This is a genomic window from Arenibacter palladensis (assembly GCF_900129275.1).
Classification (GTDB): Bacteria; Bacteroidota; Bacteroidia; order Flavobacteriales; family Flavobacteriaceae; genus Arenibacter; species Arenibacter palladensis.
Genome location: NZ_FQUX01000001.1, coordinates 461,370 through 519,040, shown reverse-complemented (window position 1 = coordinate 519,040; position 57,671 = coordinate 461,370). Strand labels below are relative to the sequence as shown.

Annotated in this window: 52 protein-coding genes (2 of these 52 cut by a window edge); 35 read left to right on the top strand and 17 right to left on the bottom strand. The window is 39.7% G+C overall.

The window, feature by feature from the left end; translation table 11 throughout:
- The 6 genes from BUA60_RS02035 to BUA60_RS02010 all read left to right on the top strand — a co-directional run.
- A protein-coding gene (locus tag BUA60_RS02035; RefSeq protein ID WP_072860073.1) for a lipopolysaccharide biosynthesis protein crosses the window boundary here: on the top strand, nt 1–711 show its 3' portion. The gene continues 753 nt to the left of window position 1, outside the view; 711 of the gene's 1,464 nt are visible here — the last part of the coding sequence; its start codon lies beyond the left edge, outside the window; the stop codon is at nt 709–711.
- Nucleotides 708–1,142: a dUTP diphosphatase gene (gene dut / locus BUA60_RS02030; protein WP_072860072.1), complete on the top strand. Its 435-nt coding sequence runs from the start codon at nt 708–710 to the stop codon at nt 1,140–1,142. The genes BUA60_RS02035 and dut overlap by 4 nt, the downstream gene beginning before the upstream one ends.
- Nucleotides 1,143–1,215: 73 nt before the next feature.
- The gene (locus BUA60_RS02025; protein WP_072860071.1) at nt 1,216–2,235 is read left to right on the top strand and encodes a tetratricopeptide repeat protein; all 1,020 of its coding nucleotides are present in this window, start codon (nt 1,216–1,218) and stop codon (nt 2,233–2,235) included.
- 4 nt (nt 2,236–2,239) lie between these two features.
- Entirely contained in the window at nt 2,240–3,025 is a 786-nt protein-coding gene (locus BUA60_RS02020; protein WP_072860070.1) for a lipoprotein insertase outer membrane protein LolB1, read from the top strand.
- Nucleotide 3,026: 1 nt separating this feature from the next.
- Nucleotides 3,027–4,271 (top strand): murein hydrolase activator EnvC family protein, encoded by a 1,245-nt coding sequence (locus tag BUA60_RS02015; RefSeq protein WP_072860069.1) that lies wholly within the window; start codon nt 3,027–3,029, stop codon nt 4,269–4,271.
- Nucleotides 4,272–4,283: 12 nt separating this feature from the next.
- Nucleotides 4,284–5,120, top strand: a complete 837-nt coding sequence (locus BUA60_RS02010; protein WP_317043174.1) for an aldo/keto reductase — start codon at nt 4,284–4,286, stop codon at nt 5,118–5,120.
- Here the strand turns inward: BUA60_RS02010 and BUA60_RS02005 are convergent.
- A complete protein-coding gene (locus tag BUA60_RS02005; RefSeq protein WP_072860068.1) occupies nt 5,117–5,629 on the bottom strand; it encodes an acyl-CoA thioesterase in 513 nt (170 codons plus the stop codon). The genes BUA60_RS02010 and BUA60_RS02005 overlap by 4 nt on opposite strands.
- Nucleotides 5,630–5,686: 57 nt before the next feature.
- The gene (locus tag BUA60_RS02000; protein WP_072860067.1) at nt 5,687–6,634 is read right to left on the bottom strand and encodes an HU domain-containing protein; all 948 of its coding nucleotides are present in this window, start codon (nt 6,632–6,634) and stop codon (nt 5,687–5,689) included.
- Nucleotides 6,635–6,738: 104 nt separating this feature from the next.
- On the opposite strand from BUA60_RS02000, the gene dprA reads away from it, so the two are divergent.
- Nucleotides 6,739–7,842 (top strand): DNA-processing protein DprA, encoded by a 1,104-nt coding sequence (dprA, locus tag BUA60_RS01995; protein WP_072860066.1) that lies wholly within the window; start codon nt 6,739–6,741, stop codon nt 7,840–7,842.
- A 242-nt stretch (nt 7,843–8,084) separates the two neighbouring features.
- Here the strand turns inward: dprA and trpS are convergent, their stop codons facing one another.
- Nucleotides 8,085–9,053, bottom strand: coding sequence for a tryptophan--tRNA ligase (gene trpS, locus BUA60_RS01990; RefSeq protein WP_072860065.1), 969 nt, complete (start codon nt 9,051–9,053; stop codon nt 8,085–8,087).
- 72 nt (nt 9,054–9,125) lie between these two features.
- Here trpS and BUA60_RS01985 point away from each other — a divergent pair, with 72 nt between their 5' ends.
- Nucleotides 9,126–9,866, top strand: a complete 741-nt coding sequence (locus BUA60_RS01985) for a lysophospholipid acyltransferase family protein (RefSeq protein ID WP_072860064.1) — start codon at nt 9,126–9,128, stop codon at nt 9,864–9,866.
- A gap of 50 nt (nt 9,867–9,916) precedes the next feature.
- Here the strand turns inward: BUA60_RS01985 and BUA60_RS01980 are convergent, their stop codons facing one another.
- From BUA60_RS01980 to recA, 4 genes are all read right to left on the bottom strand, one after another.
- Nucleotides 9,917–11,410, bottom strand: coding sequence for a porin family protein (locus BUA60_RS01980; protein ID WP_072860063.1), 1,494 nt, complete (start codon nt 11,408–11,410; stop codon nt 9,917–9,919).
- A 38-nt stretch (nt 11,411–11,448) separates the two neighbouring features.
- Nucleotides 11,449–11,991, bottom strand: coding sequence for an RNA polymerase sigma factor (locus BUA60_RS01975; RefSeq protein WP_072860062.1), 543 nt, complete (start codon nt 11,989–11,991; stop codon nt 11,449–11,451).
- A gap of 20 nt (nt 11,992–12,011) precedes the next feature.
- The gene (locus BUA60_RS01970) at nt 12,012–12,485 is read right to left on the bottom strand and encodes a hypothetical protein (RefSeq protein WP_072860061.1); all 474 of its coding nucleotides are present in this window, start codon (nt 12,483–12,485) and stop codon (nt 12,012–12,014) included.
- Nucleotides 12,486–12,673: 188 nt separating this feature from the next.
- A complete protein-coding gene (recA, locus tag BUA60_RS01965) occupies nt 12,674–13,681 on the bottom strand; it encodes a recombinase RecA (RefSeq protein WP_031446193.1) in 1,008 nt (335 codons plus the stop codon).
- Nucleotides 13,682–14,254: 573 nt separating this feature from the next.
- Here recA and trhO point away from each other — a divergent pair.
- From trhO to BUA60_RS01925, 8 genes are all read left to right on the top strand, one after another.
- Nucleotides 14,255–15,286 carry an oxygen-dependent tRNA uridine(34) hydroxylase TrhO gene (gene trhO, locus BUA60_RS01960; protein ID WP_072860060.1) on the top strand — a complete coding sequence of 344 codons (1,032 nt, stop codon included), beginning with the start codon at nt 14,255–14,257 and terminating at the stop codon, nt 15,284–15,286.
- 331 nt (nt 15,287–15,617) lie between these two features.
- Nucleotides 15,618–16,787, top strand: a complete 1,170-nt coding sequence (locus tag BUA60_RS01955) for a PSP1 domain-containing protein (RefSeq protein WP_072860059.1) — start codon at nt 15,618–15,620, stop codon at nt 16,785–16,787.
- Nucleotides 16,780–17,262, top strand: a complete 483-nt coding sequence (locus BUA60_RS01950; protein ID WP_072860058.1) for a gliding motility lipoprotein GldH — start codon at nt 16,780–16,782, stop codon at nt 17,260–17,262. The genes BUA60_RS01955 and BUA60_RS01950 overlap by 8 nt, the downstream gene beginning before the upstream one ends.
- A 7-nt stretch (nt 17,263–17,269) precedes the next feature.
- Nucleotides 17,270–19,612 carry a penicillin-binding protein 1A gene (locus BUA60_RS01945; protein WP_072860057.1) on the top strand — a complete coding sequence of 781 codons (2,343 nt, stop codon included), beginning with the start codon at nt 17,270–17,272 and terminating at the stop codon, nt 19,610–19,612.
- A gap of 120 nt (nt 19,613–19,732) precedes the next feature.
- Nucleotides 19,733–20,434, top strand: coding sequence for a CoA transferase subunit A (locus tag BUA60_RS01940; RefSeq protein WP_072860056.1), 702 nt, complete (start codon nt 19,733–19,735; stop codon nt 20,432–20,434).
- A 94-nt stretch (nt 20,435–20,528) separates the two neighbouring features.
- Nucleotides 20,529–20,885 (top strand): four helix bundle protein, encoded by a 357-nt coding sequence (locus BUA60_RS01935; RefSeq protein ID WP_072860055.1) that lies wholly within the window; start codon nt 20,529–20,531, stop codon nt 20,883–20,885.
- A 94-nt stretch (nt 20,886–20,979) separates the two neighbouring features.
- Nucleotides 20,980–21,633 carry a CoA transferase subunit B gene (locus tag BUA60_RS01930; protein WP_072860054.1) on the top strand — a complete coding sequence of 218 codons (654 nt, stop codon included), beginning with the start codon at nt 20,980–20,982 and terminating at the stop codon, nt 21,631–21,633.
- A 456-nt stretch (nt 21,634–22,089) separates the two neighbouring features.
- Complete coding sequence (locus BUA60_RS01925) at nt 22,090–22,605, top strand: GNAT family N-acetyltransferase (RefSeq protein WP_072860053.1); 516 nt, start codon at nt 22,090–22,092, stop codon at nt 22,603–22,605.
- 24 nt (nt 22,606–22,629) lie between these two features.
- On the opposite strand, the gene BUA60_RS01920 is transcribed toward BUA60_RS01925, so the two are convergent.
- The 6 genes from BUA60_RS01920 to BUA60_RS01895 form a co-directional block, all read right to left on the bottom strand.
- Nucleotides 22,630–23,787, bottom strand: a complete 1,158-nt coding sequence (locus tag BUA60_RS01920) for a methionine aminotransferase (protein ID WP_072860052.1) — start codon at nt 23,785–23,787, stop codon at nt 22,630–22,632.
- A 30-nt stretch (nt 23,788–23,817) separates the two neighbouring features.
- Nucleotides 23,818–24,291 carry a very short patch repair endonuclease gene (locus BUA60_RS01915; RefSeq protein WP_072860051.1) on the bottom strand — a complete coding sequence of 158 codons (474 nt, stop codon included), beginning with the start codon at nt 24,289–24,291 and terminating at the stop codon, nt 23,818–23,820.
- Between the two features lie 102 nt (nt 24,292–24,393).
- The gene (locus tag BUA60_RS01910) at nt 24,394–25,140 is read right to left on the bottom strand and encodes a succinate dehydrogenase/fumarate reductase iron-sulfur subunit (RefSeq protein ID WP_072860050.1); all 747 of its coding nucleotides are present in this window, start codon (nt 25,138–25,140) and stop codon (nt 24,394–24,396) included.
- Between the two features lie 37 nt (nt 25,141–25,177).
- A complete protein-coding gene (locus BUA60_RS01905; protein WP_072860811.1) occupies nt 25,178–25,540 on the bottom strand; it encodes a four helix bundle protein in 363 nt (120 codons plus the stop codon).
- Nucleotides 25,541–25,593: 53 nt separating this feature from the next.
- Nucleotides 25,594–27,609, bottom strand: a complete 2,016-nt coding sequence (locus BUA60_RS01900; RefSeq protein WP_072860049.1) for a fumarate reductase/succinate dehydrogenase flavoprotein subunit — start codon at nt 27,607–27,609, stop codon at nt 25,594–25,596.
- A gap of 12 nt (nt 27,610–27,621) precedes the next feature.
- The gene (locus BUA60_RS01895; protein WP_072860048.1) at nt 27,622–28,299 is read right to left on the bottom strand and encodes a succinate dehydrogenase cytochrome b subunit; all 678 of its coding nucleotides are present in this window, start codon (nt 28,297–28,299) and stop codon (nt 27,622–27,624) included.
- 387 nt (nt 28,300–28,686) lie between these two features.
- On the opposite strand from BUA60_RS01895, the gene BUA60_RS01890 reads away from it, so the two are divergent.
- Complete coding sequence (locus BUA60_RS01890; protein ID WP_072860047.1) at nt 28,687–29,052, top strand: hypothetical protein; 366 nt, start codon at nt 28,687–28,689, stop codon at nt 29,050–29,052.
- A gap of 69 nt (nt 29,053–29,121) precedes the next feature.
- On the opposite strand, the gene BUA60_RS01885 is transcribed toward BUA60_RS01890, so the two are convergent.
- Entirely contained in the window at nt 29,122–30,843 is a 1,722-nt protein-coding gene (locus BUA60_RS01885; RefSeq protein WP_245802487.1) for a M28 family peptidase, read from the bottom strand.
- Nucleotides 30,844–31,029: 186 nt separating this feature from the next.
- On the opposite strand from BUA60_RS01885, the gene BUA60_RS01880 reads away from it, so the two are divergent.
- On the top strand, nt 31,030–32,328 hold the full coding sequence (locus tag BUA60_RS01880) for an aminopeptidase P family protein (RefSeq protein ID WP_072860045.1): 1,299 nt from the start codon (nt 31,030–31,032) through the stop codon (nt 32,326–32,328).
- A 78-nt stretch (nt 32,329–32,406) separates the two neighbouring features.
- On the opposite strand, the gene brnQ is transcribed toward BUA60_RS01880, so the two are convergent.
- Nucleotides 32,407–33,684 (bottom strand): branched-chain amino acid transport system II carrier protein, encoded by a 1,278-nt coding sequence (gene brnQ, locus BUA60_RS01875; RefSeq protein ID WP_072860044.1) that lies wholly within the window; start codon nt 33,682–33,684, stop codon nt 32,407–32,409.
- 266 nt (nt 33,685–33,950) lie between these two features.
- Here brnQ and BUA60_RS01870 point away from each other — a divergent pair, with 266 nt between their 5' ends.
- The gene (locus BUA60_RS01870; RefSeq protein ID WP_072860043.1) at nt 33,951–34,202 is read left to right on the top strand and encodes a hypothetical protein; all 252 of its coding nucleotides are present in this window, start codon (nt 33,951–33,953) and stop codon (nt 34,200–34,202) included.
- A 180-nt stretch (nt 34,203–34,382) separates the two neighbouring features.
- On the opposite strand, the gene thiL is transcribed toward BUA60_RS01870, so the two are convergent.
- Nucleotides 34,383–35,426, bottom strand: coding sequence for a thiamine-phosphate kinase (gene thiL / locus BUA60_RS01865; protein WP_072860042.1), 1,044 nt, complete (start codon nt 35,424–35,426; stop codon nt 34,383–34,385).
- Between the two features lie 297 nt (nt 35,427–35,723).
- Nucleotides 35,724–37,178: a Gfo/Idh/MocA family protein gene (locus BUA60_RS01860; protein ID WP_072860041.1), complete on the bottom strand. Its 1,455-nt coding sequence runs from the start codon at nt 37,176–37,178 to the stop codon at nt 35,724–35,726.
- A 311-nt stretch (nt 37,179–37,489) separates the two neighbouring features.
- On the opposite strand from BUA60_RS01860, the gene BUA60_RS01855 reads away from it, so the two are divergent.
- The 16 genes from BUA60_RS01855 to BUA60_RS01780 form a co-directional block, all read left to right on the top strand.
- Nucleotides 37,490–40,423 (top strand): PA14 domain-containing protein, encoded by a 2,934-nt coding sequence (locus tag BUA60_RS01855; RefSeq protein WP_143153106.1) that lies wholly within the window; start codon nt 37,490–37,492, stop codon nt 40,421–40,423.
- A gap of 395 nt (nt 40,424–40,818) precedes the next feature.
- Entirely contained in the window at nt 40,819–41,148 is a 330-nt protein-coding gene (locus BUA60_RS01850) for a HesB/IscA family protein (protein WP_072860040.1), read from the top strand.
- 99 nt (nt 41,149–41,247) lie between these two features.
- Nucleotides 41,248–42,693, top strand: a complete 1,446-nt coding sequence (gene sufB / locus BUA60_RS01845) for a Fe-S cluster assembly protein SufB (protein ID WP_072860039.1) — start codon at nt 41,248–41,250, stop codon at nt 42,691–42,693.
- Between the two features lie 133 nt (nt 42,694–42,826).
- Nucleotides 42,827–43,579, top strand: coding sequence for a Fe-S cluster assembly ATPase SufC (sufC, locus tag BUA60_RS01840; RefSeq protein WP_031446219.1), 753 nt, complete (start codon nt 42,827–42,829; stop codon nt 43,577–43,579).
- A 25-nt stretch (nt 43,580–43,604) separates the two neighbouring features.
- Nucleotides 43,605–43,994 (top strand): four helix bundle protein, encoded by a 390-nt coding sequence (locus BUA60_RS01835; RefSeq protein ID WP_072860038.1) that lies wholly within the window; start codon nt 43,605–43,607, stop codon nt 43,992–43,994.
- 58 nt (nt 43,995–44,052) lie between these two features.
- Nucleotides 44,053–45,369 carry a Fe-S cluster assembly protein SufD gene (gene sufD / locus BUA60_RS01830; RefSeq protein WP_072860037.1) on the top strand — a complete coding sequence of 439 codons (1,317 nt, stop codon included), beginning with the start codon at nt 44,053–44,055 and terminating at the stop codon, nt 45,367–45,369.
- A gap of 40 nt (nt 45,370–45,409) precedes the next feature.
- Complete coding sequence (locus BUA60_RS01825) at nt 45,410–46,636, top strand: aminotransferase class V-fold PLP-dependent enzyme (protein WP_072860036.1); 1,227 nt, start codon at nt 45,410–45,412, stop codon at nt 46,634–46,636.
- A 106-nt stretch (nt 46,637–46,742) separates the two neighbouring features.
- Nucleotides 46,743–47,165: a SufE family protein gene (locus tag BUA60_RS01820; protein WP_072860035.1), complete on the top strand. Its 423-nt coding sequence runs from the start codon at nt 46,743–46,745 to the stop codon at nt 47,163–47,165.
- Between the two features lie 61 nt (nt 47,166–47,226).
- On the top strand, nt 47,227–47,559 hold the full coding sequence (locus BUA60_RS01815) for an SUF system Fe-S cluster assembly protein (RefSeq protein WP_031446224.1): 333 nt from the start codon (nt 47,227–47,229) through the stop codon (nt 47,557–47,559).
- Nucleotides 47,560–47,654: 95 nt separating this feature from the next.
- Nucleotides 47,655–48,158, top strand: a complete 504-nt coding sequence (locus BUA60_RS01810) for a DUF2480 family protein (protein WP_072860034.1) — start codon at nt 47,655–47,657, stop codon at nt 48,156–48,158.
- A 73-nt stretch (nt 48,159–48,231) separates the two neighbouring features.
- Complete coding sequence (locus BUA60_RS01805; protein ID WP_072860033.1) at nt 48,232–49,164, top strand: DUF3078 domain-containing protein; 933 nt, start codon at nt 48,232–48,234, stop codon at nt 49,162–49,164.
- 360 nt (nt 49,165–49,524) lie between these two features.
- Nucleotides 49,525–53,502 (top strand): hybrid sensor histidine kinase/response regulator transcription factor, encoded by a 3,978-nt coding sequence (locus BUA60_RS01800; RefSeq protein ID WP_178346950.1) that lies wholly within the window; start codon nt 49,525–49,527, stop codon nt 53,500–53,502.
- 292 nt (nt 53,503–53,794) lie between these two features.
- A complete protein-coding gene (locus BUA60_RS01795) occupies nt 53,795–54,781 on the top strand; it encodes a hypothetical protein (RefSeq protein WP_072860031.1) in 987 nt (328 codons plus the stop codon).
- 61 nt (nt 54,782–54,842) lie between these two features.
- Nucleotides 54,843–55,292: a hypothetical protein gene (locus BUA60_RS01790; RefSeq protein WP_072860030.1), complete on the top strand. Its 450-nt coding sequence runs from the start codon at nt 54,843–54,845 to the stop codon at nt 55,290–55,292.
- Between the two features lie 519 nt (nt 55,293–55,811).
- Nucleotides 55,812–56,636, top strand: a complete 825-nt coding sequence (locus tag BUA60_RS01785) for an alpha/beta hydrolase (protein ID WP_072860029.1) — start codon at nt 55,812–55,814, stop codon at nt 56,634–56,636.
- A gap of 15 nt (nt 56,637–56,651) precedes the next feature.
- Nucleotides 56,652–57,671: the 5' portion of a leucyl aminopeptidase family protein gene (locus BUA60_RS01780; RefSeq protein ID WP_072860028.1), read on the top strand. Its footprint extends 477 nt past the window's final position; 1,020 of the gene's 1,497 nt are visible here — the first part of the coding sequence; it begins with the start codon at nt 56,652–56,654; its stop codon lies off the right edge, out of view.

Genomic DNA, 57,671 nt, shown 5'->3' with positions numbered 1-57,671 from the left:
TTGGATTGGCTCTTACCAGATGATATTGCCGAGAGTGAGATTGGTAAATATTCTGCCTGCTACAAGCTTACCTTATTCATGACCCTATTTGCAACGGCATTTAGGATGGGCATAGAACCCTTCTTCTTTAGTCACTCCAAAAGTGATAACCCACAAAGGGCATATGCACAAATTACAAATTATTTTGTAATCCTAGGAAGCGTTATTTTACTTTCGGTTGTGGTCTATGCAGATGTCCTTAAACTATTTATTGTTCCCAATTCGGATTATTGGGAGGCCATGTCTGTAGTACCCATTATTATTTTGGCCAGCTTTTGTTTGGGAATCTATCACAATCTTTCGGTATGGTATAAGGTAACGGACCGCACAAAATTTGGGGCTTATATCTCCCTTATCGGTGCTGTGCTGACCATAATTATCAATTTTGCCTTTATCCCCTATTTTGGGTATGTAGCCTCCGCCGTGGCTACCTTGGTAGCTTATGCCTCTATGGTAATACTTTCTTTCTTTTTTGGCAGAATGTATTACCCAATACCATACAACCACAGAAAGATAGTTTTTTACCTAGTGGTTTCCATCTCATTTTCCATGCTATCTTTTTATGCTTTCAATCGTAATTTGATTATTGGCAGTATATTATTCATTATATTTTTGGGCATGGTATATAGGCTTGAAAGTGATAAATTAAAACAAATATTTCTAAGAAAATGACTATAAAAATCATCAATAAATCGGTCCATCCCTTACCTAACTACGAGACCTTGGCTTCTGCCGGGATGGATCTTAGGGCCAATCTTATAGAATCGGTTGTATTGCAACCCATGGAAAGAACTATTGTAAAGACTGGTCTATTCTTGGAGCTTCCAATAGGTTATGAGGCACAGGTTAGGCCTCGTAGCGGGCTGGCGGCGAAAAAGGGAATTACTGTTCTAAATGCTCCTGGCACGGTTGATGCTGATTACAGGGGGGAAGTAGGGGTTATATTGATAAATCTTTCCACAGAGGCTTTCACCATAGAAAATGGGGAGCGCATAGCCCAATTGGTCATTGCCAAACATGAAAGGGCGGAGTGGGACTTGGTAGAGCAGCTTTCAGAAACCTCAAGGGGCGAGGGAGGTTTTGGCAGTACAGGGCTAAAATAAAACCTAGGTACAAACCGGGTGGGCTCTGGCATTATCACTAATTTTACGATGGTTTTTTGCTTGTCAATATATTTTGGGAAAGGAAACTGTTGGAATAAAAGTAATTTTGGTGCGATTCAATGTTGGTTTTAGTCTGTTTTCCTTAAGGGAGATTTTTGATATGAGAAGGAAGGGATACATGTTTATTTTGGCATTGGGGCTGGTTTTGATCCCTAGGCTTGGTTGTGCCCAAGAAAATGAAATTAAAGAAGAAGAGAGTGCCGAGGTTTTTTTAGAGGAATATACCGATGAGTTTCAGGAAAAATTCTTTGAAGCCTTAAAGCAAAAGGGGATTGAAAACTACGATAGGGCTATAAACCTTTTCTTGGAATGCAAACGACTGGACCCTAACAATACTACATTGGACCATGAACTGGCCAAGGCCTATTTGGCTTCCAAACAAATAGTTTTGGCACAGCAATATGGTATTTCGGCCTTGAATGCCAGACCGGCTAATTATTGGGTGTTGAATACTTTGGTGGATATAACGCAACGGCAAGGCTTGGGACTGGACGTAGTGAGGGATAAGATACCTTACAATAACGTACAACTCCAAGAAAATTTGGCTTTGATTTATTTCAGTCAGGAAAATTATGATAGCGCCTTAAAAATACTGAATGGTATGAAAATTTCAACTTTTTCCAAGGAGCTAAGCTCAAGAATCAATAACTCCATTAAGACAAGGGAAAACACTGAAATTAAAGAGGATACAATAATAGTAGAGGTGAAAAAGCAAAGCCCTATGGATAATTTTATGTCCAAGATTTCTGATTATTTGGCAAAGAGCGACTTTAAAAATGCAGCTTCCGTTAGTGAGGAGGCCTTAGAGAATTTCCCGGCACAACCCTATTTTTATTACGCATACGGACTTAGTTTAAATAAGGTGAAGAAACATAAAGAAGCCATTATGGCCTTGGAGTCGGGATTGGATTATTTATTGGACGATATGGATCTTGCCAATAAGATATACAAAGAATTAGTGGATGCTAACAATGCTTTAGGAAATTCTTCCAAAGCAAATATGTATCTTAGTAAATTAAAATCCGGGTCGTAAATCTATGGTATACAGTTTTAAAAGACTTCAAAAATGGTCTCTACTTGGCATTTTTGTGGTATTGGTGTTTTCATGTAAGTCTACAAGCGTAATTAAAAGCGGTACTGTGGATGAAAATATGACCGCAAAGGCGGTCATAAGAAACCACTATTACTCCCATTTTAATTTTAAAACCCTAAGTGGAAAAATGAGGATAGATTATTCAGACGGGGAGAGCACACAAAGCGTAAGTGTTAGTTTTAGGATGGAAAAAGACAAGGCCATTTGGCTAAGTGCGCCCTTAGGAATCGTAAAAGCCTACATTACTCCAGACAGGGTATCGTTTTATAACAAGTTGGATAATGAATATTTTGACGGTAACTTCTCCTATTTGAGTCAACTTTTGGGAACCGACCTTAATTTTGAAAAAGTACAAAACCTTCTTTTGGGAGAGCCCCTTTTCGATTTACGGGATGAAAAGTATATGGTGGAAATCGCCAACGACAACTATCAATTGAAACCAAAAAAGGCCGGAGAGCTATTTAAAATATTGTTTCAAATCGAGCCCTTGAATTATAAAATGGCTGCCCAACAATTGTCGCAACCTTGGGAGAAACGATTGCTGGAAATCAACTATAAAAACTATCAAAAAGTCAATAAATGGATTTTGCCCGGAGAGATAGATATTTTGGCGGTAGATGGGGACAATACCAATAATATTACGGTAGAGTTTAGGAATATGGAGTTTAATAGGGCGTTAAACTTTCCATATAATATACCAAATGGTTTCAAAGAAATAGTTTTAAATTAATATGAGAAGTAATCACTCGTATATAGTTTATTTTCTTTTTGTTATGTTCTTTCATTGGGGCTATTTTACCATGGCCCAAACCAATGAACAGAAGGCATTGGAATCCAAGCGGGAGCAACTCCAAAAGGAAATATCGGAAATTAACCGGTTATTGTTCGCAGAAAAAAAGGAAAAGGGAAATGTCTTGGAACAGATGGAGGCCATGGATCAAAAAATCAATGTTCGCCAACAGTTGATCAGGGTTACCAATCAACAGTCCAATTTACTTAATAGGCAGATAAATACCAATGTTAGGAACATTGGAAAACTGCGTAACGATCTTGCTTTTTTGAAGGAAGAATACGGGAATATGATCCAAAAGTCCTATCAGAATAAATCCAGACAAAGCAGGTTAATGTTTCTCTTGTCCTCTGAGAATTTCCTACAGGCTTTTAAGCGGTTTCAGTATATGAAGCAGTATACCCAATACAGAAAAGAGCAGGGGGAGCAAATTGTGGCCAAAACGGAAGAGCTAACCCAATTGAACAAAGACCTTTCCGAACAGCGTAAGGAGAAGGACAAGCTTGTGGCGGAAAATACCCAGATCAAAAATCAGCTGTACAAGGAAATCCAGTCCCAAAAGGAATTGCTCAAGAGCATAAGGAAGAACGAAAGCAAATATGCTGCGGCCATTGAAAATAAAAAGAAGGAGGCCAAGAGGATAGATGAACAAATAGAAAGATTGATACGTAGCGCTATTGCCGCTTCCAACAGAGAGGCAAGTAAATCTTCCAGTACTACTGCAACAAGTAGCAGTAAGTTTGTATTAACTCCCGAAGCGACTATAGTGGCCAATAATTTCTCGGCCAACAAGGGAAAATTGATCTGGCCTGTGGAAAAAGGAATTAAAAGACAGGGGTTTGGGGTCTATAATGATGCCGTTTATCCAGGTATAAAACACGAAAGTAATGGGGTGATTATTGCCACGGACGAAGGATCCAAGGCAAGGGCTATCTTTGAAGGTGAAGTTATTGCCATACTCTCTGTTCCAGGAGGGAATAAGGGAGTGCAGATTAAACATGGAAACTATATAAGTACCTATTACAATCTTTCCAGAGTTTACGTAAAGAAAGGGGATAAGGTAAACACCAAGTCGGATTTAGGGGATATTTACACCAGTAAATCCAGCGGCACCACCCAATTGAAATTTTATCTTTACAAGGATACTACCCGCCTTAATCCTGAGGAATGGATTTATCAACTATAAAATATTTTGAAATTGAAAAATTTAACGGATTTAAAAGGAACTTTTAGGCTTCATAATGGCGTGGAGATGCCCTATTTTGGTTTAGGGGTCTATTTGTCCGAAGATGGAAAGGAAGTGACCAATGCCGTAAAATGGGCCTTGCAGGACGGATATCGACATATAGACACGGCTTCGATCTACGGGAATGAAGAGGGTGTAGGTGTAGGCATCAGGGAAAGTGGAGTTGAGCGTAAGGATATATTTGTGGTGAGCAAGGTGTGGAATAGCGATCAAGGCTATGAAAGTACTATTAAGGCCTACGAGTCCAGTTTAAAGCGATTGAATTTGGACTATCTTGATCTGTTCTTGGTACATTGGCCAGTAAAGGGAAAATATAAGGAAACTTGGCGCGCAATGGAATATTTGTACAAGCATAAAGGGGTGAGGGCCATAGGAGTAAGTAATTTTATGCAGCACCATCTGGAAGATCTATTAACTTCCGTAGAAATCGTCCCCATGGTGAACCAAATGGAATTTCATCCCTATTTGGTACAACAGGATTTAATCGATTTTTGCAACAAAAATACCATTCAGTATGAAGCTTGGTCCCCATTGATGCAGGGGCATATCTTTGAATTGGATGTTATGAAGGGCCTAGCTGCAAAATACAATAAGACCATTGCCCAAATAGTATTGCGCTGGGATTTGCAAAAAGGGGTGGTCACCATTCCAAAATCGGCCAAAAAGGATCGGATTAGAGCCAATGCGGATATTTTTGACTTTGAACTTGCTCCAGAAGATGTCAAAAAATTAGAGAATTTGGACCGCGGAAAAAGATTTGGTCCCGACCCCGATAATTTCGATTTTTAATCCAAGAACAAAGCCTTAAGCTCCGTAGCATCTTTGGGTTTCATCTTGCCGGCAAGCACCAAACTGAGTTGCTTTCTGCGCAGGGCAGCTTCGAATCGCTGTGTCTCCAAGTCGGTCTCCGGCCTTAATTCTGGAACAGTAGTAGGCTTTCCACTATCGTCTACGGCCACAAAAGTGTAGATAGCCTCGTTTACCTTGGATTTCTCGCCGTTAAAGCGGTCTTCCATCCATACATCTATAAATACTTCCATGGAGGTTCTGAAGGCTCTGGAAACGGCTGCCTCTACGGTAACAACACTTCCTACAGGAACAGCTTGGTTAAAAGCTACATGGTTTACGGACGCAGTAACGGTTATTCGTCTGCTGTGTCGCCTGGCGGCTATACTGGCGGCACGGTCCATACGGGCCAACAATTCACCTCCAAACAAATTGTTCAAAGGGTTGGTTTCACTAGGAAGGACCATATCGGTCATTAAGGTGCGCGATTCACTGGGCGTCTTTGGCTCCATAAAATTCTTTTGGGCAAAGATACATTGGTAATGTTAAGCTAAAAAGTGGGGAGGTAATTATTTTACAGATCGCAACCAAGCTTCGGGCGATTCGGACTGTTTAATTTTCCTTAAATAATTTAATGCTTCCTTGGCATCGTCAAAACTACCGTAGGCTACCATATGCAATCCATATTGGTTAACACCTAGATAAGAGGCATCATATCCTTTTTCTTTAAGTTGAAGGACTTTCTTTTCGGCATTCTCTTGTATTCTAAAAGCGCCGGCAATAACTTGGTGAACACCACTTTTTTTGTTGGTGATGACATTTAAGGATACGGCAGGTAATTCTAAGGGAGCAGTATTGAAAAAGGTAGCTTCCTGGATATTTTTGGAAACTTGCTGATTTGCTTCCTGCCTTACCAATTCCTGGTCGTATATTTTATCGTTATAAAGTCGATAGCCGGTAAAACCTGTGGCAATGGCCAATAATATTACCGCTGCATATTTTAAATAAGGCCTAAGGGTAGATTCTTTCCTAGCCTCAGGGGTTATCATAAATGGAATTTTTTCTTCTAGTTCAACCACTTCCTCCTTTAAAACTTCCCTAGAGATCGGGGTAGATACAAATGTAGATAACCCAAAGGAGGAGGTAAGGTAATTTACCTGATAAGAAGGCTGAAACTGTGTTTTTCCTTCCTTGTTCAACCACAATTCACCTATGTTGGGTAAATTCAATCTGTGTCCTTCCTTTAGAAGTTTCTTCCACTTTAGCGATACTGCCGCTATTTGCTTCTGCATGTCCTCGTAGGACATTTTTTCGGCATCGGCCATATAGGATACCAACAATCCGTCATTGGAAGTCAGTTGTTCATTAAAGGATATTACTTTCGAAGGAGGGTAGAATGAATTTGTAGCGTCATTGATAACGGCAGATTTCATCTGTGTCAAAAAAGCGCCGAATTCAGGCACCATTACACAATTGTATCTATAAAGCAGCTCCGCTATGTAATGTTCGGTTCCCATAGGGACAAAGATTAGAAAAAATACACAAGTTCAAAACTCTTCACATAACTTTTTATTAACATTATATTTTGTGTATTTTGTGAACAACTAAGCGGGTTCCATAAATGTCTAGAGATGAAATAATTGCTATTCTTCGGTTGCAGAACGTACCGAATATTGGTGACATAACGGCAAAAAAATTAATATCCAGTTGCGGGAGTCCATCAGCAATTTTTGATGAAAAAATATCTCGTTTGGTAAAATTGGATGGCATTGGTACAGGGATCCTGAAAGGACTTATGGACAGGGAGCATTTGGAGGCCGCTGAATTGGAATATGAATTTATAAGGAGTCGGGAAATAAACCTTCATTATTTTATGGAGGACAACTATCCGGCTTATTTGAAACACTGTATAGATAGCCCTATTTTACTTTTCAGCCAAGGGAATATAGATTTGAACCGCCAGAGGATCATAAGTATTGTTGGGACCAGAAATATTACCAGTTATGGCACTGCATTTTGCGAGCAGTTCATTGAGGAATTGGCACCCTTAGATCCAATTATTGTAAGTGGGTTTGCCTATGGGGTGGATATTTGTGTACAAAGGGCTGCAGTAAAACATGGGTTACAGACCATAGGATGCCTGGCCCATGGTTTGAATCAGATTTATCCAAAAATGCATGAAAAATATGTGCCCGATGTAAATAGGAACGGCGGCTTTTTCACTGAGTTTTGGAGTACTAGTCAACCTGATAGGGAAAATTTTTTAAAGCGAAATCGGATTATTGCGGGTATGGGCGAAGCTACCATTGTAGTGGAATCCGCTGAAAAGGGAGGTAGTCTGGTTACCGCAGATATTGCCAACAGTTATAATCGAGATGTTTTTGCCGTACCTGGAAGAACCCAGGATAAGTACAGCAGTGGATGCAATAACCTCATTAAACAGCAGAAAGCACAAATGCTTACTTCGGCCGCCGATTTGATCTATATGTTGGGGTGGAAATTGGAAGAAAAGGAGCCCGCTACCATACAAAAGCAACTATTTGTGGAGTTGGACGATACGGAGAAGGAAATCTATGACTATTTACAACAGGGGGGCAAACAAATGTTGGACCACATTGCATTGGATTGTAAATTGCCCATATATAAGGTTTCCTCTACCCTATTGAATATGGAAATGAAGGGAGTGGTGAGACCACTCCCAGGTAAATTGTTCGAGGCTATCTAAAAAATGGATACAATATCCTTCTAGTTTAATTCCACCAGTGTATTAATGCCAATTTTCGACATTAAATTGGGGTATGTTCTTTAAAATTTACCGACCAACTGGTTTGCAAAAAGGCTTTTATAATAGAAAAGCGAAGACTTTTGGGTATTTCATCTCCCATAAACTACCCTTCAGCCCAATTATCTTTTTGGGAAAATATCACTGAATGGCACGAACCGACCAATGGGTATATTTTGCAAAAATCAATAACCAACTTTGGCCCTTACCCTTTCCAGGACTCCATCGGCCACTATTTTGGCTTTTTTGGCGCCAAAGGCCAAGGCTTCATCAAGCTCATTTAGATTGTTCATGTAATAATCGAACTTTTCCCTAGCCTCGCCAAAGCGTTCCAGGATAACTTCATATAGCGCTTGTTTGGCATGACCGTAGCCATAGTTGCCGTTTAAGTAATTGGATCGCATTTCGGCAACTTGATTTTCCGTAGCCAGAATTTTGTACAGGGCAAAAACATTATCGGTATCTGGATCCTTGGGATCTTCCATTGGGGTACTGTCCGTCTGTATGCCCATGATCTGCTTGCGCAATTGTTTATCGGTTTGGAAAAGGCTTATCAAATTTCCCTTGCTTTTGCTCATTTTGGAGCCATCAGTGCCCGGAATATACATGGTCTCTTCCTGTACCTTACCTTCCGGCATTACAAATGTTTCTCCTAATTGGGCATGAAACCTTGAGGCCACGTCCCGTGTCATTTCCAAGTGCTGCATTTGATCCTTGCCAACAGGGACTATCTGCGCATCGTATAGAAGTATATCCGCAGCCATCAGCATGGGATAGAAAAACAAACCTGCGTTTACATCATCCAGTCGGTCTGCCTTATCCTTAAAAGAGTGTGCAAGGGTCAATCTTTGGTAGGGAAAAAAACAGCTGAGGTACCATGCCAATTCCGCGGTTTGTGGGATATCGCTCTGGCGATAAAAGGCTGTTTTATTAATGTCGAGTCCAAATGCCAACCAGGTGGCCGCTACGGCATAAGTATTGTTTCTTAATTGCTCACCATTTTTAATTTGGGTCAGTGAGTGCATATCCGCAATAAACAGAAAGGAATCGTTTGCTGGATTGTTCGCCATTTCTATCGCTGGGATGATCGCTCCCAAAATATTCCCTAGATGAGGGGTTCCCGTACTTTGTATACCGGTTAAGATTCTTGCCATTATTTTATTTTCAAAGAAGGACAAAGGTAAAAGAAATTCTAAAGAAGGACTAAAATTATTACTTTTGACCGCATGCTATCATTCCTTAAAAAATTAGGCCATACGCTCTACAGGATTTGGTTCTATATTTTAGTGGTTTTGCCCATTTTAATAATGCTTCCTTTCTTGGTGATTTTCACCCTTTCGGAGAGAACGTACCCGCAATTCTTTTGGATGGCCCGTAATATTTGGGCCAACTGTATTCTTTATGGAATGGGGTGTTTTCCAGTAATTAAATGGGAGGAAAGGCTTAAAAAGGGTGAAAGTTATATGTTGGTGTCCAATCACACGAGTATGTTGGATATTATGTTGATGTTAAAGGTCAGTAAAAATCCTTTTGTTTTTATAGGGAAGAAGGAATTGGTGAATATTCCCTTATTCGGGTTCTTCTATAAAAGGGTATGTATTTTGGTGGATAGGGAGAGTGCCAAAAGTAGGACAGCAGTATACAGAAGGGCACAAAAAAGATTACAACAGGGCTTGAGTATATGTATTTTTCCAGAGGGTGGGGTGCCCGATGAGGATATTGTTTTGGACGATTTTAAGGACGGGGCATTTAAAATGGCAATTGCGCATAACATTCCTGTAGTGCCCATGACATTTTATGACAACAAAAAACGGTTTTCCTTTACTTTTTATAGTGGTGGTCCGGGAAGGTTACGTGTTAGGGTCCATAAATTTTTTGCCACTCGTAACCTCAAAGAAGCAGACAAGATAATGCTTCGGGAATCCGTAAGGGAGGTAATTTTGAATGAGCTCCAGAATTCCGGTTAGACCTGTACATTTCGTTGGCGCTATGCCGGTTTAATCAACATGCTTTAGGATTAGAATTTTAAAGTAAACCCGCTGTAAACTCCCAAGGAATACGGGTTAAAATTGCCCGATGTATTCGAAAAGGTGTTTAGTTGATATTTAAATACGGGCTCTACATTAAATTTAAGCTTAGGGGTAAACTTATAATCCAGCCCAAGACCAAGGTTGGTACTAAAATTAACGGAATTGATGTTATTGGCTTCCCCAAACTCTGTTGTCTGTCCACTGGATTCCAATACTACTGAATTATCCGTTAGAAAAAGGGAACTTACTCCTCCTATAATATTAACACCAAATTTACGATCCAAAAGGGCATAATTTAGTTCCAAGGGTATCTCCAAATATCCCATTTGTTGTCCCATTGTCCCTAAACGGGTAGGGTTTTTACCAGTTACGTCCATGGCAAATACCGATCCGGGCTTGGGAATTACATTTTCGCTATTTGGATTATTCAAAATTATGGATTGGGAGTCATTGGAATACTTAATATTACTTATTTGGTTCCCGGTTGAAGCGTTAAATGAGGATGTAAAAGAAACATCGTTGGTGTCATAGCCATAATCTACCTTATGGATACCGGAACGTACGCTTAGTTTTTTAGAAATTTCATAGGCCACCGTAATACCGTAACTTAGGGTTACACTTCCCGTTTTGCTGTTGGAAGCAAGAATGGAGTTGATCGGGGACCCCTCACCCAAACCATTAAAGTAAACCGGAGCTATGCTGGGACCAGCGGACCACTTTCCTTTGTGGGTTTCCTGAACTTCAGCAACCTCATTTTCCTCTATGGCCTCTAATATGGATTTTTTATTTGACGGAAGGTCCTCAGAGCTTACTTCAGGAGTTTTCCCCATAGGCTGGTTGGCGTTATTGTTTACTTGATGTGCAATGGCTTCCTCAGCAGGAATAGGCAACTTGTTGGAGGGTAATGTGTCCTCTTTTGGTTGTACTAAACGGGTCGGATCTTGACCTGCATTATCATCAAGACTCCTTGTTCCCGATCCATTTGCTACCAATTCCTTGGATGCTGTGTGGGTTGGAATAGCGTTCTTTTGTTCTTTTCCTGAGTTATCTTGTTTTGGGCTATCTCCGGCAACTATGCTTCCATTGTTGGGCAGAGGATCTGTAATATTGTCCCCAGCCGTTTTGGGGCTTGTTTCAATATTATTTTCCTCCGTAGTTCTTTCTTCATTATTGGTGATGCCGGTAGCTTCTGTGGAAGATTCCATAAAGTTATCCGAGTCTTTGGCACTTCGGGTTTTATTTTCTACATCCGTAATAACAGGTGTTGCCAATTCGGAAGTGGAAAAAGGATTGATCGCAAAAAATAGGATGGCCAGTATGGCTGCCACTCCACCAACTTTCCACCAAAGGGGAACAAGCTTGCGGGATCGTTTCTTGTTATCCAAGGAAGCGGCTATGGAATTCCAAACTCTTTCGTCAGGAATTTCTTGGAAGTTTGCCAACTTCTCTTGAAATAATTTGTCTAAATTATTTTCACTCATGTTTTCAATTGTTCAGCAGGGATAATAATCGGGAGGGTTTACCCTTCCATAATAATTCCTGCTTTATTTGCCTCAATTTTTTCTTTTAATATCATTCTTGCCCTCGCAAGATTGGATTTGGAAGTCCCTAGGGACGTTCCCAACATTTCGCTGATCTCTTTGTGGCTATAGCCATCCAACACATAAAGGTTGAAGGTTAAGCGGTATTTATTGGGAAGCTCTTGCACATAACTTAGCAAGGTGGCCAAATCCAGGTTTAAATAGCCCGAATCTTCTGGCATTTCATCCTCAATATTATCGGTGACCAGTGTTAAGGTTTCCTCTTTTCTATATTTTTGAAGTACTGTATTTACGGTTATACGTTTGATCCAGCCTTCAAAAGAACCTTGGTGTTTAAACTGATCGATTTTGCTGTAGATAGTCATAAAACTATCATGCAGATTGTCTTCGGCCTCCGTTTTATTGCGCGAGTATTTGAGACAAATTCCGAACAGTATCCGGGAATAGTCCCGGTATAACTGTTCTTGTGCTTGTCTGTTCCCCTTTTTGCAATTATTTATGAGCTCAACCAGGTTACTCAAAATATGGATTGGGTTATTTACTAATTCTTTAAATTGGACGTGCCCATATCACTTTCGGGCGCTAATATGGCCGAACTATCTTCGTTTACTGGCACGGTTATTTCTAAATAGGTTGGTTCTCCATTTGCATCCTCACCGGTCCAATATCTAAATAGATACGGTTCATCGTACAATACTTCAAAGTTAAATGTTGCCACTAGGTCTTCCCCGCTACCGGTGCATTCCTCCTCATCTTCAATAACGGTGCCAATGGTAACCACCTTCCTAGTTGTCAACGCTTCTTTTACTACATCAAAACCTTCGAAAAAGGTACAATTATTCGGCCTAAAGTAAGTAACTTTTATTTTATAGATTTCACCATAATCGAATGCCTCGGGCATTTCTACGGATTTCACCTGTAAGGCTTCAAAATGATAGTTAACATCATCATCTATGTCACATGATGTGAATAGGGTAAAAGAGGCAACAAGCAGCAAAAAGAATACTCGTTTCATGTTCTTAAAATTTAATTTGTTTTATAATGGTTTTGAAAACCTTTTTTCCCTAAAAATATGTACAGATATTTTTTAATTTTTGGGGGCAAGCCGGTTTCATAACAATTGCTTTTGTTATTAAGATGTAAAGGGGAAATAAAGGTTGCGTGTAGAAATAAAAAATCCCGATGAAATCGGGATTTTTAAGTTTATGACTTTACTGTTTTGATGGCTTCTTTAATTTTGCCTTCCAGTTCTTCGAGTAGTTCGGGATTGTCCAGCAGTAAGCTTTTTACAGCATCCCTACCTTGACCCAGCTTGGTGTCGCCATAACTAAACCAGGATCCACTTTTCTTAATAATTTCAAATTCAACCCCTAGGTCGATTATTTCTCCTACTTTGGAAATACCTTCTCCGTACATAATATCAAATTCGGCAGTCCTAAATGGAGGGGCAACCTTGTTCTTTACCACTTTAACACGGGTCTTGTTACCTTGAACATCACCATCGGTATCCTTAATTTGGGTAGATCTTCTTATATCCAAACGTACGGAAGCATAAAATTTAAGGGCGTTACCACCAGTGGTCGTTTCCGGATTACCGAACATTACCCCAATTTTTTCACGTAATTGGTTAATAAAGATTACGGTACAATTTGTTTTGCTGATAGAACCGGTAAGTTTTCGCAATGCCTGCGACATTAATCGGGCATGTAGTCCCATTTTTGAGTCACCCATTTCGCCTTCAATTTCACTTTTAGGGGTCAATGCGGCAACAGAGTCGATAACGACGATGTCGATGGCACCAGAGCGAATTAAATTATCGGCAATCTCCAAAGCCTGTTCTCCGTGATCGGGTTGGGAAATGATAAGGTTATCAATATCCACCCCAAGTTTTTGGGCATAAAATCGGTCGAAGGCATGTTCGGCATCAATAAAAGCGGCGATACCTCCATTTTTTTGCGCTTCTGCCATGGCGTGCAGTGTAAGTGTGGTTTTACCGGAAGATTCAGGTCCATATATTTCAATTACCCTTCCTCGTGGATAACCTCCTACACCTAGTGCTACATCCAATCCCAAAGAACCCGAAGATATCACTTCTACGTCCTGTACTACACTATCGCCCATCTTCATTACGGCACCCTTGCCGTAAGTTTTATCCAATTTATCCAGGGTTAGTTTAAGTGCTTTTAATTTTGCGTCTTTTTCGGAACTCATTTTCATATCTTATTAGGGAGGCTAAAATACCAATTCTTTTTGCATAAAACCACCTATGGCAAGGATTTTATATGAAGAAATTAGTAGATTATTTTAATTTAATTGAAATTTTTTCTTAGCCCCACTTCTTGTGCAATGCCCTAATTTACAAGGGTTAATGGGGTGTGAATCCGCAAATTATGTGGTGCAGCTATAGTTTTGTTCAATTATTTTCGGCTTTGCACGCAACCTTTTTGCGTTTGTGTCATCTAAAAAATAACTAACTCAAATTAGGTTGCTTATTGTTCTGGTAAAACAATAAGGGTTGTGGGTCAATATTTTGTTTTAATTCTATGAAAAAGAAAAAATGATATTGACCTTAAAAAGGGTCTTGATATTTTCAAGATCCTTTTTTGCTTTAGATACTTAGCTGGTTTTAATTCTGAAACCGATAGTTGTATTTCGTTTTGGTTTTACATGTTGGGCTAGGCCTGGCTGGAATTCAAAAAACGGGCATTATTCTTTTAATCCCGATCTATAAGTCCTATTTTTGCACTCATAAAATATTTCTTTAACTTAAAATATTAGTATAGCATGCAACTGTACAATACCTTAAGTGCAAAGGAGAGAGAGGCCCTTATAGAGGAGGCGGGATTGGAGCGCCTTACCATTTCTTTCTATCAATATGCACGTATTGGCAATCCGTCAATTTTTCGAAACCATTTATTTATTCATTGGAACGAACTGGATGTTTTGGGCCGAATTTATGTAGCCCATGAAGGCATCAATGCCCAATTATCCGTTCCTGCTGTCAATTTCAATGCCTTTAAGGCTCACCTGGATAGCATCACCTTTCTGGAAAATGTTAGGTTGAATATCGCTATTGAACAGGATAACAAATCATTTTTAAAATTAAAGGTCAAGGTTCGTGAAAAGATAGTTGCCGACGGATTAAATGATGACTCTTTTGATGTTACCAATAAAGGTATACATGTGGATGCCGTTAAGTTTAATGAACTTATCGAGGATTCCGATACTATTTTGGTAGACATGCGCAATCATTATGAAAGTGAGATTGGGCATTTTAAAAACGCAATTACCCCTGATGTGGATACGTTTAGGGATTCTTTGGATATCATTGAAAAGGATCTGGCAGACCATAAGGAGGACAAAAAATTGGTCATGTACTGTACCGGTGGTATTAGGTGCGAAAAGGCCAGTGCCTATTACAAGCATAAAGGTTTTAAGAATGTATATCAGCTGGAAGGCGGAATTATAGAATATACACGTCAGGTTAAAAATCTGAAATTGGAAAATAAATTCTTAGGTAAGAATTTTGTTTTTGATCATCGTAGGGGGGAGCGAATTACGGATGATATCATTGCTAATTGTCATCAATGTGGCAGCCCGTGTGACAACCATGTTAATTGCGCCAATGAGGCATGCCATTTGCTTTTTATTCAGTGCGATTCCTGTGCAGAGGCCATGAACAACTGTTGCTCGGTGGAGTGTAAGGAGATTCATGAACTGCCTTTTGAAGAACAGAAAAAATTGAGGAAGGGAAAAGTAGTGAGCAATAAGATTTTTAAAAAAGGTCGTTCCGAGGTTTTGAAGTACAAGAAGTAAACCCCAACATATATTAATTGCCCGGACCTTTAGTCTATAGCTCTTGCTTCCAAATCCCAGAAATGGTTTTCCTAGCAATTAATTAGGCTTGGGAAACTAATTCTCAACCCTGGATCCCGTTTAAAAGCTGGGTTATTTGTCATTTTTAAGGCAAAGATTAAGTTAAAATCTGCTGCCTAGGGGCTATTTTTCCTTGTTTTAAGGGTGCTTTACGCGGGCAACGAAACTCTTTCTTTTCATCGCATTAAAAAAACACTATCTTTACGTTTAATAATTTTATGAACCTTTTTTAGTAAAAGTGTTACATTTTTACTAAACCAAGATACGAAATATGGGTTGTAGCAGTTGTTCAACCGGTAAGGACGGACAGCCTAAAGGATGCAAGAACAATGGTACTTGTGGCACCGATGGCTGTAATAAATTGACGGTATTTGATTGGCTTTCCAATATGTCACTGCCAAATGGTGAAAAACCATTTGATTGTGTGGAAGTCCGTTTTAAAAATAGTAGAAAAGAATTCTTTAGAAATTCCGAAAATCTTTCACTTTCCATTGGCGACATAGTGGCTACACAGGCTACTTCCGGTCATGACGTAGGTATGGTTACCCTTACAGGAGAATTGGTAAGGGTACAAATGAAAAAAAAGAAGGAAGATTATAACAATCCGGAACTTCCCAAAATTTACCGAAAGGCTTCCCAAAAGGATATCGACATTTGGCAAAAATGTAGGGATAGGGAAGAGGAAATTAAGAAAAGGGCCAGGGAAATCGCCATTGTACTTAAATTGCAGATGAAAATTTCCGATGTGGAATTTCAGGGAGATGGTTCCAAGGCTACTTTTTATTACACCGCTGAGGAACGGGTAGATTTCCGACAGTTAATCAAGGACATGGCCAAGGCTTTTGGTATCCGAATAGAAATGAGGCAAATTGGCTACCGCCAGGAAGCCCAACGTTTGGGTGGAATAGGTTCTTGCGGAAGGGAATTGTGCTGCTCTACATGGCTAACAGACTTTAGGTCCGTAAGTACTTCGGCGGCTCGCTACCAGCAGCTTTCGCTTAATCCGCAAAAGTTGGCAGGACAATGTGGGAAACTTAAATGTTGCCTTAATTACGAATTGGACGTTTATTTGGATGCCCTAAAGGACTTTCCCGGACAGGACACCAAACTATTTACAGAAAAGGGGATGGCTTTTTGCCAAAAGGTAGACATTTTTAAAGCGTCACTTTGGTTTTCCTATAAGGACGAGCCCGCCAATTGGCATGTCTTGTCCAAAGACCAAGTTTTGGAGGTGTTGGAAAAAAACAAAAAGAGGGAGAAAGTAGCCAGTTTGGAGGAATATGCAGTGGATAATGTTCAGGAAGTTGAAAAAGTTTTTGAAAATGTGGTAGGTCAGGATAGTTTAACACGATTCGACACCCCTAAGAAAAGAAGGTCCAACAGGAATAACAAGAAGAAAAAGCGAAGCAATTATAAAAAAAGGCCTACCAAAAATGCTTAAGAGTTTAGGTGTATTTTTATTAGTAATTTTTATGGTTTCCTGCAATAAGCAAACCGTAAAGTCCGATTATAGTCCAACTCAGAACGGACGATGGAACAAGGATAGCGTAGTAAAATTTTCCTTTCAGGAATTGGATACCCTTCAAAAGTATAATATGTTCATCAATCTGAGAAATGATGGTACATACCCATACAGCAATCTTTTTTTAATTGCAGAGTTAAAATTTCCCAACGGTGATGCAGTGCGGGATACCTTGGAATATGAAATGGCTAAACCGGACGGACAATGGTTGGGTACGGGTTACGGTAGTTTAAAGGAAAACAAATTATGGTATAAGGAAAACGTCGTTTTCCCATCTTCTGGCGTATATACCTTAGAAATCTCCCATGCCATGCGCAAAAATGGCCAAGTAGATGGAATTGTTGAATTGGAAGGTATTACCGATGTAGGTTACCTAATCGAAAAAAGTAATTAGTAGGCTTATGGCAACAGCTACCAAAAAGAAGAAAAAAAGCAACAACAATTTTTTTAAGTTCATTAAATGGTTTTGGGTACTGTTCTTTTTAGGCGCCCTATCCGTAGTTTTGATCTTCCTTTTGGCTTCTTGGGGAGCTTTTGGGGCTTTGCCGGAATATGAGCGTCTGGAGAATCCGCAGACCAATTTGGCCAGTGAAATTATTTCCTCAGATGGAGAGACTTTGGGCAAATTCTATTTGGATGATAACAGAACCGATGTTGCCTATGAGGAATTGCCGGAAACTTTGGTGCAGGCTTTGATAGCTACTGAAGATGCACGGTATTATGAGCATTCCGGAATAGATGCCAAGGGTACTTTAAGGGCCGTTGTTTATTTGGGAAAAAAAGGAGGGGCCAGTACTATTACCCAGCAGTTGGCCAGAATGTTGTTCGTTGGGGTACGCTCTAAAAGCACTTTTGAGACCATTGTCCAAAAAATAAAGGAATGGGTTCTTGCAACAAGGCTGGAACGCAGCTATACCAAGGAAGAAATCGTTAAAATGTATCTTAACATTTACGATTTTAATTATAATGCCGATGGTATTAGGTCTGCTTCGCGTATTTATTTTGGTAAAGAACCAAAAAATCTGAAAATTGAAGAATCAGCTGTTTTGGTGGGAATGTTAAAAAACTCTTCCTATTATAACCCTATCCGACGTGAAGAATTGGTCTTAAATCGTAGAAATACGGTTTTGTCCCAGATGGCAAAATATGATTATATCACGGAAAAGGAAAAAGATTCCTTACAGGCCTTAAAAATGGATATTAATTTTAGTCCGGAATCCCATAGAGAGGGCTTGGCTACCTATTTTAGGATGTACCTTCAAGGGTTTATGAACAGATGGATAAAGGATAATCCCAAGCCGGCCTTAAAAGGGGAGAGTGATAAATGGAATATTTATTTGGATGGACTCAGGATATACACTACCATAGATTCTCGCATGCAAAAAAATGCAGAGGATGCAGTGGCGGAGCATATGAAACGCTTACAAGCCGAGTTTTTTCATCAAAACACCCCTGACCGAAACAAAACAGCTCCCTTTATTGAAGAAGTACCTGGTGAAATAGCAGGTATTATGGAGAGAGCCATAAAATCCTCGCACAGGTGGCATAACCTGAAGGACCAGGGGAAGAGTGAAAAGGAAATAAGGGCCTCCTTTAATGAACCCGTGGAAATGACCGTTTTTGATTGGAACAGCGAAATCAAGGAGAAGGATACGGTTATGACCCCAATGGATTCCATTAAATATTATAAATCCTTTCTAAAGACGGCCATGATGTCCATGGAGCCGCAAACTGGACATGTAAAGGCCTGGGTAGGCGGTATAGATTATAAGCACTTTCAATATGACAACGTTATCCAAGGGGCTAGGCAAGTAGGGTCTACTTTTAAGCCTTTTGTATATGCAGCCGCCATAGATCAACTGCGGCTTTCGCCCTGCGATGTGCTGCCAGACAATCGATATTGTATTGAGGCCAATAAACATGGAAATCCAGAATTTTGGTGCCCGAAGAATTCCGATGGTAAATATTCTGGGGAAATGCTTACCCTAAAAAATGCCCTGGCAAATTCCGTGAATACCGTTACCGCTCAATTAATAGACAGGGTAGGTCCCAAAGCAGTGGTGTCCATAGCTAAAAACCTGGGAATTACTGGAGAAATACCTGAGGTTCCTTCCATAGCCTTGGGAACAGCAGACCTTAATGTGTATGAGATGGTGGGCGCCTATGGCACCTTTGCCAATCAAGGCGTATACGTTAAACCGGTCATGGTAACTAGGATTGAGGACAAAAATGGTACGGTACTCTATGAGTATGTGCCGGAAACAAAAGATGTATTAAGCAAGGATGTTTCCTATGCTATGTTGGATCTTATGTCCGGGGTAACCCAAGGGGGTTCGGGAACCAGATTAAGGACTACTGGAGCAGATAAATATAGAGCGGAATTTAAGGAGGTTATTACTGGTTATCCTTATGAATTTAAAAACCCAATTGCCGGTAAAACCGGTACTACCCAGAACCAGAGTGACGGTTGGTTTATGGGGATGGTGCCCAACCTGGTAACCGGTGTGTGGGTAGGTGGAGATGACAAAGCGGTTCATTTTAGGACCATTACTTACGGACAGGGAGCTACCATGGCATTACCAATTTGGGGCTTGTATATGAAAAAGAACTATGCCAACAAGGAACTGGGTATTTCCGATGGGGAATTTGAAAAGCCGGAGGAAATGTCCATTAATGTGGATTGCTCCAAGGCTGCTATGGAGGAAGATAATAAAATAGATATAGAAGACGATTTGGATTTTTAGTACAATAAAAAATCAACGTCAAAAATGCCCTTGCTTTTATCTAAAAGTTAAGGGCATTTTTCGTTAAAAACCCGTATTTTAGAGAGAGCAAGGAAATAAGTTAAATTAAGTCGGTTTTATATGATACGAAAAACAGTTGCCAACGTGGAGGAGGCCTTACAGGGCGTAAAGGATGGTATGACTTTTATGCTTGGAGGATTTGGATTATGTGGTATCCCTGAAAATGCAATTGCACATTTGGTGAAGATGGGGGTCAAGGACTTGACCTGTATTTCCAATAATGCGGGAGTGGACGATTTTGGTCTTGGTCTATTGTTGCACAAAAGACAGATCAAGAAAATGATTTCTTCGTATGTGGGGGAAAATGATGAATTTGAACGGCAAATGTTGAGCGGGGAATTGGAGGTGGAACTTACCCCTCAAGGAACTCTGGCAGAGAAATGTAGGGCGGCACAGGCCGGTTTCCCTGCCTTTTATACCCCAGCCGGTTATGGAACCGAAGTGGCCGAAGGAAAAGAGACCAGGGAGTTTAATGGGAAGATGTATGTACTGGAAAAAGCTTTTAAGGCCGATTTTTCTTTTGTGAAGGCCTGGAAAGGTGATGAGGCAGGAAATTTAATATTTAAGGGAACTGCCCGCAATTTTAATCCGGCCATGTGTGGAGCGGCCGGGATTACGGTTGCCGAGGTGGAAGAATTGGTACCTGCAGGGGAATTGGATCCCAACCAGATCCATGTCCCGGGAATTTTTGTGCAGCGTATCTTCCAAGGTAAAAATTACGAGAAAAGAATTGAGCAGTTGACGGTACGTAAATCTAATTAATCAATTACTTAATTTGAAAATGAAACAATTGGGTTTTATAATTTAAGTATGTTGTTGTTTAATAGCAAATTGGCACTTTAACTTCATATACAATATGATTAATAAGGAAAATTCTGTTGTTCAAAAATCAGTTGATTTTGCTATTAGAATTGTTGAGTATTGTGAAATGTTGGAGGAGAAAAGAAAATATGTCATTGCTACACAGTTGTTAAAAGCGGGAACGAGTATTGGTGCTAATATTCATGAAGCTCAGAATGCCGAAAGTAGGGCCGACTTCATACACAAAATGAAAATTGCGGTTAAGGAGCTCGAGGAAACCAAGTATTGGTTGGTTTTATGCGAACGTTCAAAATCGTACCCTTTTGAAACTGATTTAAAGGAAAGCATTGATGAGTTAGGGTTAATACTGTATAAAATAATAAGTACAAGTAAGAAAAATTCAAGGTCGTAACCAAGGACCCTTAATTGAATCTTTGGTTTATGGTCTAATTATTTAATTGACAAATTATTACATTATTACATTGGTAAATTATAACATCAACATTATGTTGGATAAAAACGGAATAGCAAAGCGCATTGCAAAGGAAGTCAAAGACGGATATTATGTTAACCTGGGAATAGGGATACCTACATTGGTGGCAAATTTTGTCCGGGATGATATTAGTGTGGAATTTCAAAGTGAAAACGGGGTGTTGGGAATGGGGCCCTTTCCTTTTGAAGGGGAAGAGGATGCCGATATAATCAATGCAGGCAAACAAACCATAACCACCCTTCCGGGAGCCTCGTTTTTCGACTCTGTAACAAGTTTTGGAATGATACGTGGGCAACATGTAGACCTGACCATTTTAGGGGCCATGGAAGTCGCGGAAAACGGGGATATTGCCAATTGGAAAATTCCTGGAAAAATGGTCAAGGGAATGGGTGGGGCCATGGACCTAGTGGCTTCGGCGGAGAACATCATTGTTGCCATGATGCATACCAATAGGGAAGGCGAATCCAAGTTGTTAAAGAAATGTACTTTGCCGTTGACGGGAGTTGGATGTGTGAAAAAAATTGTAACCAATTTGGCGGTACTTGATGTAACTCCCGAAGGATTCAAATTGTTGGAAAAAGCACCTGGTGTTAGCGTTGAGGAGATAGTGAAGGCTACTGAAGGAAATTTAATAGTAGAAGGCGATATCCCGGAGATGGATATTTAGCCGGGATATTCAATTATTTGTGTCAGAATTTGTTGAATTTTTATATTAGGACACATTTAAATAAACAGTCCCTATTTAACATTTTGGAAAGCGCATATATCGATCGAAATAACTATTTTTATACGCATACAACAATTACTGTATGTTTCACAACAATTTTTTAAATGTTGCGTTAATCTGAATTATATTGCATTTAATAACAGAAGTTAAACCCCAAATTTAACAACTACTAAACCCTAATTACTATGGAAGCCCAAATTAACCACAGCCGTGCACAAAAGGAAATTCAAGTTTATCGAAATGACTTTTTCACAGGCATTGTAAGATTGACAAAAAAATTATTTATGCTGTAGCATAAATCAATAGTTTTTAAAGGGAGCAATATTTTAAAATATTGCTCCCTTTTTTGTTTTCAATCTAGTTGATAATTGTATTTTTAAGGAGGAAGGCAAAGCTATGAAACTACATTTGAGGCCGTGTACTATTACCGATTTGGAGGTTTTGGTTAATCTAGGCAGGAGGACTTTTATAGAGGCATTTGAAAAGGATAATAAGCCGGAGGATTTTAAGATATACCTGGATTCTGCTTTTGGGGAGGAAACGCTACGTAAGGAATTGCAGGATATTAATTCAGTCTATTATTTTATTTATTTGGATTCCAGTTTGGTGGGATATATTAAATTAAACGAAAATGAAGCCCAATCGGATATTAAGGACATTAATTCCATAGAGTTGGAACGGATCTACGTTCTGGCAGAATTTCAAGGCCGGGGAATTGGGGAGTGGATACTGCAACAGGTAATATCCATTGCAAAGGTAAAAAACAGGTCTTATGTGTGGCTTGGTGTTTGGGAACATAATCCCAAGGCCATTAAATTTTACCAGAGACTGGGGTTCTATAAGTTTGGGAGCCACCCTTATTTTATAGGAAGTGATGAGCAGACCGATTGGTTAATGCGGCTCGACATTTAAAGTCATATTTCCTAATAATGTGGATTAGAGTTTCCTCAGAATTTCAGTTGCCTTTAACAAAGTTTCGTTGGTTTTGGCGAAACAGAATCTTATTAAGTGATTGTCGATCCCTTTGGTGTTGAACCCGGAAATGGGAATGCTGGCTATACGGTGCTCTGTTACTAGGCGTTCGGCAAAGACTTCGTCCGTTTCTTGGGTAATATCACTATAATCCACTAATTGGAAATAGGTGCCTTGGGAAGGTTTTATTTTAAATCGTGAGGTAGATAGTCCATCAAGGAATAAATCCCGCTTTTCTTGATAGAATTGGTTTAAGCCCAAATAGTGTTGAGGTTCTTTTAAATATGTGGCCAGGGCTTTTTGAACGGCATGATCCGCGCTAAACACATTGAACTGATGGGTTTTTCGGAATTCGTGCATCAGTTCGGCCGGACCTGCGCAATATCCCATTTTCCAACCGGTGATATGAAAGGTCTTTCCGAAGGAACCACACACAAAGGTACGGGAGGCAAGGCCGTCATATTTTGAGGCACTTTCATGCCCGTGGCCGTCAAAGGTGATATGCTCGTATACTTCATCGCTGATAATAATTATATCGGTATTTTCGAGACTCCTTTGCAATTCAAGCATATCTTCTTTGGTGAAAATAGTACCGCTGGGATTGTGTGGAGTGTTTATAATGACCATTTTGGTCCTTGGCGTAATTTTGGATCGGAAAACTTCCCAATCAATCTTAAAATCGGTATTGTTTAATTGAACAAAAACGGGAATTCCGCCATTGACTTCGATAGCGGGCTCATAACAGTCGTATGCCGGTTTAATTACTATGACCTCATCACCATTGCCAATAAAGGCCGTAATGATGGTAAAAATGGCCTGTGAGGCTCCTATGGTGACGGTTATTTCACTTTCTGGATGATAGTGCCTGCCATATAGCTGTTCAATTTTTTCTGAGATCATTTCGCGCAGTTCCATGACCCCTGCCATAGGCGCATATTGATTGTACCCTTGTTTCATAGCCTGTGTTACCAAATCGATCAAGGAAGGATCGGGATCAAAATTGGGGAAGCCTTGGGAAAGATTTATGGCACTGTGTTTCTGTGCCAATTGCCCCATAGTGGTAAAAATCGTAGTTCTTACATTGGGAAGCTTGGAGAATATATTGTGTTTATACTTGGGCATTGTAGTGTGTTTAAATTGGTTATAGGTAGGTTAGGATTGCTGTGATCGTAAATGCAGAATTACCTTGTTTATACATTGGTCCAATTCTTTCTTTATTTCCCGTTCCCAAAATCTAAAAACGGTGAAGCCCAATTGTTGTAGTTTTTGGTTTACTTCCTTGTCCCGTTGAATATTGCGTTCAATTTTTGGAATCCAGAACTCTTTGTTGGTCTTAATCTTTTGTTTCCTTTCCTCCCAGTTATAACCGTGCCAATATTCCCCATCTATAAAAATAACGGTTTTGTACTTATTTAGTACTATATCTGGTTTCCCGATCAATTTCTTGTAGTCTATCCTATATCTATAACCCTCCGCCCATAGTGCCTTTCTAAATTTCAATTCGGGTATGGTGTTCTTTCCCCTGATTTTCCCCATGATCTTGGAGCGTTCCGGCGTGGTATAGAAACCGGATTCTTCATTAAAACGTGGAACTATTATCCGTTCCTCCTTGTAATCTTTTGGCATACTTAAAGATACTGGATTTTTGAGACCTGGGTAAAGAAAAACCCCATTCCTAAAAGGGATGGGGTCTGTTTCTGAAGCGAATAAGTTATATTTTTATCCGTACTATCCTTTTATACTGGCAGCAAAGAACTCCCTGTTCATACGGGCAATGTTTTCCAAAGAAATACCTTTTGGACATTCTACCTCACATGCACCGGTATTGGTACAGTTACCAAATCCTTCCAAATCCATTTGCGCAACCATATTTTTCACTCTGTCCGTTGCTTCAACCCTTCCTTGTGGAAGTAAGGCGTACTGGGATACTTTGGCCCCAACGAACAACATGGCAGAAGAGTTTTTACAACTTGCTACACAGGCGCCACAACCAATACAGGTAGCGGCATCCATGGCCTCATCGGCGGCATGCTTGTCTATTGGAATGGCATTGGCATCCTGGGTATTCCCAGAGGTGTTTACCGAAATAAAACCACCGGCCTGCTGAATACGGTCAAAAGAACTGCGGTCTACGACCAAATCCTTTATAACAGGAAAGGCTTTTGCCCTAAACGGTTCAATGGTAATGGTGTCGCCATCCTTGAACATTCTCATGTGCAACTGACAGGTAGTAACCCCCCTATCCGGGCCATGGGCTTCTCCATTGATATACATTGAGCACATACCGCAAATTCCTTCACGACAGTCATGGTCAAAGGCAACAGGCTCTTCCCCCTTATTGGTTAGCTGTTCGTTTAAAACGTCCATCATTTCCAAGAAAGACATGTGTTCTGAAATATCAGTCACTTTATAATCGACCATTTTACCTTTGTCCTGTGGTCCTTTCTGTCTCCAAATTTTTAATGTAAGATTCATTCTTATAGTTTATTAGCCAAAAGCCAATAGGCATTAGTTACTTGTCTATCGATTTAATGAAGGCGTTTAACATTTTACTTTCTTCGGTTATTAAAACTTGTATTCTATTATAACTATCGGTTGAAATAAAGTTTAATTCTTTAGCAATTATTAATTGGGTTTCCAATTCGAATAAAGATCCTCTTGAAATTTTTAAGAATTGAATATAATTCTTAGTGTAATTCCGACCCCATCCTTCGGCAATATTTGAAGGTATTGATATAGAGGAACGTTTAATTTGACTTTGTAAACCGAATAACTCGTCATTTGGGATTTCTTGGCATAATAAATAAATTTCCTTAACGATATCTATTCCTTTTTGCCAGATCAGCAAGTCTTTATACGTTCTTACTTCATTCATATGGGCAACCTCCATTTATTTTTGGCTAATGCCTATTGCCTATTGTCTTTTGCCTATTTATAACTTCTTTGTTTTAATTCTATATCCTTAAATTCCAGTTGCTCTTTGTGCAAAACGGCATCCGCAGGTTCCCCTTTGTATTCCCAGGCTGCTACGAACGCATAGTCCTTATCGTTACGTTTTGCCTCCCCTTTTTGTTCTCCATCAATTTCTACCGACTCTTCACGGAAATGTCCACCGCAGGATTCTTCCCGCATCAGGGCATCCTTTGCAAACAATTCTCCCAACTCCAAGAAATCTGCCACACGTCCTGCTTTTTCCAATTCCGGATTCATTTCATTGGCTGATCCGGGTACATTGACTTCCTTATAAAACTCCTCACGAATTTCCTTGATTTCCGCCATAGCTTCTTTTAATCCCTTTGTGTTACGGGACATACCACATTTATCCCACATTACCTTACCAAGGCGTTTATGGAAGTAATCCACGGAATGGGACCCTTTATTATTTACAAAGAAATTGATTCTTTCTGTTACTTCTTTTTCGGCCTCGTCAAATTCGGGCGTATCCGTAGGAATTTTTCCAGTCCTAATTTCATGGGATAGGTAATCGCCAATAGTGTAGGGCAATACAAAATACCCATCGGCCAAGCCTTGCATTAAAGCAGATGCGCCCAAACGGTTGGCACCGTGATCGGAGAAGTTGGCCTCGCCTATGCAATATAGGCCCTCTACGGTGGTCATTAAGTTATAATCTACCCAAACACCGCCCATGGTATAGTGGGTAGCAGGATAGATCATCATAGGGGTCTTATATGGATTTTCATCTACGATTTTTTCGTACATCTGAAATAAGTTACCATATTTTGCTTCTACCACAGCTTCTCCCAATTCCGTGATTTTTTCTTTGGAAGCATCTTGGATACCTTGGATTTTTGCTTGTTCCAAACCGTATCTTTCAATGGCGGATTTAAAGTCCAGATATACGGCTTCCCCAGTAGCGTTTACTCCAAAACCGGCATCACATCTTTCTTTTGCTGCTCTGGAAGCCACATCACGTGGTACCAGGTTACCAAAGGCAGGATATCTTCTTTCCAAATAGTAATCCCTTTGATCTTCGCTCAATTGGGTAGGTTTTAATTTTCCTTCCCTAATGGCCAACACATCTTCCATCCTTTTAGGAACCCATATACGGCCATCGTTACGCAATGACTCGGACATCAAGGTCAGTTTGGACTGATAGTCTCCAGATCTTGGAATACAGGTTGGGTGAATTTGTGTATAACATGGGTTTGCGAAAAAAGCACCCTTTTTATGTATTTTCCAAGCTGCTGTGGCATTGGATCCCATGGCATTGGTAGAAAGGAAATATACATTCCCATAACCTCCTGAGGCAATTACTACAGCATGCGCCGAATGGCGCTCTATTTCTCCGGTAACCAAGTTACGGGCTATAATACCACGAGCCTTACCATTTACTTTAACCACATCGAGCATTTCGTGGCGGTTGAACATCTCAATCTTCCCACGGGCAATTTGTCTGTTCATTGCCGAATAGGCACCCAACAATAATTGCTGGCCAGTCTGTCCTTTGGCATAAAAGGTACGGGACACTAGTACACCACCAAAAGAGCGGTTGTCAAGTAATCCACCGTAATCACGGGCAAAAGGTACGCCCTGTGCCACACATTGATCAATGATATTGGTGGACACCTCTGCCAAACGGTACACGTTGGCTTCACGGGAGCGGTAATCTCCACCTTTAATGGTATCGTAGAACAGGCGATAGGTAGAGTCCCCATCCCCCTGATAATTTTTAGCAGCATTAATACCACCCTGGGCCGCAATGGAATGCGCCCTTCGTGGGGAATCCTGATAGCAGAATGCTTTAACCCTATAACCTAGCTCGGCCAAAGTTGCAGCAGCAGAACCTCCCGCAAGACCTGTACCAACAACAATAACGTCGATGTTTCGCTTATTGGCAGGATTAACTAAGTTTATTTTATCCTTATAGGTAGTCCATTTATCCTTTAATGGGCCTTTTGGTACTTTAGAATCCAATACAGACATAGAATTGTATTATTAATGGTTAAAATGGTGAAAAAGTGCAATGAAAATAAATCCCAACGGAATTAAAATAGCGTAAGCCTTTCCAAACCCTTTTAACCCTTTTACATATTTATTGTTGGCACCAACAGACTGAAACGCTGAACTAAAGCCGTGAAGCAGGTGCAATGAAAGAAAAACAAAACCTATACAATAAAGGGCAACCCTCCAAATAGGCTCAAATTTATGGACCAGTTCTTCGTAATAACGGTAACCTTCCCCATCGGCTAACAAGCCGGACATGTCACCTTGAATATACTTTGTGTTTATTTCGGGAAACCAGAAATCCAAGAAATGAATGATAAGGAAAACAAGGATAAATCCACCGCTCCAGATCATGTTTCTGCTCATCCAAGTGGAATTGGCAGCACCGTTGTTTTTGGCATACTTTATGGCACGGGCATTTCTATTTTTTATTTCCAACACAAACCCCATAACAAAATGATAGACAACCCCAAAAAGAAGTACGGGTTGCAACAAGTATTGTACAAGGGGATTGGTCCCCATAAAATGTGAGGTTTCATTAAAATTATCCGGACTTAGAACAGATAGGATATTAATGGCAAAATGTTGAAGGATAAAGATCATTAAGAAAAAAGCGGAAAGGGCCATGGTGTACTTTCTGCCTATTGAAGAGTTTAAAAATCCACTCATTAGTTATTTGTTTTGATTGCAAATTTACTCCACAAACGAGTTACCAACAAATTTTGTTGAATTTATGTACAGTATTTAGAACCAATTTAAAGAATTCCTCAATTCTAGAGAGGAAATAATAGAAAATCTTTTGTCATCCCACTTTATAAACGGTTGTATAAAGGGAATTTTTTCCTTAAGAAATCGTTATTAAGGTCTTGTGTTTTAACAAATTAAACGGTATAATATACTGATTTACAATAAATTATAGGCTTTAAATTTCGAAGTGACAGTCAATTATATTGAAGGGTTTTTCCTGTTAAATTATTTAGATCCCTTTGATAAGTCTATACTTTTATTGGTTTCTGTGCGTTAGAAACTAACCGAAATTTAAATTGGGAAAACTGGATGGTATTCTGGAAAAATTGGTCCTTTAACATTAAATTCTCTTTAATTGCGTTTTTTATAACGGCAATATTGGGCCTTGTTAGTATGGGAGCTCTTGGAGGTTTGTTATATTACCCGGTATCTTTCCTGTTCGGATCTTATCCCACCTTAGACGATTGGAGTGGCGATTGGGTGTGGCCCAGTGTTATTATGGTGGGAATGTTATGGTCCTTTGGTTTTGTGTTTGGCGCGGTGGCCTGGTACTACATTCAAAAAATAACCCAATCCAAAGTGATGCTTATAGCCGCATATCTGCTAATACTATGGTTGTGGGCGGCCCTGCTCTGGTGCTGGATGATTAAGGTGAATTTAGATCAACTAACCTAGGGGAATTAAGAGATAGTTGTTACAGGGAGATTAGATCTTTTTTCTGAGTTTTAGGATTATCTCTTAAGCCTATTTTTCCAATTCTGCCACAAACATTTTTGACTGGGACTCAATGATGGCCTGGGCCTCTAGAATTGCTTTATCCAAAATTACCGTATTTTCCGGGGAGGCCAAATCCGTTGTAGATGCAATGGCCTTTAAATACCAATTTTCCCAAGCTTTTAATATGGCTATCTCACTTTTCGCGGGGTTTCCGGATTTAATGGATTTTTCACTGAGCAGAAATTCCTCTGAAAGACGATTCGTTGCCGCATCCCGGACTATTCTAACAATATCCATTGCCGTATAGGAATCACCATTTATTAAGGTTAAGGCACTTGCCAAGGATGCAATGCCCACATTTTTAAGTGTTTCTTGTGAGACTTTATCCAATCTATCGCCATCGGTATGGTAAAACTGATCTGTAAAATGCCAAAATAATAATCCGGGTATATTGTTGTCCAAAAATGGGGTATGGTCACTGCCACCTTCATAGGGATTAGTGTTTACCTCCCAATGGGCCACCTTCCCCTGCTTCAAAAAATTATGGATCATATAGTCATTTAGGTAATGGGGCTTCATATCTTCCAAGGTAAGCAGATTACCGCCCCAGTCCGTATGTTTATCTTTCCCCCTGGTCCAGATGGCACTTGGATCTGGCATTTTTTCTATTAAAAACGTCCCTCCGGTAATAGCCGTGTTTTCTCCGACCATATCCAAACTTAGCCCCCACTTTATACCTTTGGCCCTTTTTTCATTTTCTTGAAGGTATCTTTTTGTGGATATAATTTCATCACCCCAAATAAAGGTCATGGTACGTTGAACATCAATACTTCCATTCCTGATTAATTTTGCAGCAACGGTGGCCATCTCCAATTGGACACCCGCTCCACTGGCATTATCGTTGGCACCCGGTTCCTGTACATGGGCGCTGAACACCAAGCGTTCCCCGGGTATTTCTGAGCCCTTTATATTGGCAACCAGCGTTAGTTCTTCGGAAGGGTAAACTTTGCTGGCAATATATACCTTGGCATATACTTGTTCTTTTTCCAATGCTGCCTTTAGCCTTTCTTTGGCACTATAGGAAAGGGCAATGCCCCAAGTGTTTTTGGGATCGAATGTCAAGCTTCGGAATTGGATGGAATTTACATTTACATCAGGCTTTAAATAGTCGGGATTGTCATAAGTGATTATACCCAAGGCACCTTTTTTTAAAACACCTTCCTTATAAATGTCGGTGGCGTTTGTTTCCGTAAAAATAATTTTTCCCTTTACAGAAATCCTTTGAAGGTCATCAATACCCTCAACATAAATAACTTCTGAGGTTATTCCATTTTTTGGGGTCGAAATGGAATTGATATAAACCATGTTCCTGTTGGTGGAGAAGGATAGCAATGGGGTATTTTCCCCAACTAGGCTAATGTCTGCATCTAAAATTTCCCAAGTAGGACGTTGCAAAGGCCTTTTTTCCAACCTATAGGTGAAACGATCCGTATTGGATGCATTTTCTTCCAAAACATAGCCTGCGGCTTTCAAGGACTCTGCCACTTTATGGATGCTCTTATTAAAACCTTCATTGCCTACCACTCGCCAAAATTGTTCCATGAATGCGGTGGTTTCATAGGCCTGTTCCCCGCTAAGGTTGTCCCTTAGGATATCTAAATAATCGTCTGTAGTAACCGCAGAATTTTTTGTTTGCGTCCAGCCTAGGGCAACTAGACTTATAAATAAAAAGAATGGAATTTTAGTCATAACGATAGACAGATTTTAAGACGAATATGATTAAAGGTACATGTCTCTTATGCTTTATAAAAAGGAAGGGCGAAGATATAATAATTTGGAGTTTCGCTGCTTGGTAAGGGCAGATTTTAAAATTCATTTAACGGTTTGTGGGTAAAGCATTTCCTAATTCTTAAATTTGACGACAAAAGCAGAAAAATGAAATATCAACAAATAGATAACAACTTGTTTGTAAAGAACCGCAAGAAATTTATGGCCAGAATGAAGCCAAAAAGTATTGCCGTTTTTAATTCCAACGACCTTTATCCAATTGGTGCAGATAGCACCATGCCTTTTGAACAAAATAGGGATCTGTTTTATTTAAGTGGTGCCGATCAGGAGGAAACCATTTTGTTGTTGTTCCCTGACGCCCATGAGAAAAAGCATAGGGAGGTCTTGTTCGTAAGGGAGACCAATGCACACATTGCAGTCTGGGAAGGGGAAAAATTGACCAAAGAAAAAGCCACGGAGGTATCTGGTATCGAAACCATTTATTGGTTGACCGATTTTGATAAGATCTTTTATGATCTAATGACCGAAGTGGAAACTGTATATTTTAATACCAACGAGCATTACCGGCAGGCGGTGGAGACCCAAACCAGGGAAGATCGGTTTATAATAAAATGCAAACAGGATTATCCTGCGCACCTATGGGCCAAGAGCAGTCCTATATTACAGCAAATTAGGGGGGTGAAGGAGCCAGAGGAAATCGCCATCATGCAGACGGCCTGTAATATTACTGAAAAGGGATTCAGGCGCCTATTGCAGTTTGTAAAGCCAGGCGTAATGGAATATGAAATTGAAGCTGAATTGCTGCACGAATTTATCCGCAATAGGTCCAAAGGCTTTGCCTATACCCCGATTATTGCTTCGGGCAATAATGCCAATGTGCTACATTATATAGAAAACAATAGGGAATGCAAGGATGGGGATATGTTATTGATGGATGTAGCAGCGGAATACGCCAATTATTCCAGCGATCTTACCCGTACCATTCCCGTCAACGGCAGGTTTACCCCAAGGCAGAAAGCGGTCTATGAAGCAGTGCTGCGAGTAAAGAATGATGCCACAGCCATGTTGGTGCCTGGAACCATGTGGGGGGAATACCATAAGGAAGTAGGTAAGTTAATGACTTCGGAGTTGTTGGGACTGGGCTTGTTGGATAAGGCCGATGTGCAAAATGAGGATAAGGACTGGCCCGCCTATAAAAAGTACTTTATGCACGGTACCAGCCATCATATTGGCTTAAATACGCATGATTATGGAGCCTTAAAAACACCTATGGTGGCCAACATGGTCTATACGGTAGAACCCGGGATATATATCCCCGATGAAAAGATGGGCATAAGATTGGAAGATGATGTGGTTATACAAGAAAAAGGTGCTCCCTTTAACCTAATGGCAAATATTCCTATTGAAGTGGAGGAGATTGAAGAGTTGATGAATGCCAATTCCTAATTAATCAACGTAATTATTTTAGAAGAGCTGGTAGAATCCAGCTCTTTTTTGTTTTTAAAGACTTTCTTTTTAGCTAGATCACTTGGAAGACAAGTACTTACTTATTTGATTTGAAACTACAAATATCGCTAATGCGGGCAGTACCCACCCCAATCGGTATTCACTTAAGGGTATCCATTCAAAAAAATCTTTTCTTGGAGCCCAATTTCCCAAACTGCCCAAAAAATCCGGGATACTAAAAATGATGGTAGTGATTACCACAGCCTTAAACACCCTTGGTGGAGCCCATTCTTCTGGCATTACATTCAGGAGGATCAATATAATGGTGATGGGATATATAAACATAAGCGCCGGAAAAGCTACCGTAATAATATAGGCTACATTGAATTGTCCCATCACAATCCCAAGAAGGCAGCCCAAGATAGCCGTAAGCAGATAGGCATGTTTGTATTTGGGGAGTCGGTCCTTGATAAAATCAGCGGTTCCTGTAACAATACCCACGGCAGTGGTAAAACAGGCAAGACTCACTAATATGCTAAGGAAAATATTGGCGTTATTGCCCAGGCTTTGTTTACTTAATCCGGTAAGCAATTCTATTCTGGTGATATTTAATTCAAAATTATTGTGGTTCATGGCTCCCGTAAGGATAAGGCCTGTGTAAATTATAAAAAGGCTTAACCCTGCCAACCAACCTGCATTGCGCACCAATGTTTTTTTGTCCTTAAAGGATGCGTCCGACTTTAAATTAATGGAGACAATGATTACACCCCCGACCACAACGGCACCAATGGCATCAAAGGTTTGATACCCTTCCAAAATGCCATCGCTAAAAGGATTAGTAATTTCAGTGGTCCCAAAGTTGAAGTCGAGCGTAAAAAAGCTTGTAACAATTATCAGAAACAAAATAAATATGATGGCAGGGGTGAGAAATTTGCCAAGTATGTCCAATAGTTTGGACCGATTAATCACAAAAATAAAAACTAAGGAAAAATAGATGATACTGCTTAGAAGGGCGGGAGTATCGAAAAAGGGCTGCACCGCCATTTCGTGGGTTACGGCAGCAGTACGGGGTGAAGGCAGGCTTATGGAAATGGCATAGATCAATAAAGAATAGACAAGACTAAACTTGGGGGAGACCTTTTTTCCAAAGTCATATATGGTCCCCTGTAATTTCGCATGGGCCAAAATTCCCATAATAGGTACTAAGACCGCAGACATTGAAAACCCCAAGGCTACCAACCACCACCAATTTCCAGACTGAAACCCAAGTAAGGGCGGGAGAATTAAATTTCCTGCCCCAAAAAATAAGGAGAATAATGCAAAGGTGGTGACAAGGGTATCCTTAGTATTGGGCATTTAAGGTAATTTAAGATGAAAGATAGTTTAAAAACCGTTTAGTTTAAATGGGTATATAAACGCCCAATAAGTGCAGTTGGTCGAAAAAATCAAATTTTGCTAAAAAAAAACGAAAAAAAAACAGGTTGCACCCAATAAATGAAAGGGTGTTGGCGTTAATTATCTGAAAGTCATTTAATAAGTGCTTTCACCTATTAATCTAAAGTTTAATTTTTGCATTTTACGGTCCCCTAAACCTTACCAATGCCACCTAAAAAACCTGCATTATGAAGAAAGTTATAACAGACTATGGAACAAAACTCAGCGCCCTTTGCTGCAGTATTTTTGGACACCACTACATAGTATCCAAAAAGGTTACCTTACATATCAAGGAATATAAATGTGTTCATTGTAATAAGGAGGTGACTACGGATGTAAGTGGAAATCTATCCAACTTGACCCCAGAATTGCAGGACATCAACAATACCTTACAAGATATTTATCAGAAAAGACATAGGGCCACCCAACAGGTAGCCTAAACCATGCTTGGCAACTTAATTCCGACCTTAAGCGGTATCGGAGTTTTTGAAGTTATTCCCGTAAATTAGAAGAACGCCCATATTCTTGGCTGTCTTGCGCCCCACGACAGTTAAGTAAGGAACGTCCTTGGTTTTCGGGAATTCTTTTTTTTAAAATTATCCTAACAAGATCCCTTTACTTTATGAAAATGAATTCCAACCCTGTGCGGTAATAGGAATTTTAGTATTGCTCCTGCTAATTAAATGAACGCCTTCACCCTTATCCGTCATATGGCCTACCACCGTAAAATGTGGATTGCCCTTTATTTTTGGAAAGTCCTTTTGGTCTATGGTAAACAATAGTTCGTAATCTTCACCACCACTTAAAGCTACCAATGTACTGTCCATTTTAAATTCTTCACATGCCGAGATTACCGTTGGATCCAGCGGAATTTTATCTTCGAATAAATTACAGCCTACCTCACTTTTATCGCATAAATGCAAAATTTCGGAGGAAAGTCCATCGCTGATATCGATCATGGAGGTGGGGAGAATCTCCAACTTTTCCAACAAGCCTTTTATATCCCTTCTGGCTTCTGGCTTCAATTGGCGTTCTACAATATAGGTGTAGGGAGATAGGTCTGGTTGATTGTTCGGATTTACTTTAAAAACTTCCTTTTCCCTTTCCAAAACCTGTAAACCACAGTAGGCACCGCCCAAGTCTCCGGAAACTACTAATAGATCGTTGGGTTTGGCCCCACTTCTATACACTATATTCCCTTCCTCGGCTTCCCCTATGGCGGTAACACTGACCAACATTCCTTTGGTAGAGGAAGTAGTATCTCCACCCACTAGGTCTACTTTATAGATTTCACAGGCTAAGGCAACCCCGCTGTAAAATTCTTCCAAGGCTTCTAAAGGAAACCTATTGGAAACGGCTATGGAAACAGTTATTTGGGTGGCCGTGGCGTTCATGGCGTAGATATCGGATAAATTTACCATGACCGACTTATAGCCCAAGTGTTTTAAGGGCATATAGCTAAGGTCAAAATGCACTCCTTCTATCAAAAGATCCGTAGATATTACGGCTTTTTTGTCCTTAAAATCCAACACGGCTGCATCATCACCTATACCTTTTATGGTAGATTTATGTTGTAAGGTGAAATTTTTGGTAAGATGTTTTATCAATTCAAACTCACCCAATTGATCCAGTCCCGTCTTTTCTTGATTCTTGTCTTCTATCATGCTGCAAAAATAAGGAGTAAATCCATTATAACCTTAATAAAGAATCTATAAGTAACAATCTTTGGGTCCTCTAACTTTTGGTCTGGGCCAGCCAGCGGGTAGGAAGGGTGGGGTGAGCTATTTTGGGCATTCTAGAAAGAGGTAAAATAAATATTCTGGTAAACGACAGTGTCAGTGGCAAGTTCTAGGGTTATTTTCTCCTGTGTTAGCAATGTCCAATAAAAAGCCGGACCTAAATAAGCATTCTAATTTATACTTAAATGGTCCGGCGTTTTAAATCAAGTTCTAATCAGTAGTCTATCCCAAAGAATATCCTGCCCTGTAGTTACGTTTTACATATTTGTTTGCAGGTTCAAAATTGGTAACCCTCATGTTTTCTGCATCCCATAACAAACGTTTTCTTCCGTTGTATTTTGAACCTCCCCAGAAGCTGCCTTTATCGGCATTGGGGTCTACTTCAAAATAGGCCTTTAACGCCAAGTTACCTATAAGGATACTTTCGGTAAACGGACCTGCATAATCAAAAGAAGAACTGGTTTCGGCATTACCATAACCGGCCATACAGGCATTTACCCATTGTAGGTAGTGGCCTTCCGGAACTCTGGCAATTGTTTCTGCAACTTCGAATTGCTCGTTTAAAGACAAAGGAAGCAATCTTGGGTTGGCACCATAACAGTCCGCCAATAATTTACCTTTGGTACCAATAAACATTACACCACCATCCCAGTTGCCCAATGCCTCGTCATCGCCCATTTCGTCTGGTCTTTCCGGTAGAAGTCCGCCGTCCATCCAAGTAACTTTTACAGTGCCTTTGCCATCGGTTCTTGGATAGCTCAGATGTATTTTACTGGAATTGGGGAAACTCTTAGGATAATCAGCTGTTTCAAATTTTCCTTTAAAGGAATCGGAAACGCTACATTCAACTTGGTTAGGATATAGAATAGGAAGAATTCTGTAAACCGGATCCATAATATGGCAGGCCATATCACCTAATGCCCCTGTTCCAAAATCGGACCAGCCCCTCCAATCAAATGGAAGATAGGCATCGTTATAATCGCGCATTTCAGCAGTTCCCAACCAAAGATCCCAGTTTAAACCTTTTGGAATTTTATCCTTTTTGGTTGGTGTTTGCAAGGCTTGTGGCCATATGGCCCTGTTGGTCCAACATTTCACGGTGTGGACATCGCCAATGATACCTGTATCATAGAGTTCTTTCATTTTACGGACTCCGTCACCAGATCCACCTTGATTACCCATTTGGGTAACTACCTTGAATTTTTTTGCTGCTTCGGTAAGCATTCTTGCCTCCCAGATATCGTGTGTTAAAGGTTTTTGGACGTAGACATGCTTGCCCATGGACATGGCCATATAAGCGGCAACGGCATGATTGTGATCTGGAGTCGATACCGATACGGCATCAATATTGTCCTTTTCATTTTCCAACATTTTCCTAAAATCGGCATAGTATTTTGCCTTTGGGAACGATTTTCTGGAATCAACGGCCTGTCTGTCATCCACATCGCAAAGCCCAACTATATTAACATTGGGACTTTCTGCAAAAGATGCAATATCACTTCTACCTTTACCACCGGCACCAATGCCGGCAATATTTAGTTTGTCACTTGGGGCAACATAACCAGGACCTCCCAAAACGTGTCTTGGGACGATCATAAATCCGGCAGTTGCCAGGCCGGTACCTTTAATAAAATCTCTTCTCGAATTGTTACTAAATGCGGTCTTTTTTTTGGACATAATTTTTGAAAGTTTTCTATTTTTTTAAAATGGATTTGAATTTAAATTAATTTTCTGTAATCTACATAAAGATGTTTTAATAAATTTCTATATATTTTGTTAATTTATCAGTTATTGCCTGAAAACTGTTTTTTCCTAGAAGGATTTTAGATAGTTGTTATTAGTGGTTTAACTGTAAATATATGGATTGAAAATACATTTTGTAGCATAAATTTATTTGAAATTTTAATCGTTTAAGCAAATTCCGTCTTATTGGCAAACTTATTATATATTGTAATATTATTTTATTTAAAAGTTTTTATAGTTAAGAAATGAAGAATACTATTTTCCCTCGCCTGCCCCTTATCTTATTTTTTTTAGTATTTAATCTCTCATGTGAGCATAAGGTAGAATATGACAGACCTATTGATACATGGGTATTTAGATCGGTAATGGATAAACAACCAAGAATGCTGACGGTTGCCCTGAATAAGGATTTATATACTTGTTACAACCTGCAATCCGGAAATCTTTATAAAGTATGGAAAGGAGGGGTTAATTATGAGGGCGCCGTTTATACCACCGCACATGGTATTCAACCAACAAGTTTTGGTTTTTCCTATGTGCAGGATGATTCCCAGCAAACACAATGGCGGATAAAAGGCCCTGATGGGGTAGAAATTCCTGAAATCAATTATTTGGGTTATTCCTTTATTAATGGTCAAGTTGGAATAAACATTGAATTGATATCAAAAACAGGAAAATCGGTTAAGATTCGTGAAATTCCGGAGTACGACTTGGAAGAAGGTCGTTCGGGATTGGTAAGGACCTTTACCTTACTGGAGGGTTCTTCCAATGATCTGGTACCACTTTTGCATTATAACACGGACAATGAATTGGTGTATAAAGAAGTCCTGAAAGGGGGAGAGAGGGTGGAAAATAACAATGGATTGTTGCTTTCCAAAAATACCTTGGTAAAGACGTATTTTAATCCTGTACCTGAAGATTGGACGCCAACAGTAGCAGATGACCTGGGAATGATCTCAGTTGGAAAAAAAATAGTGGAAGGGAGCGATTGTAGTGCCTGTCATCTTCAAAAAGAAAACCTGGTAGGACCCGCATATGATTCCATTGCTAAGAGATACCCTTTTAATTGGGCCTCTGTTGATGCCTTGGCGGATAAAGTTAGACTTGGAGGAACTGGTAATTGGGGCACAACGGCCATGTCTGCCCATCCTGATATATCTAGGTCCGAAGCACAGAATATGGCCTATTATATTTTGTCGTTGGATGGTGAGCCCGAACCTGAAGAAAGGGTAGTGGATATTGCCTTGAACACACCCGACATCGCCTTTGCCCTGGACAATGAAGATCGAAGAGGTGCCGATAAAAAGGTAAAACAGACTGGGGCGGCAGTAAGTTTATACTTGGTAAACGACAGTGGGGATCTGTATGAAGACCTTACCAAGAGCACCTTGCCAATATTAAACGGAATTGCACCTGCGATTCATTTACCAACTTCTGGGGTGTTGGGAGAAATCAATGAACATTTCTATATGGAGTTTAAAGGGTTTATAAAATCTTATGAAAGGGTCAATAAAACCTTTAGGCTTATAAGTGATGATGGTTCGGTATTAAAGCTAAATGGTTCCGAAATAATTGATAATAGAGGGGATCATGGTGCTGAGGCCGTAAACGCATCGGCGGTATTGGAAAAGGGGTGGAATGAATTCTTACTGCAATTTCATCAAGGTGGCGGAGGTTATGGCCTTTCGCTTCAATGGTCAGATGATGGGGAGCAGTTTACAGTGGTCCCTGATTCCGTATTTTATCACGATACCAGTGCTTTTCGGAAATTATTACCCTATGTTTCAAAAAAGGCAAGTACGGTTCCCGGAGACCAAATGCCTTTGAACGCAGTGCACCCGTCATTCGACATGTTTCAGGCCAAACCCTCGGAATTTCATCCACGGATAGGAGGTATAGATTTTATCGACAAGGAGAAAATGGTCATCTGTACCTGGGACGCCTCCGGCTCCGTTTATATTTTGAAAAACTACAATACAGAAGACCCTGAATCCATAGAAGTTAAGCAAATCGCCAAAGGTTTGGCCGAGCCTTTGGGAATTAAAATGGTAGATGGGGAACTATATGTTCTGCAAAAACAGGAACTTACCAAATTGATAGATACTGATGGTGATGAGGTAATAGACGAATACCAAAAAGTATGTGATTCCTGGAACGTTACCTCGCATTATCATGAGTTTGCCTTTGGATTGGTCTATAAAGAGGGTAGTTTTTACGCTACATTGGCAACGGACTTAGGTTCGGAATTTAAAGAAGTTAAGGATAGGGGAAAGGTAGTAAGAATAAGTAAGGACGGAAGCGAAGTGGAAGTGATAGCCGAAGGGTTTAGAACCCCCAATGGTATTTCAGAAGGACCCGATGGTGCCCTTTATGTGGCGGACAACCAGGGTAATTGGATTCCTACAAGTAAGATTGTACGGGTGGAAAAGGGCAAATTTTATGGATTTAAACATGCAGATTGGGAGCGGGTGAAGGATTATAAGGAAGATCCTCCATTGGTTTGGCTTCCACATGGCGAAATTAGCAATTCACCTAGTCAACCTGCCATTTTGAATATCGGACCGTATAAGGATCAAATGATCCACGGGGATGTTACCCACGGAGGCATTAAAAGGGTGTTTATTGATGAGGTTGACGGTGTAAAACAGGGTGCTGTTTTTCGTTTTATTCAGGGATTGGACGCCGGGATCAACAGGACGGTCTGGGGACCCGATGGCAATCTATATGCCGGCGGAGTGGGCTCTGGTGGAAACTGGAGGCATGAGGGGCGACTTTGGTATGCCCTACATCGCTTTAAATACAATGAAAAATCCACTTTTGAAATGTTAGCGGTCAGGGCCCAAAGCAATGGTATGGAAATTGAATTTACCGAACCTATAGCTACTGATGCATTGGTGGATACTGAAGCCTTTGAGGTGGAACAATTTTATTATGAAGCAACGGAGGACTACGGTGGCCCAAAATTGGGAGTGGAAGGGCTCAAGATCAAATCTGTTCACCTTGGGGCAGATAGGAAAAAGGTATTTTTGGAGATTGATGGTATAAAAGAAAACAAGGTGGTTTATATACATATTACAAAGCCACTTAAAGACGAAAAGAACCAGCAGCTGTGGTCAACGGAAGCTTGGTACACCATGACCAAAAAACCTGTGGACGGCCCAGGAAACAAAAATCCATAAATTGTAGGGGCTATGGAGCCTAGGGATTTGGTGCCTGTAGAAGGGGCAATCTGGGTTTGTCTTTATAGGATCCGGTCAATGGGTTTTTACCGGTGTTCAATGAATCTATTTTTAGTAGAATATAAATGCTTTCCTTAAGGGATGCAATTGCTCATTTTTACTTTTGGAAACCATTGAATATGGGCCATGCTAAAGGGTTCTGGACCATAGTTTCCAATAAAAACCCCGGCCATGTTGCCCAGAACGATCTACCTGGATTAAAAGGTCTCCTCTATTTATCCTTTCAGCCATAAGAAATTTTGATTTGGCTATTCGTTATATTAATGTTAGGAAATATGGTAAAACCCTACTTATGTACTATATTTGTAAACTATTTAGATTAAATCCAATTAAGAATGATTAAAGTATCTGAAACAGCTAAGCAGAGGGTTATGGCCCTAATGGCCGAAGGAGGCTTTGATGCCAGCAAGGATTACGTGCGGGTAGGTGTTAAAAGCGGAGGTTGCAGTGGATTGTCCTATGAGCTTAATTTTGATAATAAGACCACGGAAACCGATAAAATTTTTGAGGATAATGCAGTGCGTATTGTAGTGGATAAAAAGAGTTTTCTTTATCTAGTTGGTACCGTGCTGGAATATTCCGGGGGACTTAATGGCAAAGGGTTTGTATTTAATAATCCCAATGCCCAAAGAACTTGCGGATGTGGAGAGAGTTTCTCTCTTTAATGTAACAATGATGTAAAAGTTTAAATGTACCCATGTGTACATTAGAGATGATAAGTAATTAACCAATTGTTACATTGAACAATTGTTAAATTAGGAAGAATGGCATATACAGAGGAAGAATTAAAGAAAGAACTGGAGACCAAAGAGTATGAATATGGTTTCTACACGGATATAGAATCGGATACCTTTCCCAATGGTCTAAACGAGGAAATAGTAATAGCTATTTCCAAAAAGAAGGAAGAACCCGAATGGATGACCTTATGGCGATTGGAATCCTTTAAAATCTGGAAGGAAATGGTAGAGCCCGAATGGGCAAATGTTAAATATAAGAAGCCTGATTTTCAGGCCATTTCCTATTATTCCGCACCAAATAAGAAACCGAAGTACGATAGTTTGGACGAAGTAGATCCGGAATTGCTGGACACCTTCAAAAAATTGGGTATTTCTTTGGACGAACAGAAGAAGTTGGCCGGGGTGGCCGTAGATATCGTAATGGATTCGGTATCGGTTGCCACCACCTTTAAAAAGACGCTTGCCGAAAAGGGAATTATATTTTGTTCCATTTCTGAGGCCATTAAGGAGCACCCTGAACTGGTCAAAAAATATATAGGTTCCGTAGTTCCACAAAAGGACAATTTTTATGCAGCTTTGAACTCGGCAGTTTTTTCCGATGGGTCTTTCTGCTATATTCCAAAAGGCGTTCGTTGCCCTATGGAACTTTCCACTTATTTTAGAATCAATCAGGCTGGAACAGGTCAGTTCGAAAGAACCCTCGTAATTGCCGATGAAGGCAGTTATGTAAGTTATTTGGAAGGCTGTACCGCCCCTTCGCGAGATGAAAATCAATTGCATGCCGCAGTGGTAGAATTGATCGCATTGGACGATGCCGAAATTAAATATTCTACAGTGCAAAACTGGTTCCCGGGAAATAAAGAAGGGCAAGGTGGTGTTTACAATTTTGTAACCAAAAGGGGATTGTGCGAAAAGAATGCAAAAATATCTTGGACACAGGTCGAAACCGGTTCTGCAGTTACTTGGAAATATCCATCATGTATACTTAAAGGGGACAATTCTATTGGGGAATTCTATTCCATAGCCGTAACCAATAATTATCAACAGGCGGATACCGGTACCAAAATGATCCACCTAGGAAAGAATACCAAGAGTACTATTATTTCCAAGGGAATCTCGGCCGGGAAGTCACAAAACAGTTACCGTGGATTGGTACAGGTGAACAGTAGGGCGGATAATGCCCGGAACTTTTCCCAATGTGATTCCTTGCTTATGGGTAACGAATGTGGGGCACATACATTCCCATATATAGAAGTAAAGAACAAGTCCGCACAAATAGAACATGAGGCCACAACCAGTAAAATAGGGGAGGATCAGATATTCTATTGCAATCAGCGGGGAATAGATACGGAAAAGGCTATTGCCTTGATCGTAAACGGATTTAGTAAGGAAGTACTCAATAAATTACCAATGGAATTTGCGGTGGAAGCCCAGAAACTATTGGAAATAAGTTTAGAGGGTTCTGTAGGATAACAGAAATCCCTTAATAGATAAGTGGGATCTTTAGACATAGGGAGAACACTACTATTTCTTTACACATAAAAAAGAAGATTATAATAAAATGCCGAAGGCGCCCAATTATTTTAAATAATTAGAATTAAGAACAATGCTGAAAATTAACAACTTACACGCTAGAGTAGAGGATAAGGAGATATTAAAGGGAATAAACCTAACGGTTAATGCAGGGGAAGTACATGCCATTATGGGACCGAACGGTTCAGGGAAAAGTACCTTGGCAGCCGTAATTGCCGGGAAGGAAGAATTTGAGGTTACCGAAGGAGAGGTGTTTTTGGAGGGAGAAAATCTGGAAGACACATCACCAGAAGACAGGGCACATAAGGGAGTATTTCTATCCTTTCAGTATCCTGTTGAAATACCAGGTGTTTCTGTCACCAATTTCATGAAAACCGCTATCAATGAGTCAAGAAAGGCCAAGGGATTGGAAGATATGCCAGCCAAGGATATGTTGAAATTAATTCGTGAGAAATCGGAATTGTTGGAAATTGATAGAAAGTTTTTGTCGCGGTCTTTAAACGAAGGCTTTTCAGGAGGAGAGAAAAAGCGTAACGAGATTTTTCAAATGGCCATGTTGGAACCCAAATTGGCTATTTTGGATGAAACGGATTCCGGTTTGGATATTGATGCCTTACGTATCGTGGCCAATGGGGTAAATAAATTAAAGAGCAAGGATAACGCTGTCATAGTTATTACCCACTACCAGCGTTTATTGGAATATATTGTACCCGATTTTGTACATGTATTGCACAATGGAAAGATCGTAAAATCGGGCAACAAGGACCTTGCTTTGGAATTGGAAGAAAAAGGGTACGATTGGTTGAAACAGGAAACTGTGATATAGTTTCAGGTTTAATTAGTTTCTGGTTATGGCCACTATAGTGAGGTTTGAAGATTTGGATATATGGAAAGAAGCAAAAAGTTTAAGCTGTGAAATTATTCAAATTGTAAATGTAACCGAGCTAAAGGGAGATTATAAACTAAGAGACCAAATTAAGGGCTCATCTGGATCTGTAATGGATAATATAGCTGAAGGCTTTGAAAGAGATGGAAATTTGGAATTTAGACAATTTCTTTCGGTGGCTAAAGGATCGGCAGGAGAAACTAGATCGCAAATTTATAGAGTTTATGATTCTGGTTATATTTCAGAGAAAGAGATGATTAGACTGACTGTGGAATATGAAAAATTAAGCAGGCGGATTGCAAATTTTATTACTTACTTAAATAAAAAGGACTTTAAGGGCATAAAGTTCAAATAACTTTGAACAATAGAAACTTGAAACTGCAAACGTCAGTTTGCTAAACAAGAAACATAAAATGGATTTAAAAGAAAAATTAGTTTCCTCATTCTTGGCTTTTGAAAATAGTGTGGATGTAGATCATCCGGTACACGATATACGATCGGAAGCCATAAAGAATTTTGAGACAAAGGGATTTCCCACTAAAAAGGAGGAGGCCTGGAAATATACTTCCTTAAATACACTACAGAAAATAGATTTCAGCATCTTTCCGAAAAAGGAGAGCATGTTGGAATATAGGGATGTAAAAAAATATTTTCTTCATGAAATAGACACCTTCAAGATTGTTTTTGTGGACGGGGTATATAGTTCCTTTCTGTCCGAGACTACGCATGATGGTGTAGATGTGTGTTTAATGAGCTCTGCCTTGAACAAACCTATGTACAAGCAGATAATAGATGTTTATTTCAACAAAATAGCATCGAAGGTTGATTCCATGACCTCATTAAATACTGCATTCAGCAAAGAGGGAGCCTATATTTATATTCCCAAAAATAAGATTCCGAAAAAACCGATAGAAATTGTTCATTTTTCCACTGGTAATGAAGCAGCGCTATTATTACAGCCTAGAAATTTGATCATCGCGGAGGAAAATGCAGAGATGCAGATTATAGAACGCCATCAGAGCCTTACGGCCAATGAGGTGTTTACCAACTCGGTAACCGAGATTTTTGCGGCCAAGAATGCCAATGTAGATTATTATAAGGTGCAGAACGATTTAACAACTGCCTCCTTGATAGACAATACTTATATAGATCAGAAGGACGGAAGTGTTGTAAAGGTTCATACCTTTTCTTTTGGTGGTAAATTAACCCGTAACAATCTCAATTTCTACCAAAATGGGGAACGTATAGATTCTACCATGAAGGGGGTTACTATTATAGAGGAAAAGCAGCATGTGGATCACCATACTTTGGTGCACCATATACAACCCAACTGTGAAAGCCACCAAGATTATAAGGGCATTTACGGGGAAAATGCCACTGGTGTTTTCAACGGGAAGATTATTGTGGACAAGATTGCCCAAAAGACCAATGCATTTCAGCAGAACAATAATATTTTGGTTAGTGATAAGGCTACGATCAACACAAAACCACAGTTGGAGATTTTTGCAGATGATGTAAAATGTTCCCATGGCTGTACCATAGGACAATTGGATGAGGAGGCCTTATTTTACCTTCAATCGCGAGGGATTCCAAAAAAGGAAGCGAGGGCATTGTTGATGTATGCTTTTGCTAACAACGTTTTGGAAAGTGTACGGATCCCGGAACTAAAAGTGAGGATCAATAAGCTTATTGCCAATAAATTGGGGGTTCGTTTAGGATTCGACCTATAAAATCCGTGTTCAATTCTATTCCCATCATTGAATTTTTATCATGATACAAACTGTTCTAGATATATTAAGTATACGAAAAGACTTTCCAATACTAAATAGAAAAGTCAATGGGTATCCCTTGGTGTATTTGGATAATGCCGCAACGTCCCAGACACCGCAAAAGGTAATAGATACTATTGTGGATTATTACAGCAGGTACAATGCAAATATCCACAGAGGGGTACATACCCTTTCACAAGAGGCAACGGACATTTACGAACAGGCTAGGCAAAAAATACAGAAGCATTTTAATGCTGCCAAGCCTCAAGAAATTATTTTTACTTCAGGAACGACCCATGGTATAAATTTGGTGGCCAATGGTTTTGCCTCTTTTTTAAAAAAAGGGGATGAGATTATTGTTTCTGCCTTGGAACACCATTCCAATATTGTGCCTTGGCAAATGCTCTGTGAACGTACCGGGGCTGTTTTAAAAGTGATTCCAATGGGTTTGGATGGTAAATTGATTATGGCGGAATACCATAAATTACTATCCCAGCGGACCAAATTGGTTTTTTGTAATCATGTTTCCAACGCCTTGGGAACCATTAATCCTATAGAAGAAATTATAGAGGCCGCCCATAAGGTGGGCGCTGCGGTCTTGATAGACGGTGCTCAGGCAGCTCCTCACATAAAGGCAGATGTACAAAAATTGGATGTGGATTTTTATGTGGTTTCCGCCCATAAAATGTGTGGTCCCACTGGAGTGGGAATGCTTTATGGAAAAGAGGAATGGTTAAATAAATTACCACCGTATCAAGGCGGGGGCGAAATGATTGCGGAAGTAACTTTTGAAAAAACTACCTATGCCGATCTTCCCCATAAGTTTGAGGCAGGGACTCCCAATATTTGTGGTGGTATTGCCTTTGGAGCGGCCTTGGATTATATGAATGCCATCGGATTTGATGCCATTGCCCAATATGAGCACGAGCTATTGGAATATGCTACCAAAGAACTTTTGGCAATAGACGGATTAAAAATTTACGGGGATTTAAAGGAGAAGACTGCCGTTATATCTTTTAATATAGAAGGGCTGCACCCTTATGATATTGGAAGTATATTGGATAAGTTGGGGGTAGCCGTAAGGACGGGGCATCACTGTGCACAGCCTATCATGGATTTTTATAAAATACCTGGTACGGTAAGGGCGAGTTTTAGTTTTTATAACACTAAGGAAGAAGTGGATATATTGGTGGCCAGCGTAAGGAGGGCAAAGACAATGCTTTCTTAACTTCATTAGGTTCGTTTTCAATCTTTTAAATTGTTGATAAGCAAAATTACTTGTTGTACTTTTGTTGTGAATTGTTACCATTTTACAATGGGCACAAAATTTAGATATGAGTATAAAGGAAATACAGGAAGAAATTGTAGATGAGTTTTCTATGTTCGAGGATTGGATGCAGCGCTATGAATATATGATAGAGCTTGGAAAATCCCTTCCGATGATCAAGGAGGAATATAAGACAGAGGATAATATAATCAAGGGTTGTCAGAGCAAGGTTTGGGTACATGCTGAATTGGAAGGCGATAAGTTGGTTTTTACCGCCGATAGTGATGCCATCATCACCAAAGGAATCATTGCTATTTTGATCAGGGCCTTTAGCAATCAAAAGCCTAAGGATATCATTGATGCAGATACCAGTTTTATTGATGAAATTGGCCTAAAGGAACATCTATCCCCAACTAGGGCCAACGGTCTGGTAAGTATGATAAAACAATTAAAGTTGTATGCCGTAGCATACCAAACACAATTAAATTAATTCCCTATACTTGGGAAATTATTGGATAAAGCCTTTGTGCTAACCATAAAGATTTAAAATAATGAGCGAAGAATTAGAAACTATAGACACCCAGGAATTGGGCGAAAAAATAGTAAGGGTACTAAAAACAATTTACGACCCCGAAATACCTGTGGATATTTATGAATTGGGTTTGATTTATGATGTTTTCGTCAATGAGGACAATGAAGTAAAGATCCTAATGACCTTGACTTCACCCAATTGTCCGGTTGCGGAATCGTTGCCAATGGAAGTGGAAGAAAAGGTTAAGTCTATAGACGAACTAAAAGATGTTGAGGTGGAAATAACTTTTGACCCACCTTGGACACAGGAATTAATGAGTGAGGAAGCCAAATTGGAATTGGGAATGCTATAGTTAAGGCTTCCGATTTTTAATGGGATTGCTGAAATATTATTAAGAAACCTGTCGGACTCGCTGGAATTAATCCATTATTGGAAAACTGAAAATTTATGTCTGAAATTATAAATCGTGTCTCCCAAAGTAAATTGGTAACCTTTAATCTTGAGGATTATTATCCCAAGGGACACAGGGTGGTTCTGGATATTAAGGATTGGTTGTTTGAAGGTCTAATTCTCAGGGAAAAGGATTTTAGGGCACAATTGGAGAATTGTGATTGGAGTCAATACAAAGATTGTTTTGTGGCCTTAAACTGTTCTACGGATGCCATTGTACCTGGTTGGGCGTATATGCTAATTTCCACTAAATTACAGCCATACGCGAAGAAAATTATCATAGGGGATTTGGAAATGCTGGAATCCTCAATCTATCAATCCATCATAGAAAATTTGGATGTATCCGAATTTTCGGACAAACCCGTCATTATAAAAGGTTGTTCCAACAAACCTGTTCCGGCCAATGCATATTTGTGGGCAACAACCAAGATTCAAGCCGTAGCAAAAAGTGTAATGTACGGGGAAGCCTGTTCTTCTGTACCCCTGTTCAAGGTAAAATAATAGGCCATATCAACTCGAAATTTTGGCCTGTATTCCTTATTTTTGCTGCTTAATAAATAAAACACTAACTATAATGAAGAAAATTGTACTAGCAATTGTCACTATGATGGCTATGAACATTACTGTGGCCCAAAGTCTAGAGGAATTAAAAGCGGAGAAAGCCAGTAAAAAGGATTCCATTGCCGCAATACAAAAAAGGGTAGACGCCATTCAAGGGAAAATAGATGCCATACCTGGTTGGAAAAAAGGCGCTTTTGGTACCATTGGTGCCAGTCTTTCCGGATTTAACAATTGGTACTCCAAGGGCACTCCAAATTCCAGTGCAGGGAATATCGGTGTTACCGCCAATGCTTTTGCCAATCTTAATCAACCGAAATATTTCTGGAGAAATTCATTGAACATCAACCTTGGATGGGTAAAAATCGATGACAAGGATATTGATACTGACGATGATAGCTTTCGTTCGGCTACTGATGTTTTTAATATAACCTCTTTATATGGTCAGAAGCTGAGCGATAAATTCGCTATCTCTACCTTAGGGGAATATAGGACCACGATTATAGATAATTTTAATGATCCTGGCTATTTGGATATTGGGGTTGGAGCAACTTGGACCCCGATTGCGGATCTGGTAGTGGTTATCCACCCCTTGAACTATAACTTTGTTTTTAGCAATGAGGATACCGTTTTTGAGTCTTCCTTGGGTGCCAAAATAGTGGCCGACTATACCAGGAAATTGGGCAAAGTAAACTTTAAGACCAATTTGTCCATGTTTCAAAGTTATAAGAGTGCGGATTATTCCAACTGGACCTGGACCAACTCTTTTGGATACACCTTATGGAAAGGTATTGGTCTAGGGTTCGAATTTGGCCTTAGAAACAACAGACAGGAAGCCCTAAGCTATGCCATTGATAATCTTGATGTGGGCGACCCCACGCCTACTTTCGATTCTATAGACAATGATCTACAGACCTATTGGCTATTTGGATTAAACTATTCGTTCTAAAACGGATATCTCTAAGTTATAAAAAATAAAAGGCCCTCTATGAGGGCCTTTTTTGCAAAGTAGGATTTGTCAATTTTGGTTAGGCGATATATATTTTAAATTCCTGTCAGGAATAAACATCTAATTATTGTTCCGCTAAAATAGAGGATAGCTATTTGGGATATAAATTTTTGTTGTAAAACATTAAAATAGCCTTGTGAACTAGCTATTGATTGAGGTTTGGGTTTTAAAAAAGACACATTTGGGATTATATTGATATTATTAGGAACTATTGTTCAAGTGTAATCCATACAACAATTATATTTTTAATAGACGGAAGAAACCTGAATTTTCAATATCTTGTAGTATAATTCGATGGAGATGAAAAAGCTTATTCTCCCCCTCTTATTATTATATTCCTTTTTTTTGCTTTCCCAGAAAGAAGAGGATGGACTTCAATTGGGAAATTTCCCTATAGAAAATTATGGTCAAAAACAATATTCGGCCCATCACCAGAACTGGTTTATAACTCAGGATCAAACCGATTTTATTTATGCAGCCAATGGAGAAGGAATACTGGAATATGATGGCGCCTCCTGGAGACTTATCGCTTTTCCTGGTCTAAGGGCTGTTAGGACCGTAGTCGTTGATAGGAATAATGTAAAGTGGATTGGGGGAGATAGGGAATTGGGCTATTTGGTTCCCGACACCTTGGGAATGCTAAAATATAGATCACTAAAGGATAAGATTCCGGAAACCTACCCCCTAACAGCAAATATATGGCAGATCTTTCCAGAAGGGGACCGAATTATTTTTGCTTCGGACAATACACTTTACAGTTATAAAAATGACCAATTTACGGTGATACCACATCCAGGTGACGGTTCTATTTATAGGGAATATCAGGTTCATGGAAAAGTGTATGTAAGTATTATTGGTGAGGGGATGTTTGTAGTAAATGGGGAAAAGTTGGAATTAATTCCTAATGGTGAATTTTTCAAAAATATTAGGGCCACGGTTGCTCTTCCATTTGGACAGGATTCTGTACTTTTTGTAAGCAAAGGGGCTGGCATGTACCTATATAATGGCTCAACAATAACCAAAATGGCTAATGAAATTGAGGCATATCTAGATGGTAATCTTCTGTATGCAGGGCAAAGATTGACCAACACTAAATATGCTTTTGCCACCCTTAGAGGAGGTGTTGTACTTATGGATAATAACGGCAAATACTTAGGACATATTACTGAACAAAATGGTATTGCCAACAATCAGGTCCATGCCTTGTCCGTGGATAGGGAGGGAGCCTTGTGGCTGGCTCATCAAACGGGTATTTCAAAAGTATCACTTCAATTGCCTTATACATACTTTGATAGTCGAAATGGTCTTGATGGTACTGTTTCCTGTATTCTTAGACATGAAGGTAAATTATACGTTGGTACTTATAGTGGACTTTATGTATTGGATAAAGATATGGAGTCTGATTACCCTAAATTTCGAAAGATTGAAGGGATTACATCTGGTTGCTTTAATTTGCTATCTAAGGAAGGGGAACTTTTTGCCGCTTCTGCCAATGGCGTTTTCCTAATATCGGAAGAAGGTGTTCGGCAAGTAAGTAATTTGCTCGGGTGCCGGACCTTGGGGTTTTCAAAACTGTATCCCGATAGAATTTTTGTTGGGCATCTGCATGGATTGGCAAGTATTAAATATAATGATGGGGAATGGACGGAGGTACAAGATTTGGGACAGATAAATGATGATATTTTTTCCATAACGCCGGACGCAAAAGGGGGCTTATGGCTAGGAACATCTCTTAACCCTATCCTGAAAGTTGAATTTCCTGATTCGGAAAAAACAAATTCTGAATTTCAAATTGAAAACCTTTCAGTAGAACGATATACTCAGGGGCTGCCAAAGGGTTCTACTAATGTTTGGAGCCTTGGCGAAGAATTGTTTGTAACCACCGATGTGCTAAATGAACCCTTGTATAGATTGGATCCCATCTCAAAACAATTTAATCCGGAAAAGGAATTTGGCAAGAAATTTGGTCTCGATTCGCTGAATGTATTTCCACGTGCTTACCAGAGTAAAGGGCAATATATTTTGCTGGAATCTAAACCGGTACAAGGAAAAGTATATAGGTTCACGGCATACAAAAATGGTAATGGCGAATATAATGTTCAAAGATTTTATGATGAAGCCATTAGAAGTACTACCGAAACCCATCTTTTTTGGGAGGGTGAAAATCAGATTTGGTCTGGGGGAGAGGGTATTTACAAGTACGATTTTAATACTAATTATGATTTTAAAGACTCTTTTAGTACCTACGTTCGTAAAGTTATTGTTGGAAGTGATTCCATAATCTATGGTGGGGATCCCTCGATTCATCCGAATACAGTTCTAAATCATTCCAATTTTGGGATAAGGTTCGAATTCGCATCCTTAACAAGTCATCCTGAAGCTAACAATTATCAATATAATTTGTTGGGGTTCGATGAAAAATGGTCGGAATGGTCCCATGAGAATCGTAAAGATTATACCAACCTACCAGAAGGTGAGTACAGCTTCATGGTCCGGACAAGGAACATTTATGGCGATATTGGCCAAGTCGGCACATTCAATTTTGTAATACTCCCTCCTTGGTATAGGGCTTGGTGGGCATATGTAATATATGTGGTTCTTTTTCTTGGCTTTCTTTGGATAATTTTACAGTTGCGTTCCCGTCAACTAAGGATTCGGAACGAAGCATTGGAGAAATTGATAGAAATAAGAACCACGGAAGTTCAACATCAGGCCAACCAACTAAAAATACAGGCTGAGAAATTGCTGGATTTGGATAAGGCAAAATCGCGTTTTTTTGCCAATATTTCACATGAATTCCGTACGCCATTGACTCTTATTAAAGGCCCTATAGAGCAGTTGGAACAGAATTTTGACCAAAAATTAAGTATGGAAACGGTAATTATGATTCGCAGGAATGCGAATCGCCTTCTGAATATGGTTAACCAACTACTGGATCTGTCAAAAATTGACGAGGGTAATTTAAAACTTTCGCCTTCAGAAGGGGATGTCTTTAAATGTCTTAGGACGGCTGTCTCGTCCTTCAATTCTCATGCAGCTCAACGTAGGATCGACTACAGAGTAAGAATACCGACCAATATGCTTTGGGCTTCCTTTGACCGTGATAAACTGGAAAACATAGTGTACAACCTTTTGGGAAATGCCTTCAAGTTTTCTGAAAATGGTTCCGAAATCTCCTTTGAAGCAGATTATTATTCAAATAATCTACGAATACAAGTGTCGGATACCGGGTTGGGAATCCCAAAAGAACGGTTGCCATTTATTTTTGATCGATTTTATCAGGTAGATAACAGTGCCACAAAAGAGAAGGAAGGTTCTGGAATTGGTCTATCCCTTTCCAAAGATCTTATTGACCTAATGGGGGGAACTATTTCCGTTTCCAGTGTTGAAAACAAAGGAACCTTCTTTACCGTACTGATTCCGTTACAAGAAATAAAAACAAGGTCGATCAAAGTCGAATTGGTCAAGAATTCCAAGGAAATGCATCCCACTATTGCCAATGTGTATGAACTAAACCCTGGCGATTACAGGGATTTGCCAAGAATCTTACTTATTGAGGATAATAGTGATATGCGACAATTTATAAAGGGGCAGCTTATTGGAACGTATAGGGTAATTGAAGCGGTTAATGGTGAAGCAGGTTTACAATGTGCACTAAAGGATCCACCAGATTTGATTGTTACGGATCTGATGATGCCCCGGATGGATGGTATTGAACTTTGCCGAAAGTTAAAGACAGATTTGCACACCAGCCATATCCCAGTGATTATGCTTACTGCAAAGGCGGGAAGGGAAAACAAAATTGAAGGATTGGAAATTGGTGCGGACGATTACCTAACGAAACCCTTTGATGGAAAGGAACTTTTGGTACGGATTAGAAATCTGATAGAGCAGCGTAAATATCTTAGGGAGCTTTTTAGCAATAGGGACATTGGGATAGATCCTAAAAAAGTAACTGTTACTTCGGTAGATCAAAAATTTTTGGAAGAGGTACTAGCTTTGTTGGAGGATAAGTTTTCAGAACCAGATTTTGGGGTAGTGGAAATGCAAGTTGCATTGGCCATGAGCAAGACTCAATTGCACAGGAAAATAAAGGCCCTAACCAATGAATCACCAGGGGAACTGTTGCGCAACTTCAGGTTAAAAAGGGCAGCCCAATTATTGCGTCAAAAAGTGGATAACGTTACCCAAATAGCCTATATGGTCGGCTTTAATAACCTCTCGTATTTTGCCAAATGTTTTAAGCGATTATATGGTGTTCCACCGTCCGATTACTAAATTGCTTCGTCCCTTTTAGAATTGTCATTTTTTTGGCATTCATAATCTTTCTTTTTTTGACAATGGCAAAGCTTCCCAGGTTTCCATCCCAATACAATTCGTGCCCTTCACTAACAATACAAGCCTTTTAACAGTTTATTGGTCGCCTTTTCAAGGAAATCAACAATTATACGTTGGAACTATTTTGTCAGAATTTGGAACCTTTATGTTAGTTAAACAACATAGGTTGGAATAGCTTTGGACAGCACTAGTAATATTCCCCTCAAGTTTGTTTAACTCTAAAACTATCATTATGAAAACAACAAGAGCGTTTGGGACATTTGTAATTACTAAAATTGTCGATAGGGTAAAAGCAGTATTCATTTTACAGTTGATATTGGCCATAGTTTTAAGTAGCACGGCACTTGGGTGTATTAAATCTGAAACCGATTTTCCAGTGGATCTCACCGGCAAGATTAAAGGGACAGTCAAGGACGAACTTGGGAATCCATATCCCAAAACCAAGGTATTCTTTGCCAATGGGTCCGATACGGTAGAAATGGTTACCGATATGGAAGGCAATTTCTCAGGGGAAACCGATAATTTAGGACACTATAGTGCCAGTATTATTCCTCCTTTATCCACAAAATTGGTAACAGAAATTCCAATTGCTGTTCAACTGCGGTACCATCAAGTGGCGAATGTAGATTTTGTCGTTAAACCCGAGAAGGTACCTGCCCACTTAAACTTTGGGAGTGTTCAATTATTGGAAGAAATTGTTGACAAGGAAGGTAACACTCCCACAGATCCCAATGAGCCTCTTTTTGCAGCAAATATATTTGATGATCCTATTGGCCTACTTACACCAATAATGGCTCCGGATAATCATCAGATTATATTATCGGAATTTCAAACGGCTAAGGGAAATTTGGTGGTGCACTGTAATGGCAATTCATCTATGGTGAAGGTGAATCTTGAGGGGATGATTCCCAACGGCACCTATACTTTTTGGTTGGCCTATCTCAACAAAACTAGGTCCGTTAGTGAACAAATAGATTTCATGAACGATTTCGTGAATTTCAACAATCCTCCTATAGGCCCCGATACCGGGACTGGCAATATTGTCATTGCCGATGCCAACGGAATACTAAAGGCTACTTTAGAACATGGTTCTTGCATCCTTACGGATGAAGTTGCACTGGTTATTCCCGTGTTATACCACATCAATGGAAAGACATTTGGAGGAGGGCATGTTCCCGATCCGGAGGAAATGGTTCATATGTTGGTCTATTTTCAGTAGAATTAGTCTGTGTTTAAAAAGGTTCCTCAAAATTTAAGGTAATTATTAAAATAAAGAAATCATGAAAACAAGATGTTATCCCAAAATTGATTTAATCGGAACTGTAATCGCCATAATCTTTTTATTTGTCTTTAATGGCTGTAGTAAAAGTGATGATGGAACCTCAGACATTGCCGTTAATAAAGTGACCATAAAGAGTAAGACACCCAATACTCCGGCGTCCTTAAAATTTGATGAAGAAGTAATACTTATTTATGATTACGAGATAGCCGATTCTAATGGCGGTAGAATATGGGTTCAACCCTATACCAATGGAAGCATTTCTCCAAAGTATAGTTATACATCTTCCCCATTACTTACTGGAAAGGGCACTAGAACTGTAATGATTTCCATTACATCCGGTGATAATGCAGTAGTAGTGGATCAATTAATGGTCAAGATAGCATCGGCCGATGGCAAAACAACCATTTCCGAATCCTTCGAGACTGTTAACTATACTTTTTCAAACTAGTTTGTGGAAATAATAGGTCTTATATAATAGTTAGTCAATACCACTATATGTCCTGGAGAATTAATAAAAAAAAGCCCCTCTGTTGAGGGGCAATTTTTTAGTTAAGTAGGTCTTTCAGTAAAATTTGGTTTATTATTATAAAGCGTTACTTTAAGGTTAAGTGCTGATTTGGGGAAAAAGCACTTGGAATTAAGTTTCGCGTTTGATTTGGGGTGAAACACTATCACTTAAATACAAGGTAAAGATAGAAGGATTAAACAGTTCCACTTAATTTTTGTTGTGAACACACTCCATAATGTTGTGAAAAAAACCAACGGTATCCTTTCTTCGATAAACAGCATAATAATTATTTTCTATCTCTTCTTTTTCGACTATTAATTTATTTGGAATCCATCATCTGGCCCTACATATTGGGGTCATAGAAGCAGAATGTTGGGTGGAACAATAGATTAGGGTTGCTTTGATGGTACTGTTGTTCCAAAACAGATTATCTTTGTCCGCATTTGTTGGGATAATATTATGGAAAAGAGCATGTTGGAGCAAAATATCAACGACGCAGGAAGTCAAGGCGGAAATCAAGTTTCCTATAGGCCTGAGATTCGCATAATAGCTGAGGATTATGAAATTCCGCAGTTGAATAGGAAAAGGAGAATATCGGTACTCTTGCCGGGTAGCTATGGGGTTAGCTCAAAAAGTTATCCGGTATTGTACTTACATGATGGCCAAAATCTATTTGATGGTGGTGGACCTTATGGCAACTGGGCCATTGATGAAAAGCTATCGGAATTGGCAAGAAAGGGAATGGGGGAGGTTATTGTTGTCGCTATAGATCATGCGGAAGAGGAAAGGGTATTGGAATTTTCACCCTTTAAAGAAACCAAATGGGGTAAAGGGGACGGCAAAAGGTATCTTAAGTTCTTGGTGGAAACCCTAAAACCTCATATTGATAAAAATTTTAGGACCTTAAAAGAAAGGGAGAATACTGGAGTTGGAGGGAGTTCAATGGGAGGTCTAATAAGTATCTATGCCGGGCTAAGATATCCTTCAGTGTTTGGAAAATTGATGATTTTTTCTCCTTCGCTGTGGATTACCCCCAAGATTTATTTTGACGCCATAGCATTTCATCAACCTTATCCTACCGATATCTATTTGTATGCTGGAGGTTCCGAAAGTGTGAATATGGTGGGGAATGTGAAAAGATTGAAACAAGTGCTTGAGGATAAGAACAAAGAGGGCACAATTGTTAATATTGAATTACATATTGATCCCCAAGGAAAACATGAGGAATGGTTTTGGAGCCAAGAATTCCCGGCAGCCATAGAATTTCTTTATTTTAGAAAATAAACTTAAAACAGTTTTATGATCAACATTACAAAGGACAAAAGTCTTTTTTCGGAAACCTTTATAGTACCGTTTGTACAAGGTGAAAATTTAGAAACGGACATTGCTACATTGGCGGGGGATCTACAGCTCCCCAAGTCATTGTTAATGGAACAAATAAAGGCCGAAAAAAAGGAAGTCTCCTTGTTTTTCCCCAATGGTCATAAAAGTATAAAAAGGGTATACTGTTTGGGTTTGGGAACAAAACCAACCTTAAAAGTGGTAATAGATGCTTTTAAGCGCTTCCTTCAAATGGAATCTGCCAAATTACCGTCCAATTTGAGCATTGATATTGGCAGCGCCAATTTTGACCCTGAATTTTTAGCTGTATTGACTGAAGGCCTCGTTAGTGGAATGTTGTTGGGGACCTATAAAAAGGGTATGTACCAAACATCGACTGTACCAGCGCATAAATGGGATTCCGAACAATTGACTTTACAAATCCTTGTTCCGGACAGTTTTGATGATATAGTAGAAGTAGCAGCAGACAAAGGCCGGGCCATAGCAGAAACCCAACTTAAGATGCTGGGATTGGTAAACGCCCCTAGCAATAAGCTTACCCCTATTAAATTGGGCCAGGAAGCAATAATGTCTGGTAAGGAATTTGGTTATAATGTGGAAGTCCATGATGAAAAGGCCATTGAAAAATTGGGATTATTTGCACTCAAGGCAGTCGGTCAGGGTAGTGAAACACCTGCAAGGTTCATTGTAATGGAATATAAGCCAAAAGCTATGGGTTCAAAAATACCCAAAGTGGGCTTGGTGGGCAAAGGTGTTACTTTTGATACAGGGGGCTTGTCCATAAAGGGGTCTTCCAACATGCATTATATGAAAAGCGATATGGGTGGAGCTGCGGCGGTACTGGGAACAATAGAGTTGGCCGCCAAACTTAAATTGCCCGTACATCTTATCGCCATTATACCCACCACAGAGAACTGTGTGGACGCCAAAGCTTTAAAACCGGGAGATGTTATTGGGTCTTACGCGGACAAGACAATC

Excerpts from the sequence above, each read along its gene's own strand:
- BUA60_RS01835 (WP_072860038.1), top strand. The coding sequence starts at position 43,605 with ATGGCCACTATAGTGAGGTTTGAAGATTTGGATATATGGAAAGAAGCA.
- BUA60_RS01925 (WP_072860053.1), top strand. The coding sequence starts at position 22,090 with ATGAAACTACATTTGAGGCCGTGTACTATTACCGATTTGGAGGTTTTG.
- dprA (WP_072860066.1), top strand. The coding sequence starts at position 6,739 with ATGTCTAGAGATGAAATAATTGCTATTCTTCGGTTGCAGAACGTACCG.
- BUA60_RS01805 (WP_072860033.1), top strand. The coding sequence starts at position 48,232 with ATGAAGAAAATTGTACTAGCAATTGTCACTATGATGGCTATGAACATT.
- BUA60_RS01885 (WP_245802487.1), bottom strand. The coding sequence starts at position 30,843 with ATGACTAAAATTCCATTCTTTTTATTTATAAGTCTAGTTGCCCTAGGC.
- BUA60_RS01945 (WP_072860057.1), top strand. The coding sequence starts at position 17,270 with ATGGCAACAGCTACCAAAAAGAAGAAAAAAAGCAACAACAATTTTTTT.
- BUA60_RS01905 (WP_072860811.1), bottom strand. The coding sequence starts at position 25,540 with ATGAATGAAGTAAGAACGTATAAAGACTTGCTGATCTGGCAAAAAGGA.
- BUA60_RS01955 (WP_072860059.1), top strand. The coding sequence starts at position 15,618 with ATGGGTTGTAGCAGTTGTTCAACCGGTAAGGACGGACAGCCTAAAGGA.
- brnQ (WP_072860044.1), bottom strand. The coding sequence starts at position 33,684 with ATGCCCAATACTAAGGATACCCTTGTCACCACCTTTGCATTATTCTCC.
- BUA60_RS02015 (WP_072860069.1), top strand. The coding sequence starts at position 3,027 with ATGAGAAGTAATCACTCGTATATAGTTTATTTTCTTTTTGTTATGTTC.
- BUA60_RS01785 (WP_072860029.1), top strand. The coding sequence starts at position 55,812 with ATGGAAAAGAGCATGTTGGAGCAAAATATCAACGACGCAGGAAGTCAA.
- BUA60_RS01820 (WP_072860035.1), top strand. The coding sequence starts at position 46,743 with ATGAGTATAAAGGAAATACAGGAAGAAATTGTAGATGAGTTTTCTATG.
- BUA60_RS01985 (WP_072860064.1), top strand. The coding sequence starts at position 9,126 with ATGCTATCATTCCTTAAAAAATTAGGCCATACGCTCTACAGGATTTGG.
- BUA60_RS01850 (WP_072860040.1), top strand. The coding sequence starts at position 40,819 with ATGATTAAAGTATCTGAAACAGCTAAGCAGAGGGTTATGGCCCTAATG.
- BUA60_RS01825 (WP_072860036.1), top strand. The coding sequence starts at position 45,410 with ATGATACAAACTGTTCTAGATATATTAAGTATACGAAAAGACTTTCCA.
- BUA60_RS01890 (WP_072860047.1), top strand. The coding sequence starts at position 28,687 with ATGGTATTCTGGAAAAATTGGTCCTTTAACATTAAATTCTCTTTAATT.
- dut (WP_072860072.1), top strand. The coding sequence starts at position 708 with ATGACTATAAAAATCATCAATAAATCGGTCCATCCCTTACCTAACTAC.
- recA (WP_031446193.1), bottom strand. The coding sequence starts at position 13,681 with ATGAGTTCCGAAAAAGACGCAAAATTAAAAGCACTTAAACTAACCCTG.
- BUA60_RS01860 (WP_072860041.1), bottom strand. The coding sequence starts at position 37,178 with ATGTCCAAAAAAAAGACCGCATTTAGTAACAATTCGAGAAGAGATTTT.
- sufB (WP_072860039.1), top strand. The coding sequence starts at position 41,248 with ATGGCATATACAGAGGAAGAATTAAAGAAAGAACTGGAGACCAAAGAG.
- BUA60_RS01870 (WP_072860043.1), top strand. The coding sequence starts at position 33,951 with ATGAAGAAAGTTATAACAGACTATGGAACAAAACTCAGCGCCCTTTGC.
- BUA60_RS01980 (WP_072860063.1), bottom strand. The coding sequence starts at position 11,410 with ATGAGTGAAAATAATTTAGACAAATTATTTCAAGAGAAGTTGGCAAAC.
- BUA60_RS01920 (WP_072860052.1), bottom strand. The coding sequence starts at position 23,787 with ATGCCCAAGTATAAACACAATATATTCTCCAAGCTTCCCAATGTAAGA.
- sufD (WP_072860037.1), top strand. The coding sequence starts at position 44,053 with ATGGATTTAAAAGAAAAATTAGTTTCCTCATTCTTGGCTTTTGAAAAT.
- BUA60_RS01790 (WP_072860030.1), top strand. The coding sequence starts at position 54,843 with ATGAAAACAAGATGTTATCCCAAAATTGATTTAATCGGAACTGTAATC.
- BUA60_RS01880 (WP_072860045.1), top strand. The coding sequence starts at position 31,030 with ATGAAATATCAACAAATAGATAACAACTTGTTTGTAAAGAACCGCAAG.
- BUA60_RS01940 (WP_072860056.1), top strand. The coding sequence starts at position 19,733 with ATGATACGAAAAACAGTTGCCAACGTGGAGGAGGCCTTACAGGGCGTA.
- BUA60_RS01795 (WP_072860031.1), top strand. The coding sequence starts at position 53,795 with ATGAAAACAACAAGAGCGTTTGGGACATTTGTAATTACTAAAATTGTC.
- BUA60_RS01855 (WP_143153106.1), top strand. The coding sequence starts at position 37,490 with ATGAAGAATACTATTTTCCCTCGCCTGCCCCTTATCTTATTTTTTTTA.
- BUA60_RS02020 (WP_072860070.1), top strand. The coding sequence starts at position 2,240 with ATGGTATACAGTTTTAAAAGACTTCAAAAATGGTCTCTACTTGGCATT.
- BUA60_RS01800 (WP_178346950.1), top strand. The coding sequence starts at position 49,525 with ATGAAAAAGCTTATTCTCCCCCTCTTATTATTATATTCCTTTTTTTTG.
- BUA60_RS01895 (WP_072860048.1), bottom strand. The coding sequence starts at position 28,299 with ATGAGTGGATTTTTAAACTCTTCAATAGGCAGAAAGTACACCATGGCC.
- BUA60_RS02000 (WP_072860067.1), bottom strand. The coding sequence starts at position 6,634 with ATGGGAACCGAACATTACATAGCGGAGCTGCTTTATAGATACAATTGT.
- BUA60_RS01910 (WP_072860050.1), bottom strand. The coding sequence starts at position 25,140 with ATGAATCTTACATTAAAAATTTGGAGACAGAAAGGACCACAGGACAAA.
- BUA60_RS01815 (WP_031446224.1), top strand. The coding sequence starts at position 47,227 with ATGAGCGAAGAATTAGAAACTATAGACACCCAGGAATTGGGCGAAAAA.
- BUA60_RS01900 (WP_072860049.1), bottom strand. The coding sequence starts at position 27,609 with ATGTCTGTATTGGATTCTAAAGTACCAAAAGGCCCATTAAAGGATAAA.
- BUA60_RS01930 (WP_072860054.1), top strand. The coding sequence starts at position 20,980 with ATGTTGGATAAAAACGGAATAGCAAAGCGCATTGCAAAGGAAGTCAAA.
- sufC (WP_031446219.1), top strand. The coding sequence starts at position 42,827 with ATGCTGAAAATTAACAACTTACACGCTAGAGTAGAGGATAAGGAGATA.
- BUA60_RS01950 (WP_072860058.1), top strand. The coding sequence starts at position 16,780 with ATGCTTAAGAGTTTAGGTGTATTTTTATTAGTAATTTTTATGGTTTCC.
- BUA60_RS01915 (WP_072860051.1), bottom strand. The coding sequence starts at position 24,291 with ATGCCAAAAGATTACAAGGAGGAACGGATAATAGTTCCACGTTTTAAT.
- thiL (WP_072860042.1), bottom strand. The coding sequence starts at position 35,426 with ATGATAGAAGACAAGAATCAAGAAAAGACGGGACTGGATCAATTGGGT.
- BUA60_RS02005 (WP_072860068.1), bottom strand. The coding sequence starts at position 5,629 with ATGGAGCCAAAGACGCCCAGTGAATCGCGCACCTTAATGACCGATATG.
- BUA60_RS01810 (WP_072860034.1), top strand. The coding sequence starts at position 47,655 with ATGTCTGAAATTATAAATCGTGTCTCCCAAAGTAAATTGGTAACCTTT.
- BUA60_RS01935 (WP_072860055.1), top strand. The coding sequence starts at position 20,529 with ATGATTAATAAGGAAAATTCTGTTGTTCAAAAATCAGTTGATTTTGCT.
- trpS (WP_072860065.1), bottom strand. The coding sequence starts at position 9,053 with ATGGCAAGAATCTTAACCGGTATACAAAGTACGGGAACCCCTCATCTA.
- trhO (WP_072860060.1), top strand. The coding sequence starts at position 14,255 with ATGCAACTGTACAATACCTTAAGTGCAAAGGAGAGAGAGGCCCTTATA.
- BUA60_RS01970 (WP_072860061.1), bottom strand. The coding sequence starts at position 12,485 with ATGAAACGAGTATTCTTTTTGCTGCTTGTTGCCTCTTTTACCCTATTC.